This window comes from Polaromonas sp., assembly GCF_035638815.1.
Classification (GTDB): domain Bacteria; phylum Pseudomonadota; class Gammaproteobacteria; order Burkholderiales; family Burkholderiaceae_C; genus Polaromonas.
This window is the reverse complement of sequence record NZ_DASQZG010000008.1, coordinates 57,672-115,019: the sequence shown is the minus strand read 5'-3', so window position 1 is coordinate 115,019 and position 57,348 is coordinate 57,672. Positions and strand designations below refer to the sequence as shown.

54 protein-coding genes (2 of these 54 running past the window's edge) are annotated in these 57,348 nt (G+C 59.7%); 28 read left to right on the top strand and 26 right to left on the bottom strand.

The window, feature by feature from the left end:
* Nucleotides 1–366, top strand: partial view of a tryptophan 2,3-dioxygenase gene (gene kynA, locus VE934_RS03770; protein WP_324884475.1) — the final stretch only. 474 nt of this gene lie to the left of the window's left edge; 366 of the gene's 840 nt are visible here — the last part of the coding sequence; its start codon lies off the left edge, out of view; the stop codon is at nt 364–366.
* Between the two features lie 814 nt (nt 367–1,180).
* Here the strand turns inward: kynA and VE934_RS03765 are convergent.
* Nucleotides 1,181–2,362, bottom strand: a complete 1,182-nt coding sequence (locus tag VE934_RS03765) for an FAD-dependent monooxygenase (protein WP_324884473.1) — start codon at nt 2,360–2,362, stop codon at nt 1,181–1,183.
* A gap of 39 nt (nt 2,363–2,401) precedes the next feature.
* Complete coding sequence (locus VE934_RS03760) at nt 2,402–3,385, bottom strand: BLUF domain-containing protein (protein WP_324884471.1); 984 nt, start codon at nt 3,383–3,385, stop codon at nt 2,402–2,404.
* Nucleotides 3,386–3,598: 213 nt separating this feature from the next.
* On the opposite strand from VE934_RS03760, the gene VE934_RS03755 reads away from it, so the two are divergent.
* The gene (locus VE934_RS03755; RefSeq protein ID WP_324884469.1) at nt 3,599–4,558 is read left to right on the top strand and encodes a LysR family transcriptional regulator; all 960 of its coding nucleotides are present in this window, start codon (nt 3,599–3,601) and stop codon (nt 4,556–4,558) included.
* A 25-nt stretch (nt 4,559–4,583) separates the two neighbouring features.
* Here VE934_RS03755 and VE934_RS03750 read toward each other — a convergent pair whose 3' ends face one another.
* From VE934_RS03750 to VE934_RS03735, 4 genes are all read right to left on the bottom strand, one after another.
* Nucleotides 4,584–7,505: an aconitate hydratase gene (locus VE934_RS03750; protein ID WP_324884468.1), complete on the bottom strand. Its 2,922-nt coding sequence runs from the start codon at nt 7,503–7,505 to the stop codon at nt 4,584–4,586.
* Nucleotides 7,506–7,595: 90 nt separating this feature from the next.
* A complete protein-coding gene (locus VE934_RS03745; protein ID WP_324884466.1) occupies nt 7,596–8,804 on the bottom strand; it encodes a phosphoglycerate dehydrogenase in 1,209 nt (402 codons plus the stop codon).
* Complete coding sequence (serC, locus tag VE934_RS03740) at nt 8,797–9,879, bottom strand: 3-phosphoserine/phosphohydroxythreonine transaminase (RefSeq protein WP_324884464.1); 1,083 nt, start codon at nt 9,877–9,879, stop codon at nt 8,797–8,799. The genes VE934_RS03745 and serC overlap by 8 nt, the downstream gene beginning before the upstream one ends.
* A 99-nt stretch (nt 9,880–9,978) precedes the next feature.
* Nucleotides 9,979–10,431 carry a hypothetical protein gene (locus VE934_RS03735; RefSeq protein ID WP_324884462.1) on the bottom strand — a complete coding sequence of 151 codons (453 nt, stop codon included), beginning with the start codon at nt 10,429–10,431 and terminating at the stop codon, nt 9,979–9,981.
* A 121-nt stretch (nt 10,432–10,552) separates the two neighbouring features.
* On the opposite strand from VE934_RS03735, the gene VE934_RS03730 reads away from it, so the two are divergent.
* The 3 genes from VE934_RS03730 to VE934_RS03720 all read left to right on the top strand — a co-directional run bounded on the left by VE934_RS03730 (nt 10,553) and on the right by VE934_RS03720 (nt 12,524).
* A complete protein-coding gene (locus VE934_RS03730; RefSeq protein WP_324884460.1) occupies nt 10,553–11,398 on the top strand; it encodes a helix-turn-helix transcriptional regulator in 846 nt (281 codons plus the stop codon).
* A gap of 194 nt (nt 11,399–11,592) precedes the next feature.
* On the top strand, nt 11,593–12,120 hold the full coding sequence (locus VE934_RS03725) for a pyridoxamine 5'-phosphate oxidase family protein (RefSeq protein WP_324884458.1): 528 nt from the start codon (nt 11,593–11,595) through the stop codon (nt 12,118–12,120).
* Between the two features lie 20 nt (nt 12,121–12,140).
* On the top strand, nt 12,141–12,524 hold the full coding sequence (locus VE934_RS03720) for a hypothetical protein (RefSeq protein WP_324884457.1): 384 nt from the start codon (nt 12,141–12,143) through the stop codon (nt 12,522–12,524).
* Nucleotides 12,525–12,600: 76 nt separating this feature from the next.
* On the opposite strand, the gene VE934_RS03715 is transcribed toward VE934_RS03720, so the two are convergent.
* The 4 genes from VE934_RS03715 to VE934_RS03700 are packed head-to-tail and all read right to left on the bottom strand — an operon-like array spanning nt 12,601 to nt 17,949.
* Complete coding sequence (locus VE934_RS03715; RefSeq protein WP_324884455.1) at nt 12,601–15,216, bottom strand: bifunctional aconitate hydratase 2/2-methylisocitrate dehydratase; 2,616 nt, start codon at nt 15,214–15,216, stop codon at nt 12,601–12,603.
* Between the two features lie 57 nt (nt 15,217–15,273).
* Nucleotides 15,274–15,918 carry a hypothetical protein gene (locus VE934_RS03710; protein WP_324884453.1) on the bottom strand — a complete coding sequence of 215 codons (645 nt, stop codon included), beginning with the start codon at nt 15,916–15,918 and terminating at the stop codon, nt 15,274–15,276.
* Nucleotides 15,919–15,965: 47 nt separating this feature from the next.
* Nucleotides 15,966–16,943: a CoA ester lyase gene (locus VE934_RS03705; protein ID WP_324884451.1), complete on the bottom strand. Its 978-nt coding sequence runs from the start codon at nt 16,941–16,943 to the stop codon at nt 15,966–15,968.
* A 19-nt stretch (nt 16,944–16,962) separates the two neighbouring features.
* A complete protein-coding gene (locus tag VE934_RS03700) occupies nt 16,963–17,949 on the bottom strand; it encodes a malate dehydrogenase (RefSeq protein WP_324884449.1) in 987 nt (328 codons plus the stop codon).
* A 212-nt stretch (nt 17,950–18,161) separates the two neighbouring features.
* Between VE934_RS03700 and VE934_RS03695 the strand changes: the two genes are divergently transcribed.
* From VE934_RS03695 to lysS, 22 genes are all read left to right on the top strand, one after another.
* Entirely contained in the window at nt 18,162–18,932 is a 771-nt protein-coding gene (locus VE934_RS03695; protein WP_324884448.1) for a GntR family transcriptional regulator, read from the top strand.
* Between the two features lie 7 nt (nt 18,933–18,939).
* Nucleotides 18,940–19,128, top strand: a complete 189-nt coding sequence (locus VE934_RS03690) for a DUF2256 domain-containing protein (protein WP_324884446.1) — start codon at nt 18,940–18,942, stop codon at nt 19,126–19,128.
* A gap of 48 nt (nt 19,129–19,176) precedes the next feature.
* Nucleotides 19,177–20,760 carry a cryptochrome/photolyase family protein gene (locus tag VE934_RS03685; RefSeq protein ID WP_324884444.1) on the top strand — a complete coding sequence of 528 codons (1,584 nt, stop codon included), beginning with the start codon at nt 19,177–19,179 and terminating at the stop codon, nt 20,758–20,760.
* 203 nt (nt 20,761–20,963) lie between these two features.
* Entirely contained in the window at nt 20,964–21,407 is a 444-nt protein-coding gene (sdhC, locus tag VE934_RS03680; RefSeq protein WP_324884442.1) for a succinate dehydrogenase, cytochrome b556 subunit, read from the top strand.
* A 15-nt stretch (nt 21,408–21,422) separates the two neighbouring features.
* On the top strand, nt 21,423–21,791 hold the full coding sequence (gene sdhD / locus VE934_RS03675; RefSeq protein WP_324884440.1) for a succinate dehydrogenase, hydrophobic membrane anchor protein: 369 nt from the start codon (nt 21,423–21,425) through the stop codon (nt 21,789–21,791).
* A gap of 33 nt (nt 21,792–21,824) precedes the next feature.
* Nucleotides 21,825–23,618, top strand: coding sequence for a succinate dehydrogenase flavoprotein subunit (gene sdhA, locus VE934_RS03670; RefSeq protein ID WP_324884438.1), 1,794 nt, complete (start codon nt 21,825–21,827; stop codon nt 23,616–23,618).
* Between the two features lie 20 nt (nt 23,619–23,638).
* Nucleotides 23,639–24,343, top strand: coding sequence for a succinate dehydrogenase iron-sulfur subunit (locus VE934_RS03665; RefSeq protein ID WP_324884436.1), 705 nt, complete (start codon nt 23,639–23,641; stop codon nt 24,341–24,343).
* 13 nt (nt 24,344–24,356) lie between these two features.
* Complete coding sequence (locus tag VE934_RS03660) at nt 24,357–24,692, top strand: succinate dehydrogenase assembly factor 2 (RefSeq protein ID WP_324884434.1); 336 nt, start codon at nt 24,357–24,359, stop codon at nt 24,690–24,692.
* 21 nt (nt 24,693–24,713) lie between these two features.
* Complete coding sequence (gene gltA / locus VE934_RS03655) at nt 24,714–26,024, top strand: citrate synthase (protein ID WP_324884432.1); 1,311 nt, start codon at nt 24,714–24,716, stop codon at nt 26,022–26,024.
* Nucleotides 26,025–26,294: 270 nt separating this feature from the next.
* Nucleotides 26,295–27,221, top strand: coding sequence for a LysR family transcriptional regulator (locus tag VE934_RS03650; protein WP_324884431.1), 927 nt, complete (start codon nt 26,295–26,297; stop codon nt 27,219–27,221).
* Nucleotides 27,222–27,261: 40 nt separating this feature from the next.
* Nucleotides 27,262–28,683: a 3-isopropylmalate dehydratase large subunit gene (gene leuC, locus VE934_RS03645; RefSeq protein ID WP_324884429.1), complete on the top strand. Its 1,422-nt coding sequence runs from the start codon at nt 27,262–27,264 to the stop codon at nt 28,681–28,683.
* 11 nt (nt 28,684–28,694) lie between these two features.
* On the top strand, nt 28,695–29,345 hold the full coding sequence (leuD, locus tag VE934_RS03640) for a 3-isopropylmalate dehydratase small subunit (RefSeq protein ID WP_324884427.1): 651 nt from the start codon (nt 28,695–28,697) through the stop codon (nt 29,343–29,345).
* A 67-nt stretch (nt 29,346–29,412) separates the two neighbouring features.
* Entirely contained in the window at nt 29,413–30,483 is a 1,071-nt protein-coding gene (gene leuB / locus VE934_RS03635) for a 3-isopropylmalate dehydrogenase (protein ID WP_324884425.1), read from the top strand.
* Nucleotides 30,484–30,759: 276 nt separating this feature from the next.
* Entirely contained in the window at nt 30,760–31,899 is a 1,140-nt protein-coding gene (gene asd, locus VE934_RS03630; protein ID WP_324884423.1) for an aspartate-semialdehyde dehydrogenase, read from the top strand.
* 260 nt (nt 31,900–32,159) lie between these two features.
* Nucleotides 32,160–34,919, top strand: a complete 2,760-nt coding sequence (locus VE934_RS03625) for a FimV/HubP family polar landmark protein (protein ID WP_324884421.1) — start codon at nt 32,160–32,162, stop codon at nt 34,917–34,919.
* A gap of 39 nt (nt 34,920–34,958) precedes the next feature.
* Nucleotides 34,959–35,741 carry a tRNA pseudouridine(38-40) synthase TruA gene (gene truA, locus VE934_RS03620; protein WP_324884419.1) on the top strand — a complete coding sequence of 261 codons (783 nt, stop codon included), beginning with the start codon at nt 34,959–34,961 and terminating at the stop codon, nt 35,739–35,741.
* A complete protein-coding gene (locus VE934_RS03615; protein ID WP_324884417.1) occupies nt 35,738–36,448 on the top strand; it encodes a phosphoribosylanthranilate isomerase in 711 nt (236 codons plus the stop codon). The genes truA and VE934_RS03615 overlap by 4 nt, the downstream gene beginning before the upstream one ends.
* Nucleotides 36,426–37,676, top strand: coding sequence for a tryptophan synthase subunit beta (gene trpB, locus VE934_RS03610; protein WP_324884415.1), 1,251 nt, complete (start codon nt 36,426–36,428; stop codon nt 37,674–37,676). The genes VE934_RS03615 and trpB overlap by 23 nt, the downstream gene beginning before the upstream one ends.
* Nucleotides 37,673–38,506 (top strand): tryptophan synthase subunit alpha, encoded by an 834-nt coding sequence (trpA, locus tag VE934_RS03605; RefSeq protein WP_324884413.1) that lies wholly within the window; start codon nt 37,673–37,675, stop codon nt 38,504–38,506. The genes trpB and trpA overlap by 4 nt, the downstream gene beginning before the upstream one ends.
* Before the next feature lie 52 nt (nt 38,507–38,558).
* Entirely contained in the window at nt 38,559–39,431 is an 873-nt protein-coding gene (accD, locus tag VE934_RS03600; RefSeq protein WP_324884411.1) for an acetyl-CoA carboxylase, carboxyltransferase subunit beta, read from the top strand.
* Between the two features lie 176 nt (nt 39,432–39,607).
* Nucleotides 39,608–40,264 carry an LON peptidase substrate-binding domain-containing protein gene (locus VE934_RS03595; RefSeq protein WP_324884408.1) on the top strand — a complete coding sequence of 219 codons (657 nt, stop codon included), beginning with the start codon at nt 39,608–39,610 and terminating at the stop codon, nt 40,262–40,264.
* Between the two features lie 124 nt (nt 40,265–40,388).
* The gene (gene lysS / locus VE934_RS03590; RefSeq protein WP_324884406.1) at nt 40,389–41,951 is read left to right on the top strand and encodes a lysine--tRNA ligase; all 1,563 of its coding nucleotides are present in this window, start codon (nt 40,389–40,391) and stop codon (nt 41,949–41,951) included.
* 97 nt (nt 41,952–42,048) lie between these two features.
* Here the strand turns inward: lysS and VE934_RS03585 are convergent, their stop codons facing one another.
* From VE934_RS03585 to VE934_RS03565, 5 genes are all read right to left on the bottom strand, one after another.
* A complete protein-coding gene (locus VE934_RS03585; protein WP_324884404.1) occupies nt 42,049–42,513 on the bottom strand; it encodes a cupin domain-containing protein in 465 nt (154 codons plus the stop codon).
* 17 nt (nt 42,514–42,530) lie between these two features.
* Nucleotides 42,531–43,025, bottom strand: coding sequence for a TspO/MBR family protein (locus VE934_RS03580; protein WP_324884403.1), 495 nt, complete (start codon nt 43,023–43,025; stop codon nt 42,531–42,533).
* 101 nt (nt 43,026–43,126) lie between these two features.
* Nucleotides 43,127–43,654: an OsmC family protein gene (locus VE934_RS03575; RefSeq protein WP_324884401.1), complete on the bottom strand. Its 528-nt coding sequence runs from the start codon at nt 43,652–43,654 to the stop codon at nt 43,127–43,129.
* 141 nt (nt 43,655–43,795) lie between these two features.
* Nucleotides 43,796–44,149: a DUF1801 domain-containing protein gene (locus VE934_RS03570; RefSeq protein ID WP_324884399.1), complete on the bottom strand. Its 354-nt coding sequence runs from the start codon at nt 44,147–44,149 to the stop codon at nt 43,796–43,798.
* A 167-nt stretch (nt 44,150–44,316) separates the two neighbouring features.
* Entirely contained in the window at nt 44,317–45,537 is a 1,221-nt protein-coding gene (locus tag VE934_RS03565; RefSeq protein ID WP_324884397.1) for a patatin-like phospholipase family protein, read from the bottom strand.
* Between the two features lie 102 nt (nt 45,538–45,639).
* Here VE934_RS03565 and VE934_RS03560 point away from each other — a divergent pair, with 102 nt between their 5' ends.
* Nucleotides 45,640–46,179 carry a M48 family metallopeptidase gene (locus VE934_RS03560; RefSeq protein ID WP_324884395.1) on the top strand — a complete coding sequence of 180 codons (540 nt, stop codon included), beginning with the start codon at nt 45,640–45,642 and terminating at the stop codon, nt 46,177–46,179.
* A 33-nt stretch (nt 46,180–46,212) separates the two neighbouring features.
* On the opposite strand, the gene nagZ is transcribed toward VE934_RS03560, so the two are convergent.
* From nagZ to VE934_RS03505, 11 genes are all read right to left on the bottom strand, one after another.
* Nucleotides 46,213–47,271, bottom strand: coding sequence for a beta-N-acetylhexosaminidase (gene nagZ, locus VE934_RS03555; RefSeq protein ID WP_324884393.1), 1,059 nt, complete (start codon nt 47,269–47,271; stop codon nt 46,213–46,215).
* Nucleotides 47,272–47,296: 25 nt separating this feature from the next.
* Nucleotides 47,297–47,698 (bottom strand): holo-ACP synthase, encoded by a 402-nt coding sequence (gene acpS / locus VE934_RS03550; protein WP_324884391.1) that lies wholly within the window; start codon nt 47,696–47,698, stop codon nt 47,297–47,299.
* A complete protein-coding gene (locus VE934_RS03545) occupies nt 47,695–48,501 on the bottom strand; it encodes a pyridoxine 5'-phosphate synthase (RefSeq protein ID WP_324884389.1) in 807 nt (268 codons plus the stop codon). The genes acpS and VE934_RS03545 overlap by 4 nt, the downstream gene beginning before the upstream one ends.
* 19 nt (nt 48,502–48,520) lie before the next feature.
* Entirely contained in the window at nt 48,521–49,270 is a 750-nt protein-coding gene (gene recO / locus VE934_RS03540; protein WP_324884387.1) for a DNA repair protein RecO, read from the bottom strand.
* A gap of 149 nt (nt 49,271–49,419) precedes the next feature.
* Nucleotides 49,420–50,349, bottom strand: a complete 930-nt coding sequence (gene era / locus VE934_RS03535) for a GTPase Era (protein WP_414693808.1) — start codon at nt 50,347–50,349, stop codon at nt 49,420–49,422.
* Nucleotides 50,350–50,478: 129 nt separating this feature from the next.
* The gene (gene rnc, locus VE934_RS03530) at nt 50,479–51,159 is read right to left on the bottom strand and encodes a ribonuclease III (protein WP_324884383.1); all 681 of its coding nucleotides are present in this window, start codon (nt 51,157–51,159) and stop codon (nt 50,479–50,481) included.
* Between the two features lie 15 nt (nt 51,160–51,174).
* A complete protein-coding gene (locus tag VE934_RS03525) occupies nt 51,175–51,516 on the bottom strand; it encodes a DUF4845 domain-containing protein (RefSeq protein ID WP_324884380.1) in 342 nt (113 codons plus the stop codon).
* Nucleotides 51,517–51,597: 81 nt separating this feature from the next.
* Nucleotides 51,598–52,575, bottom strand: a complete 978-nt coding sequence (gene lepB / locus VE934_RS03520) for a signal peptidase I (protein ID WP_324884378.1) — start codon at nt 52,573–52,575, stop codon at nt 51,598–51,600.
* Entirely contained in the window at nt 52,575–54,386 is a 1,812-nt protein-coding gene (gene lepA, locus VE934_RS03515) for a translation elongation factor 4 (RefSeq protein ID WP_324884376.1), read from the bottom strand. Before lepA ends, lepB begins: the two co-directional genes overlap by 1 nt.
* A 545-nt stretch (nt 54,387–54,931) precedes the next feature.
* Nucleotides 54,932–56,392 carry a DegQ family serine endoprotease gene (locus VE934_RS03510; RefSeq protein ID WP_324884374.1) on the bottom strand — a complete coding sequence of 487 codons (1,461 nt, stop codon included), beginning with the start codon at nt 56,390–56,392 and terminating at the stop codon, nt 54,932–54,934.
* A 97-nt stretch (nt 56,393–56,489) separates the two neighbouring features.
* Nucleotides 56,490–57,348, bottom strand: partial view of a MucB/RseB C-terminal domain-containing protein gene (locus tag VE934_RS03505; RefSeq protein ID WP_324884372.1) — the 3' portion only. It continues 164 nt past the right edge of the window; only the last 859 of its 1,023 coding nucleotides appear in the window; its start codon lies off the right edge, out of view; the stop codon is at nt 56,490–56,492.

Sequence of the window (57,348 nt, the reverse complement as noted above, 5' to 3'; positions counted from 1 at the left end):
GCTTTTGAAGGGCCGTCGCTGTACGACGAAGCCCTGCGCCTGCTTGCGAGGCGAGGCCTGCCCGTGCCCGCCAGCCACACACAGCGCGACTGGACTCAGGGCTATGTGGAAAACGACGCGGTGGAGCAAGCTTGGTTGCAGGTATACCGCGACCCCAAGCAATACTTTGACCTGTACCAGCTCGGCGAAGAACTCACCGACCTCGAAGACGCCTTTCGCCTCTGGCGATTCCGCCACGTGACGACGGTAGAGCGGGTGATCGGGTTCAAGCGCGGTACCGGGGGGACCGGTGGGGTGAGTTATTTGCGAAAGATGCTGGATGTGGTTTTGTTTCCGGAGATTTGGAAGTTGCGGACTGATTTATAGATTAAATCGGCCGTTTGCCCAATATAGACGGGCGTAGTTAGCTATAAATACGATAGCTATCCAATTTGTCATCCCGGGCTTGACCCGGGATCCATGTCCATCTCCTACTGTCCACCGTTCGGGCTGAGCCTGTCGAAGCCGGTGCAAGCTTGCGCGGGTGTAGGTCTTCTTGCAAGCCGAGTCTCGCCCCGGCGGGCGACTCACTTTCTCTTGCTTCGCCAAGAGAAAGTAAGCAAAGAGAAGGCGACCCGATGGTCCGGGTCCCTCCGCTCCGCTACGGGCAACCTGTGGTGCTCGGTAAAGCGGGGTCCCGCAGAACTCGCCTTCGGCTCAGACAGCTGCGAGCCCTGATCCGCTTTGACCTGCGCTCCTCGGCCCAGCCCGACGGGCTTGGGGGGAAAGACAAAGCCAAGACAAATCGGAGAACCAAGGACACGCCATGGCGTGTCCTTGTCGGGGTTGGTTTCTGTCCCTTCTCCCCACCCCTTCTGTATGCGCCGAGGAGCGGAGGTTCAGACGGAACAGGGCTGACACTTGTTTGAGCGCAGCGAGTTTGTGTCAGACCCCGGCTGAACCGAGCACCGCAGGTTGCCCGCAGCATCGCTGCGGGACGCAGACAGCGGGGTCGTCTTTTCTTTGGTGACTTTTTTTTGGCGAAACAAAAGAAAGTTACTTGCCGCCGGGCAACCCCCGGCCAGCAGGCACACCGCCAAAGCACGAAGGGAACACAGGCTTCGACAGGTTCTGCCTGAACGGTGGACAGTAGAAGACGAACATGGATCCCGGATCAAGTCCGGCATGACAGATTTCTCTATCAAGGCCCACCATAAAGCCAGGGCACATCCAGTAAACGCTCCCCCAACAGCTTGAGCGAAGCATCCCTCCCCCACCGCACCACCCCATCCGCATGAAAAATCTCCCCATTGCGGATGGCGCGGGCCTGCACTCTTGCGTTGCGTTCCCACCGGTTCAGCGCATAGCGGTTGAGCATGGTCGGGACGTCGAGCGCCGGGTCCAGCGCCTGCACAAGTACACGGCCCAGCTCTGCAGCGTCTTCTATCGCCATGCCTGCACCTTGGGCAAGATAAGGAAGCATCGGGTGCGCGGCATCGCCTAACAGCGCCACGCGGCCCAGTGCCTGCTGGTGAGCGCCCTGCATTGGGGGCCGGTCGCACAGGGCCCACAAACGCCAGTGGTTAATGGCGTGCACCAGATCCTGCAACGGTGAACAGGTGCCAGCTAACGCCGCACGCAGGCCCGCAGCGTCGGTTCCATGGTCCCAGCCATCCAGTGCGTCGCCGCTTTTACCCTCCACAATGCCGACCACGTTGAGCCAGTCGCCGCCGCGCACCGGGTACTGCACCACATGCAGTTGCGGGCCCAGCCAGGCCGTGACCTGGCTCGAACGCAGTGCCTCTGGCAGGTCAGCCTGCCGCACCAGTGCCCGGTAAGCCAGGTGGGAAGTCGCGCGCGGCTGCCCATCTCCCAGCAACCATTGCCGCACCGGGCTCCATAAACCGTCGGCGCCGACCAGCACGTCACCTTCAATAACAGCGCCGTCTGCGGTTTGCACGGTCACGGCATCTGCGGTTTGCGTGAATTGACTCAGAGTGTGATTCAGTTTGAGCGAGACATCTGCCTGCTGCACCGCGTTGAGCAACAGGCCATGCAAGTCTGCGCGGTGCACGGTTGCATACGCGGCGCCGTAGCGCTGTACCATGGCCTCACCCAAAGGAAGCCGTGCAAGCGATTCACCGGACAGCGCACTGCGCACCTCCAGTTGATGCGGGAAAGCGGCAACATCAGCCAGTGCACCGGCCAACCCCCATCCGTGCAATACCTTGACCACATTGGGGCCCAGCTGGATGCCGGCGCCGACTTCACTGAAGAGCGGCGCCCGTTCGTACAGACGCACAACCCAGCCGGCGCGTGCCACCGCCAGCGCAGCCGCCAACCCACCGATACCTCCACCCGCAATCAGCGCCTGTTTTGTCATGCACCGATTGTGCCCAACCCCGTTCAAGGGGTAACCGCTTCAGGCGAGCAGCGAATCGACGGCGTTCTCCGCGTTTTGTCTGGCGCCAAGGAGGTCGCCCAAAAAGCTGGCCGGTCCCGCCTGCATCAGATGCCTCACATCGATTTCGGCAATGTCGGCACTGAGCGTATGCAAGCACTCACGGGCCACACGGCTCGTGTCCGGGGTGGCCGCTGCAAAGCGCAACGCCGGACGCACAGCAAGGTGCTTGAGCAGCAGGCCGACGTCCCCGGCGAGCGCGCTGGTCGAATCAACACGGTCACCCAGCAACAACAGCAGACACTGAAGGTCGCGCAGCATCAGGCGCACGGCCGGGTGGGCAAGGCTGCGCCGGGATAAGGCGTGAACACGGGTCACGCTATAAGCGCCCGGCAGATCGACATAAACAGCACCAACATCCGCAGACCTGGGGTCTCCCGTGGCAAAGCGCTGATAGGTCACGGGCACGCCGGCCTGCTGTCCAATGGATCTCACCAGATCTACGGCCCCGGTGTTGCCCGAGGTAACCGCCACAACGTTGCGCCGCACCAGGCCAGATTCGCCCAGCGCAGCGGTCAGGCCCGCTGGCGCTACGAGTTGCATCCACAGCTCGTCCGGCGATGCCGACGCCTCCAGGGCCTGACTTTGTTTGAGCCGATACAGCCGGCGGGCCACATCAGTCGGTTTTTCCTGGTTGTGGGTTGTGACGATCTGCAGCAGATCGGTCAGGGTCGCGGGACCCATGCTGCGATGCAGCTCTCTGAGGCGCCCGTGCCGCTGATCTGCCTGGGCAATGCGCAAGGCTTTCTCCACCCCCGCCGCCGGGCCCTCGTGCCACTGAAACAGCCAGCCGGAAGCGTGCAAAAAAGCGCTGCGAATTCCCTGCGTGGCATTGAAAGCGCCCACCCCCTCGCGCAGGGCAAGAAGCTCCTCCATCACCGAGCCGGGCACCAGCGACACGCTGGCGCAAACAACTCTCAGGACGTCATCACCACGGGCAGTCATGCTACAGCCCTCCGGGACAGGCAGGATGTCATGAAACGGCGGGACGGCATAAGTCGAACGGTCATTTGCTGGGGTTTCTGTCGGGGGTACAGGGGTCGAGGCGAAGCCGCTACCGCCGGTTCGCGAGTAACGAATTGTTTATGTTTCAACTAAATTCGTCCAATGCATTGTTATGTAAAAATCAATGCATTGGATGCATCTATAGAGCCAGACATGGACCTGAAGCGCCTTAACCACCTGATCGCACTTGCTGACGAACGCAACTTTGGCCGGGCAGCCACACGGGTGAATCTCAGCCAACCGGCTTTCAGCCGCAGCATCCAGGCCGCCGAAACCGAAATGGGCCTGCAGCTGTTTGACCGGGGGAATGCGGACATCGCCTGCACACCTGCGGGAGCGTTTGTGGTTCAGCGGGCGCGCAAAGTGGTGATGGAAAGCCGCCAGCTGGAACGCGAAGTGGACCTGTATCGCAACCGGATGATGGGTGACCTGGCTTTTGGGGTGGGCGCCTTTCCAGCGGCCACATTTTTGCCCCAGCTCATGATTGACCTGCGTACCCGCTTTCCAGGCGTAAACAGCCGCGTCCACGTCAACAACTGGCGCTATCTGGTTGAGCACCTGAAGAAGGAGGAAATTGATTTCTTCGTATCGGACATTCGCGACGTGCCGCGCGACGCCAACTTCAGCATCACCCCGATTGGCCGGCAGCGCGGCCGCTTCTACGTCCGCGCGGGCCATCCGCTGCTACAACGCCCGGTCGTCCGGATCGCCGATGTATCGCCCTATGGACTGGGCACGGGCAGGCTGCCCGCGCAGGCGGCAGAGGGACTGCTGAAATTGCTGGGACGCTCGGAAGAAGACGGGCTGCCGGTAGCGGTGGAATGCGATGACATCCACCTGCTCAAACGCATCACGCTGGCCACCGACACGGTGATGATCGGCACAGAAATCATCATGCGGCACGAACTGGCCACTGGATTGATGAAACCGCTGGAACTACAGGGATTGCCGCGCATGTACGCGCAGATTGGCGTGGTGGCGCTCAGAGGCCGCAGTTATTCACCCATGGCTGAATACGCGGTCCGCTTCATGACCGAGCTGTCGCAAGAGCAATCGCAAGCGGAGGAGGATGTGGCGGCCGAGGGTGGGGCTGGGGCGGCCGGCCGCCCCTGATACACACCCAGCCTGCGATCGGTCGCTACGCTGCAAGCAACTGCCGCAGCACAAACGGAAGAATGCCGCCGTGCCGGTAGTAATCCACCTCGATAGGTGTGTCGATGCGCAGAATAACCTGAAGCTTTTGCTGCGCCCCATCAGCACGGGTGATCACAAGAGTGGCTTCGCTTTGGGGCTTGAGGTCCGGGTCTGGCAACACGTCGATCACTTCATCGCCCGCCAAACCCAGTGTTTGCCACGAGTCGCCGGCTTTGAACTGCAGCGGCAACACACCCATGCCCACCAGGTTGCTGCGGTGGATACGCTCAAAGCTTCTGGCAACAACTGCTTTGATGCCCAGTAGCTGAGTGCCCTTGGCGGCCCAGTCACGCGATGAACCGGTGCCGTATTCCTCGCCGGCAAAAATCACTGTGGGTGTGCCCTGGTCCTTGTACTTCATGGCAGCGTCATAGATAAACATCTTCTCGCCCACCGCGCCACCGGCTTTGGGCTGGAACAGCGTCACACCACCCTCCTCCCGTGAGCCATCGTCGCCGGCGGGGATCATCAAATTCTTGATGCGCACATTTGCAAAAGTGCCGCGCATCATCACCTCGTGGTTACCCCGGCGCGCGCCATAGCTGTTGAAGTCAGCCTTTTGCACGCCGTGCGCCGTCAGCCATTGCCCCGCAGGCGAACTGGCTTTGATGGAGCCAGCCGGCGAGATGTGATCGGTGGTGATGGAGTCCCCAAACAGCGCCATGATGCGTGCGCCCACTACCGATACGTCATCATTTTGGCCATTTGCCCTTTGTTCACGAGGAGTATCCGCTATGGTTTCCATAGCAAACTCCTTGAAGAACGGCGGCTCGGCAATGTAAGTGCTGGTGGGCCAGGTGTAGGCAGTGCCTTGCACGCCCTTGATCTTTTCCCACAGTTTGCCGGGCTCACTTTTGACTTTGGCGTAGTTGGCTCGGAAGGCCTTGCCGTTCATCGCAAACTTCATGAGTTTGTAAATTTCGTCACTGGTCGGCCAGATATCGCCGAGGTAAACATCTCTTACCTTTCCATCTTTGCCCTTGCCTTTACCAACAGGCTCTGTCATCAGGTCACGCAGCACCGTGCCGGCAATCGCATAGGCCACCACCAGGGGCGGGCTGGCCAGAAAGTTGGCTTTCAGATTGGGGTGGATGCGCGCTTCAAAGTTACGGTTGCCCGACAGCACTGCGGCACACACCAGATCACTCTGGTTGATCGCTTCGTTGATCTCGGGCGTCAGGTCGCCCGCGTTGCCTATACAAGTGGTGCAGCCGTAACCGGCAAGGGCAAAGCCGAGCTTTTCCAGGTACGGCAGCAAGCCCGCCTGGGTGAGATATTCGGTCACGATGCGGGAGCCGGGTGCCAATGAAGTCTTGATGTGGGGCTGAACCTTCAGGCCCGCCTCCACGGCCTTTTTCGCCAGCAATCCAGCGGCCAGCAGCACACTCGGGTTGGATGTGTTGGTGCAGCTGGTGATCGCGGCAATCAGCACATCGCCGTTGCCGATGCTGACGCCTGCCGTTTGCGAAACCGGTGTTGCATGTTCTGCATGGTCACTGGCCGCCATGGCCAGCGTGGGCCGATTACCCTCCATTTCAACAACCATGCGCGGCGCGCCTGCGGGCGTAGGCCGTGCGACAGGGATGGACTCAGAGCCGCGGTCGTCCGTGTGGCGCAGCAAATGCCGCGTACGCAGCACGCTGGCGGGCTGGTTAAATCCGTTCTCGGCAATCGGCTTGCTGAAGAGCGAGGCAAACTGGCTGGCCACATTGCCCAGTTCAATGCGGTCCTGTGGACGCTTGGGGCCGGCCAGGCTGGGGGTCACGTCGCCCAGGTCGAGCTTGACCACTTGCGAGAAATCAATTTCGCCAGGCAGCGGCACGCCGAACAGGCCTTGCGCGCGAAAGTAGGCCTCAAAGGCTTCAATCTCGCCCTTGGTCCTGCCGGTGCCCGTGAAGTATTCGATCGTTTTTTCATCGACCGGGAAAAAGCCCATGGTCGCGCCGTATTCAGGCGCCATGTTGGCAATCGTCGCGCGGTCCGGCAGCGCCAGCGTACGCGTGCCTTCACCAAAAAATTCCACAAACTTGCCCACCACTTTTTCACGGCGCAGCGCTTCGGTGACGCGCAGCACCAGATCAGTTGCCGTGACGCCCTCACGCAATCGGCCAGTCAGCTCAAAACCCACCACGTCGGGTGTCAGCATGTACACCGGCTGGCCCAGCATGGCCGCCTCGGCCTCGATACCACCCACGCCCCAGCCCACCACACCAATGCCGTTAATCATCGTCGTGTGGCTGTCGGTGCCTACCAGGGTGTCGGGGTAATACACGCCGCCAGAATTCTTGTGCACGCCACGCGCCAGATACTCCAGGTTGACCTGGTGCACGATGCCAAAACCTGGCGGCACAACGCCAAAAGTGTCAAAGGCCTGCATGCCCCATTTCATGAACTGGTAGCGCTCGTTGTTGCGCTGAAACTCCAGCTTCATGTTCAGGTCCAGCGAATTCTTTTTGCCGTAATGGTCCACCATGATGGAGTGGTCCACCACCAGATCCACCGGCACCAGCGGTTCAATGCGTTTCGGATTTTTGCCCAGCTTGATGGCGACGCTGCGCATCGCGGCCAGATCGGCCAGCAGGGGCACGCCGGTAAAATCCTGCAGCACAACGCGGGAAACGACAAAGGGAATTTCTTCCGTGCGATCTGCACTGGGGGCCCAGTTGGCCAGTTCGCGCACATGGTCCGCGCTGACCTTTTTGCCGTCGCAGTTGCGCAGGACGGACTCCAGAACAATGCGCATGGAAACCGGAAGGCGCCCTATCTTGGGAAACTCCTTCGCGAGCGCTGGCAGGGAGTAAAACTTGCCCGTTTTTCCTGAAGCGGTTTTGAAAGTTTTCAGGGTATGGGCAAACGCGTGGGCCATGGCGAACTCCTGTTTCTTGTGGGTTTGCAATATCCTACAAGCCTTCAGAGACAAGTCTGTAGGACTTGGCACCCAGCCGCGTTCGGTCGGCTACTGAACGCTGTCGGGCAGGTAACGTACCGCGAGCACACCCTGAATGGCTCGTATGGAGTCCAGCACGGCTTCACTGACCGGGCTTTCAACATCCACCAGGGTGTAAGCCATGTCGCCACGCGACTTGTTAACCATGTTGTGGATGTTGAGCCCCGCTTCGGCCATGGCGGTGGAAATTTGCCCCAGCATGTTGGGCACATTGGCATTGGCAATCGCCACCCGGTAGGCTGACTCGCGCGCCATACTCACGGCCGGAAAATTCACCGCATTGGCGATGTTTCCGTGCTCAAGATAGTCACGCAACTGATCGGCCACCATGATGGCGCAGTTTTCTTCTGCCTCGCGGGTGGAGGCACCAAGGTGCGGCAGCGCGATGACCTGCGCATGGCCATTGATGGCGGCGCCCGGAAAATCGCACACATACCAACCCAGCTTTTTGGCACTGAGCGCAGCCAGTACCGCGCTTTCGCTCACCACGCCTTCGCGGGAAAAATTAAGCAGCACAGCGGCGGGCCGCATCAGCTTGAGGTTGTCGGCATTGACCAGATCACGAGTGGCCGCCACCAGCGGCACGTGCAGGGTCACAAAGTCGGCGTTCTTCAGGACCTCGGCCACGCTGGCCGCTTTTTTAACCTGCGCGGGCAGGCTCCAGGCAGCATCGACCGTGATGTCGGGGTCATAACCCAGCACGTTCATGCCGAGCTTGATGGCGGCGTCAGCCACCAGGCAGCCAACCTTGCCCAGGCCGACGATACCCAGGGTGTGGCCGGCAAGCTCATACCCGGCAAAGTTTTTCTTGCCGTCTTCCACCGCCTTGTCCATGTCTGGCATGGCGGCGTCCAGGCTGGAGACAAAACGCAGCGCCGGCGCAATGTTGCGCGCCGCGAGCAGCATGCCAGTGAGCACCAGCTCCTTCACCGCATTGGCATTGGCACCCGGCGCGTTAAACACCGGTACGCCGCGTGCACTCATGGCGGGGATGGGGATGTTGTTGGTGCCAGCGCCGGCACGGGCGATGGCCTGCACGCTGTCGGGCAGCGCCAGGGCATGCATGTCGGCTGAGCGCACCAGCACGGCGTCAGGCCGCGCCACATCTTTGCCGGTGGTGTAACGCTCAGATGGCAGGCGCTTGAGGCCGTTGGCAGATATCTGGTTAAGAACCAGGATGTCAAATCGCCGCGGCGCTGCGCCCGCCGCCTCAGCCATTGCTGGCCTCGAAGTCTTTCATGTAGGCCACCAGGGCCTGCACGCCTTCAATCGGCATGGCGTTGTAGATGGAGGCTCGCATGCCGCCCACCGCGCGGTGCCCCTTGAGCTGCAACATGCCGCGTGCCTGGGCGCCTTTCAAAAACGCCTCGTCCAGCGCCTCGTTTTTGAGCTTGAAAGGCACGTTCATCAGCGAGCGGTCTTCCCTGGCTACCGGGTTGCTGTAGAAGGTAGTGGAGTCCAGGTAGTCGTACAGCAGCGCGGCCTTGGTGCGGTTATGCGCCTCCATGGCCTTCAGACCGCCCAGCGCCTTGATGTGTTTGAAGACCAGACCAGCAATGTAAATGGCGTAAGTCGGCGGCGTGTTGTACATCGAGTCGTTATCAGCCTGCTGCTTGTAGTCAAACACAAAAGGCGTCTGCGGCATGGCCTGGCCGATGAGGTCTTCGCGCACGATGACCACTGTAAGGCCAGACGGACCCATGTTCTTTTGCGCGCCCGCGTAGATCAGACCGTATTTGCTGACGTCAATCGGGCGCGACAGGATGTTGGACGACATGTCGGCCACCAGCGGCACCTTGCCGGTGTCGGGTGTCCAGTTGTATTCAACACCGCCAATGGTTTCGTTGGAACAAATGTGCACATAGGCCGCATCGGGGTCCAGCTTCCAGGTGTCAAATTTGGGCACGGCGGTAAAGCCGTTTGCCTCCGCACTGGCGGCGATGTTGACCTTGCAGAAGTTCTTGGCTTCCTTGATGGACTTTTTCATCCACTCGCCAGTGTTGATGAAATCGGCGCTCGCATGGCCGCGCAACAGGTTCATGGGAACAATCGCGTTTTGCCCCAAACCACCACCCTGCAGAAACAGAACCTTGTAGTTGGCAGGAATGGCCAGCAGCTCACGCAAATCTGCCTCGGCCTGGGCGTGGATGGATATGAATTCCTTGCCGCGGTGGCTCATCTCCATCACCGACATGCCGGAGCCGTTCCAGTCCATCATTTCTGCGGCCGCTTGCCGCAGTACGGGTTCAGGAAGAATCGCCGGGCCGGCGCTGAAATTGAAAACGCGTGTCATGCAGCAACTTTCTTGTCGAGTGGGAGTGGTCAGGGCTCCGGCTGGAGCACCAGACACACAGCATACAAGAAAGAAAGTTTCGCCTGCATTCTCCCAGGCTTACCAGCGGGCGGCAGAGGCCTTGCGAAGGCCAATCCACTCCAGTTCGGCCAGCACGGCAACTGTCACCGCCTGTACCGTAATAAACGCCATTCCAGTGATGGTTGGCGTGACCAAGCCGCCAAACAGCACGGCTATGCAGCCAACCACCCACAGCAGGTTGGCAGCAATCAAAATCCCTACCCCAGTCAGGGGCACAACCTGGCGGGTAGCCAAAAAGGTGATGCCCGCCGCAAATGCCAGCATTGCCCATCCCGCCTCGACCAGCAAGGCTTCTGGCAAACCCAGCAGACCGGCCAGAAAGCCAGGCAGCAGCAACTGCAATACACCCGTGGCGAGGCCGGTGGCGGCATCTACCCACAACACCCGGCGCAGAAAGTGAGGGGATGCGATGAGGGACGACAAGACGCCAGTGTTGGGGATTGAAGTCGAGGTTGAGGTAGACGCAGTCATAAAAAGCTCCTTGCTTGGATTGAAGAGTTGATCTGAGGCCTTGATCATTGACGCCCGGGCGAGGCCAGTCGATAACCTGGCAGGTAATGGCCGGGCGGCTGACCTGCCTTACGATTCAGGCATGAATGCAAGCGTCCACTCCCCAACACGCCCCGTCCGATCCGGCAACGCCACACCCCAGCCTTTTGGCGAGCGGCTGCGCCACTGGCGCCAGCACCGCCGCTTGAGCCAGCTGGACTTGGCCAGTGACGCCGACATTTCCACGCGGCACCTGAGCTTTGTTGAAACCGGCCGCTCGGTGCCCAGCCGCGAGATGGTGCTGCGCCTGTCTGAACGACTGGACATCCCGCTGCGTGAGCGCAATACGCTGTTGACCGCAGCTGGCTACGCGCCCATGTATCGGGAGCGGGCCCTTAGCGACCCGGCGCTGAGTGCCGCCCGGCAAGCAGTGGAGCTGATTCTCAAAAGCCACGAGCCCTACCCTGCACTGGCCATAGACCGGCACTGGAACCTGGTGGCCGCCAACAGCGCAGTGCCGCATCTGCTGGCGGGCGTGGATGCCTCCCTGCTGCAGGCCCCCATGAACGTGCTGCGCCTGAGCCTGCATCCGCTGGGCCTGGCCACCAAAATCGCCAACCTGCTGCAATGGCGCACACACCTGTTTGAGCGGCTCCGCCAGCAGATCGCCGCCACGGCAGATCCGATACTGGCTGAGCTGCTGAAGGAGCTGCAGGCCTATCCCGTGCCAGAGGGCGCAGATCTCCTGCTTGAGGGCGAGCATCCCGGCGTGGTCATGCCCTTCAACTACCGGACGCCCGCTGGCGTGCTTAGCTTCATCAGCACCGTCACCATCTTTGGCACCCCGTCAGACGTGACCCTGCAGGAGCTGGCCATGGAAACCTTTTTTCCGGCGGATGACTTCACCCGCCAGGCTTTGCAGGCAATGATGTCGCAGACGCCCGGATAGCTATAAATTTGATAGCATTCCCCGCCCGTGGATGAAGGGTGAACCACACAATTTGCTTGGAGTTTTCGAGTGAGTGAGTATTGGGAGGCCAAAAAGCCGTGTCGGTGCCGACTGACAGCCGCCAAGGCCCTGCGCCGATGAGAGCTGGGTTCGGTGATACCTAGAGTGAATGACACTTCACTTTTGGAAACCAAATGACCTCACCCCACAGCACCAGCGATACCAACACCAACTCCACACAGAAAACCTTGTGGAGCCTGATCAAGGACATCAAGTTCGGCATGCTGACACACCGCCATGCCAATGGCATGTTGCACAGCCATCCACTCACTACCCAAAACAAATCGGATGACGAGGGCTCGCACCTCTACTTTTTTGTTTCACGCAAAGGCGAGCTGGCCAGGCGCCTGCAAGACGACGGAAATGTCAATGTTTCGTATGCGGATCCCGGCGCCGACACCTATGTCTCGCTGTCGGGTCAAGCCTCCATTGTGGAAGATCAGGCCAAAAAAGAGGCGCTTTGGTCACCCATTGCAAAAGCCTGGTTTCCGGGCGGCGTGACCGACCCAGATCTGGCGCTGCTGGAAGTCGGTTTGGGCCACGCCGAATATTGGGACGTGGATGAGAGCAAAATGGTCCAACTTTTCAAGATGGCAAAAGCGGCGATCACAGGTGACACGCCGCCGCATCTTGGCGAGCATAAAGAGCTCAACGTTTCCTGAACTTCAACCGGTTGCACACCATGCCCTTCATCTCCTTCAACAAGGCCACCGATCCACTGGCACCCGACGACCTGCGCATCAACACATCGGCGGTGCTGTATGTAGAGGCCTCGCGGGCCGGGCTGGTGGGGCAAACCACCATTCACATGCTGGGTCAGGGGACGGTGGTCAATGCGGTCACGGAGTCCATCGGCACGGTGGTCACGAGCATTGGCGGCATGGTTGCAGGCAAGCGCCATTACTTGGCGCCCCCGCCAGACGACGGCGCCAGCACGGTTTACATCTCTCCCGCCAACGTTAGCCACGTGCGCCCCAACGCGCCGTCCGCGCCGGAGTTTTGGTACGTCAAGTTTGTGGATGGCTCTGAGGTCCGGATTGTGGGTCCGCTGCCTGACGGCTTGTAGCATCGCTACGTTTTGATAAACCCATAAAAAAAGCGGCCAATTGGCCGCTTTTTTCACGCACGACCCGGGAGCCGGATCAGGCGGGAACCGTGTCTTTCACGGTATCAGCCATGTCGGTGTAATCCTTGACCTGATCAAAGTTCAGGTACTGGTACACCGTGCTGCTGGCAGCCGTCAACACGCCCATGTCAGCCATGTATTCGGCCTTGGTGGGAATGCGGCCCAGCTTGGAGCAGATGGCGGCCAACTCTGCGGAACCCAAATACACGTTTGAGTTTTTACCAAGACGGTTGGGGAAATTGCGGGTTGAGGTGGAGAACACGGTCGCGCCCTCTTTCACCTGCGCCTGGTTGCCCATGCACAGGCTGCAACCGGGCATTTCCATGCGCGCCCCGGCGGAACCCAGCACGCCGTAGTGGCCTTCTTCGGTCAGTTGCTTGGCGTCCATCTTGGTGGGCGGTGCCATCCACAGTTTCACAGGGATGTCGCGCTTGCCTTCAAGTAACTTGGACGCTGCACGGAAGTGGCCGATGTTGGTCATGCAGCTGCCGATGAACACTTCATCAATGGCGGCGCCGGCCACGTCGGACAAGGTCTTCACGTCGTCCGGATCGTTCGGGCAAGCCACGATTGGCTCGTGAATATCGGCAAGATCGATCTCGATCACGGCGGCGTATTCCGCATCGGCATCGCCCTTGAGCAATTGCGGGTCAGCCAGCCATGCTTCCATGGCCTGAATGCGGCGCTTGATGGTGCGCACGTCCGAGTAGCCAGAAGCAATCATCCACTTGAGCATGGTGATGTTGCTGTTGATGTACTCGATGATCGGCTCTTTGTTCAGGTGCACGGTGCAACCACCGGCTGAACGCTCGGCCGATGCGTCGCTCAATTCAAAAGCCTGCTCCACTTTCAAATCAGGCAGGCCTTCGATTTCAAGAATGCGGCCCGAGAAGATGTTTTTCTTGCCCTGCTTGGCCACCGTCAACAACCCGGCCTTGATGGCATACAGCGGAATCGCGTTGACCAGGTCACGCAGTGTCACGCCGGGCTGCATCTCACCCTTGAAACGCACCAGCACAGATTCAGGCATGTCCAGCGGCATCACGCCGGTGGCAGCGCCAAAAGCCACGAGGCCGGAGCCGGCAGGAAAGCTGATGCCGATGGGGAAACGGGTGTGGCTGTCGCCGCCGGTGCCCACAGTGTCAGGCAGCAACATGCGGTTGAGCCAGCTGTGGATGATGCCGTCGCCCGGACGCAGCGGAATGCCACCGCGATCACTCATGAACTCGGGCAACTCGTGGTGCATCTTCACGTCGACCGGCTTGGGGTAAGCGGCGGTGTGGCAGAAAGACTGCATGACGAGGTCCGCACTGAAGCCCAGGCAGGCCAGGTCCTTCAATTCATCGCGCGTCATCGGGCCGGTGGTGTCCTGCGATCCGACCGACGTCATCTTCGGCTCGCAATAAGTGCCGGGGCGCACGCCCTGGCCTTCTGGCAAGCCGACCGCACGGCCCACCATTTTCTGCGCGAGTGTGAAGCCGCGCTCGCTGGCCACCGGGGCTTGCGGCAAACGGAACAGCGTGGAGACCGGCAGGCCCAGCGCCCAACGCGCTTTGGCCGTCAGGCCCCGGCCGACGATCAGGGGGATGCGGCCGCCGGCGCGCACTTCGTCAAACAGCACCTCACTCTTGAGCTTGAACTCTGCAATGACCTTGCCGTCTTTGAGCGCCTTGCCGTCGTAGGGACGCAGCTCGATCACATCGCCCATGGCCATCTGGCTCACGTCGAGCTCGATGGGCAGTGCGCCGGAGTCTTCCATGGTGTTGTAAAAAATCGGGGCGATTTTGGAGCCCAGGCAGACGCCGCCGAAACGCTTGTTCGGCACGTAAGGAATGTCCTCGCCGGTGAACCAGAGCACCGAATTGGTGGCCGACTTGCGTGAGGAGCCCGTGCCCACCACGTCGCCCACGTAGGCCACGAGGTTGCCCTTGGCCTTGAGTTCTTCGATGAACTTGACCGGGCCGCGTTTGCCGTCTTCTTCCGGCGTCACACCGGGGCGTGCATTTTTGTGCATGGCCAGCGCGTGCAGGGGAATGTCGGGCCGGCTCCACGCATCAGGTGCTGGCGACAAATCGTCGGTGTTGATCTCGCCCGCCACCTTGAACACCGTGAGCTTGATCGACTCTGGCACTTCAGGACGGCTGGTAAACCACTCCGCATCGGCCCAGCTTTGCAGCACGGCCTTGGCGTACTTGTTGCCCTTGTCGGCTTTTTCCTTGACGTCATGAAACTGGTCGAACATCAACAGTGTGTTTTTCAAACCGCTGGCGGCTTGCGTAGCCACGCTGTCTTCAGCGTCGTCCAGCAACTCGATCATCGGGCTGATGTTGTAGCCGCCCAGCATGGTGCCCAGCAGTTGCGTGGCTTTTTCGCGCGAGATCAGCGCGCACTTTTCAGTGCCGTGCGCCACTGCTGCCAGATAACTCGCCTTGACCTTGGCCGCCGCATCCACGCCCGCGGGGACGCGGTGCGCAATCAGTTCAACCAGAAAGGCTTCTTCACCCTTGGGCGGGTTTTTGAGAAGCTCAATCACCTCACTGGTCTGCTTGGCCGACAGCGGCAGTGGCGGGATGCCCAGCGCAGCGCGCTCTGCGACGTGTTGGCGATAGGTCTGGATGAACTCGGTTGACATGTTTTTCTCCTGTGGGCGGTCTAAATCAAAGCGGGTAACTGGGGGGCACTGGGCTGGTTAGCGGGTTCCAGAAGCAGCAGGCATGGGAGGCTGAGCAGAACCCGTGCCAGCTGCGGACGAGGCAGCCTTGGCAGGTGGCAGCGGGTCCAGAATGCTCGGCAGCGGATTCTTCTTGATCTCGTCTGCATAGGTCACTTGCGCCGGGCTGGCGCATTCGTCTGCCAGACGCTGGCCGATTTTCTGGCTCATCAGCATGGACTTGTTGCCCAGCTGCAGCCACATGGCTCCAGCGCGGGGATCTTCCAGGCGGATTGCGCCGGTGCGGCTATTGACAGGGTGCATGCGAAAACGTGTTTTCCCAGTTTCCACCAGGAAAAATCCAGGCCGCTTTTCGCTGGGCGTGATCGTGACCGAAGTCCCCAGCTCGCAAGGGATGGTGCCGACATAAACACGCTTGGCAACATCCAGGTCTTCCGGTGACAGCTTGATGCTGGTGTCGTCGTCCACAGGTGTCAGCTCTTCTACCGCTTTGGCAGCAGAGCGCCGGATTGGCGCACGGGCTTTTGGTGCAGCGGATTTGGCGCCGGGAGCAGCTGCTGCCTTTGCGGCAGGCTTGGCCGCGGGTTTGGCGGCAGGCGCTGTCTGTGCCAGCAGCAACGCAGGAGCAGCTGCGAGCAGCGCGGCGGTAAAAATCAATTTCATGGGTTTCCTTGAAAACAATGGACTAAATGGGTTGGTAAAAAGACGCGCTAGGCAAAATACGCCTGCGCTTCGTTCGGTAAAGCACACCCTGTCTGGTGTGCACGCTCCAACACCTGCCAGAAATATCGGTAACTGGCACGGTCATGCAACTTGCCGCCAAAACTGATTGGAGCCCAATCATTCCGGGCGGCATTTGCTATTATTTCTGTAGCATCCTCAATCTCACCCACGCTGGGCGCAAAGGCCTCCAGGATGGGGCGAATCTGATTGGGATGAATGCTCCACATGCGTGTGTAGCCAAATTCATGGGCAGCTTTTCGGGCTGCAGTTTGCATCGCCGCAGTGTCGGTGAACTCGGTGACAACGCAGTGCGAGGGGACTTTGCCATGCGCGTGACAGGCTGAGGCAATCTCAAGTTTGGCGCGTACCACCAACGGATGCGTGAACTGCCCCGCACCACTCATGCCGTCTGCCGGAATGGCGCCGCCGTGGCTGGAAACAAAATCCATGAGGCCAAAGCTGATGGACTGCACGCGCGGATGAGCGGCTATGTCAAAGGCGTGGTGCACAGCGGCAGCTGACTCCAGCAACACATGCACGGGCAACTCGGTTTTGGAAACGGTGCCCAGTGCATCCACCACACGCTGCACGTCGGCCACTGACTCCACCTTGGGCACCATGATGTGACTCAACTGATGCCCCACCCTGCCCGCGATGGTGGCGATGTCAGATTCAAAAGCGGGGTGATCCAGCGCGTGCACACGCACTGCGACACGGGCCTTGGGGCGGGCCAGCGCTACCAGCGCAACGACAAGCGCGGCGTGGTCAGCTTCGCCGCCCACAGGCGCGCCATCCTCACAATCCAGCGTCACGTCAAAAACGCAGGCGCCAAACTCGTCCATCATGTCTGCCTGCAGTTGCAGGCTCTTGCGCATCCGCGCCTCAACGCCACTGTAATGGTCGCAAACCGGCAAATAACCGGTTTGCGCCTGAGCGCCAAGGAGGATGTCGCGGGGATGGGTCACTACAGCGGTTTCTGCGCGATCAGAGCAGGTGTTTGACGCCGTCCTGCTCGCCCTTCAGTTCGTCCAAAGTCTTGTTGATACGTTCCTGGCTGAAGGCGTCAATTTCCAGGCCTTCGACCAGTTTGTATTCGCCACCTTCGCAGGTGACGGGGAAGCCGAACATGACGTCCTTGGGAATGCCGTACTGGCCGTCCGATGGAATGCCCATGGTGACCCATTTGCCGTTGGTGCCCAAGGCCCAGTCGCGCATGTGGTCAATGGCGGCGTTGGCGGCCGAAGCAGCAGAGGAAGAACCGCGCGCCTCAATAATGGCTGCGCCGCGCTTGCCAACGGTGGGCAGGAAGGTGTTGGCATTCCATTCCTGGTCGTTGATCATCTTGGCAACGCTTTCGCCATTGATGGTGGCGAAACGGTAATCGGCGTACATGGTGGGCGAGTGGTTGCCCCAGACGGTGAGTTTTTCGATGTCGGCGACGGCCTTGCCGGTTTTGGCAGCGAGTTGGCTGGCAGCGCGGTTGTGATCCAGACGCAGCATGGCGGTGAAGTTTTTGCGTGGCAGGTCAGGTGCGCTTTTCATCGCGATGTAGGCGTTGGTGTTGGCCGGGTTGCCAACCACCAGCACCTTGACATTGCGGCTGGCAACAGCGTTGAGCGCCTTGCCCTGTGCAGTGAAAATGGCGCCGTTGACGGCGAGCAGTTCGGCACGCTCCATGCCGGGGCCGCGTGGGCGCGAGCCGACCAGCAACGCGTAGTCGGCGTCCTTGAAAGCTTTCATTGGATCGTCATACGCTTCCATACCCACCAGCAGAGGGAAAGCACAGTCGTCAAGTTCCATCATCACGCCCTTGAGCGCTTTTTGCGGGCCTTCAACCGGCACTTCCAGCAATTGCAGAATGACGGGCTGGTCCTTGCCCAGCATCTCACCGGAGGCGATGCGGAACAGCAAGGCGTAACCGATTTGACCAGCGGCCCCTGTAACGGCAACGCGGACGGGTTTTTTGCTCATGATGGAGAACTCCAGGAAGGTTGAAAATCGGTTGAGAAGGTAAAAACGAAGTGTTTGCTTGGCGTGGCGGCCTCAAAACGCACTGAACATGCGGTCTTCGAGGCCTTGCTTTGCGATCGACTCAGCCCGAGATTTTACGCTGGAAAACCCTAGGGCGTCAATTTGTCTTATGTCTTATATAAGATATGATTGCGACGATTCACCCCCAGACCATGGCAGCCACCCCTCCTACAACCGCCGACGATTTTGCAGGTGCTACACCGGCCTTCAGCCCGTTGTACCAGCAGATCAAAGGCCTGATTTTGCAAAGTCTGCAGTCAGGCGAGTGGAAGCCCGGCGAGGCTATTCCGTCCGAGATGGATCTGGCCGCCCGCTACCGCGTTAGCCAGGGGACGGTGCGCAAAGCGATTGACGAGCTGGCTTCCGACAACCTGGTGGTGCGGCGGCAAGGCAAAGGTACTTTTGTGGCCACACATGCCGAGCAGCATGTGCAGTTCCGCTTTCTCAAACTGGTCCCTGACAGCGGCACGCCGGGCAGCGAAGGCCCGGCCCAGCGCGACATCATTGACTGCCGACGCGTGCGCGCCAGTGCAGACATTGCACGCACCCTTGCGCTACGCACGGGCGACGCAGTGCTGCAAGCCAGGCGCGTGCTGAGCTTTGCAGGCATCCCGACGATTCTGGAAGACCTGTGGCTACCCGCCGCCCCTTTTAAAGGACTGACGGCTGAACGCCTGGCCGACTACCACGGCGCGATGTACGCGCTGTTTGAGACCGAGTTCAATGTCCGCATGGTCCGCGCTGAAGAGAAAATACGCGCCGAGCCCGCTACTGACGGGCGCGAGGTGCTCCTGAAAGTAGAGCAAGGCACACCTTTGCTGAGCGTCGAGCGCATTGCCTATACCTACAACGATGTGCCCATGGAACTCCGGCGCGGCTACTACCGTACCGACACGCACCACTATCACAACACCCTGAGCTGACGCTGCGATGAGCTTCAAGGGCAACAAGTCTTCTCTGCCCAGCAAGCCTTGCGTGGCATGTGGCCGTGAGATGACCTGGCGCAAGAGCTGGGCCAAAAACTGGGAAGCCGTCAAATACTGCTCGCAGGCGTGTCGCGCCAAAAAACGCCTCCTGCGCCAGCCCGGTGAAATAAAACCGCGATCAGGACCGGGTTAAGCAACCTCGGTCGAAATTACCGATCAGTCGCAAAATAGAATGATCGGTATGAACCAGACGCCATGCCGTAACCTCGTGCTGATCCTCGGCGACCAGCTCGACGAAGACTCCGCTGCATTTGACGGCCTGGATCCCGCCCAGGATGTGGTGCTGATGATCGAGGCACGGGAGGAGTGCACCCATGTCTGGTCGCACAAGGCACGCACGGTTCTCTTTTTATCGGCCATGCGCCACTTTGCCCACACACTGCGGGCGCGCGGATGGCGCGTGGCCTATCGCGCCCTGGATGTCGAAGCTGACGAAAGCCTCGCGGTTGGTCTGCAAGCCGCGATCAGGATCTACGACCCGCAAAGCGTGATTGGCGTGGAGCCGGGCGACATGCGCGTCCGGCGGCACATTCAGGACGCTCTAAAATCAATAGCAAACTTTCTCGATGAAACAAGGGCGAACGGCCAAAAACTCTTTATAGACTGGCGGGAGGACCGGCATTTCCTCTGCAGCCTGCCTCAATTTCGCCGCTGGGCCGGGCAGTCGTCCAGCCTGCGCATGGAGTTTTTTTACCGCAGCATGCGCCAGCAATACAAGGTGCTTTTGGATGGAGGCAAGCCGACCGGCGGGCAATGGAACTTTGATGCTGAAAACCGCAAGGGGTTCGGCAAGGCAGGCCCGCAGGATGTACCGCGTCCGCCGGTGTTTGAGCCCGACGCCATCACACGCGAGGTCATGGCCTTGGTCGAGCAACAATTTGCCGGACACCCCGGCGAGCTGCATCGCTTCAACTGGCCGGTCACGCGGGAACAAGCACTGCTTGCACTGAACGACTTTATCGACAAGCGCCTCGCCGATTTTGGCAAACATCAGGACGCTATGTGTATCGGCCTTGACTTCGGCTGGCACGCACTGCTCTCAAGCTCGCTCAATCTCAAGCTGCTTAACCCGCTGGAAGTGGTGCATGCAGCAGAACAGGCCTATCGAAAGCGCGACCTTGATCTGGCCAGCGTGGAGGGTTTCATCCGCCAGGTGCTCGGCTGGCGCGAGTTCATTCGCGGCGTGTATTTTCTGGACATGCCAGAGCTGAAAGAAGCCAACCATTTCGGCCACACCAATCCCTTGCCCGCCTGGTACTGGACTGGCAACACACGCATGAATTGCATGCGCCAGTGCATCAACCAGACGCTGGCCAATGGTTACTCGCATCACATTCAGCGCTTGATGGTCACGGGCATGTTCGGCGTCACGGCGCAGATAAGTCCGCAGGCTTTGTGCGACTGGTATCTGGCCGTTTACGTTGACGCGGTCGAGTGGGTGGAGCTGCCCAACACCGCTGGCATGGCGCTGTTTGCCAACGGCGGCCGCTTCACGTCCAAACCCTATGTGGCCAGTGGCGCCTATGTGAAACGCATGAGCAATTACTGCTCAGGCTGTCGCTACGAGCCAGAAACCCGCAGCGGCCCTAACGCCTGCCCGATGACAACCTTGTACTGGAATTTTCTGGACCAAAACGAAGCCGCTTTTGCAGGCAATCCGCGCACCGCACTGATGGTGAGGCACTTGCAACGCATGACGCCCGTAGAACGCGCGCAGGTGCGGCACCAGGCGCAGTCGATGCTGGCTGATCTGGACGCGCTGTAATGCTGGCGTCAGTTACCAGCCCGTGCAACGACGGAATGCGACTCGAATTGGATTCCCCTGACAAAAAAGCTGACCCACATTGCCTCCATCGGGGTAAACCCCTGCTGCATTGCAATAGAATTGGAAGGTTTCAGATGTAACGGCGCTGCGCCCAGAGCATCAGTTACCAAGCAGTTACCAGTCCTCCCCACGAAAGTCCAACAATGACAGAACTGGCCTCCAAACCGCGTCCCAAGCGGCCTGAGTTTCGCAATATCAACGCCTTCACAGACCTGACCACTTACCGCATGACACCTGCGGCCTGGGTCTCCATCCTGCACCGTGCCAGCGGCGCCATCATGTTTGTGCTGTTGCCCTTCATCATCTGGATGTTCGACACCTCGATTTCATCCGAAATTTCGTTTGAAAAATTCAAGGGCGCCTTTAACGTTGGCATGCTGGGCTTGCCCGGCGTCATCTGGAAGCTGGTCGCGCTGGCACTCATCTGGTCCTACCTGCATCACTTCATCGCCGGTCTGCGTCACCTCTACATGGACGTGACCCACAGCCTGAGCAACGAATTTGGCAAAGCCACCGCACTCATCACACTGGGCCTGAGCATTTTGTTGACGCTGGTTCTCGGCGCCAAACTGTTCGGCTTTTATTAATTCAAGGAGCTTTCCATGGCAGTGAACTACGGCTCCAAACGTCTCGTTGTCGGCGCACATTACGGTCTGCGTGACTGGCTCAGCCAGCGCATCACCGCGGCTCTGATGGCTCTCTTCACCATCGTGTTGCTGGCTCAGGTGATTTTTACCAAAGGCCCCATCGGGTATGACCTGTGGTCCGGCATCTTTGCAGCTCAGTGGATGAAACTGCTGACCTTCAGCGTCATCCTCGCTCTGGCATACCACGTCTGGGTCGGCATGCGCGACATCTGGATGGACTACGTCACCTCCATGGTCTGGCTGCGCCTGACCCTGCAGGTCGTCACCATCGTCTGGCTGCTGGCTTGTGCCGGCTGGGCCATTCAAGTCCTCTGGCGCGTCTAGCCCTCCTTCGATGACCGACTGAAAAAACAAATCATGACTGCAACCTCCAAGCTTCCCAAACGCAAATTTGATGTCGTCATCGTCGGAGCCGGTGGCTCCGGCATGCGCGCCTCACTTCAACTGGCACGCGCCGGCCTGAACGTGGCTGTGCTGTCAAAAGTTTTCCCGACGCGCTCGCACACCGTGGCGGCTCAGGGTGGCATCGGCGCGTCGCTCGGCAACATGTCCGAGGACAACTGGCACTACCACTTCTACGACACGGTCAAGGGCTCTGACTGGCTTGGTGACCAGGACGCGATTGAATACATGTGCCGTGAAGCGCCCAAGGTTGTGTATGACCTTGAGCACATGGGCATGCCGTTTGACCGCAACCCTGACGGCACGATTTACCAGCGCCCCTTTGGCGGCCACACCGCCAACTACGGCGAAAAAGCCGTGCAGCGCGCCTGCGCTGCGGCCGACCGTACAGGCCACGCCATGCTGCACACGCTGTACCAGCAAAACGTCAAGGAAAAAACCAGCTTCTTCGTCGAATGGCTGGCGATGGATCTGATCCGCGATGCCGACGGTGACGTGGTGGGCGTCAGCGCCATCGAGATGGAAACCGGTGACGTGCATATTTTTGAAGCGAAGACCACGCTGCTGGCCACCGGAGGCGCGGGCCGGATTTTCGCCGCGTCGACCAACGCCTTCATCAACACCGGCGATGGCCTGGGCATGGCGGCGCGTGCTGGCATTCCGCTCGAAGACATGGAGTTCTGGCAGTTTCACCCGACTGGCGTGCACGGCGCCGGCGTGTTGCTGACCGAAGGCTGCCGCGGCGAAGGCGCGATTTTGCGCAACAGCAATGGCGAGCGTTTCATGGAGCGTTATGCGCCCGCGTACAAAGACCTGGCACCGCGCGACTATGTGTCCCGCTGCATGGACCAGGAAATCAAGGAAGGCCGCGGCTGCGGCCCCAACAAGGACTACATCAACCTCGACATGACCCACCTGGGCGCCGAGACCATCATGAAGCGCCTGCCCTCGGTGTTCGAAATTGGCCATAATTTTGCCAACGTCGACATCACCAAAGAACCCATCCCCGTGGTGCCCACCATCCATTACCAGATGGGCGGTATTCCCACCAACATTCACGGTCAGGTGGTCACACAAAACGCCGAGAACAAAAGCGAGGTCGTTAATGGCTTGTACGCCGTCGGCGAATGCGCTTGCGTCAGCGTGCACGGCGCCAACCGCCTGGGTACCAACTCGCTGCTCGATCTGCTCGTCTTCGGCCGTGCAGCTGGCAACCACATCGTCGAGTTCAACAAGACCACCACGCACAAGCCCTTGCCTGCCGACGCTGCCGACGCCACACTGGCCCGCATCGCGCGCCTGGACAACGCAACGGATGGTGAATACGCGCAAGATGTGGCCAATGACATCCGCGCGGCCATGCAGCAGCACGCCGGAGTGTTCCGCACGCAGGCCATCATGGACGCGGGCGTGATCAAGATCGCCGAGCTGCGTGAGCGTGTGAAAAACATCGGCCTCAAGGACAAGTCGAAGATCTTCAACACCGCACGCATTGAAGCATTGGAAGTTGAAAACCTGATCGAAGCCGCGCAGGCAACCATCGTCTCCGCTGCCGCCCGTCGCGAGAGCCGCGGCGCCCATTCGGTGGACGACTACGGCGACACACCCCAGCACCCGAACGGCCGCAACGACACCGACTGGCACAAGCACACCCTCTGGCACAGCGAAGGCAATCGCTTGAGCTACAAGCCCGTGCAGATGAAGCCCCTCACGGTGGACTCCATCCCCCTGACCGTTCGCTCCTTCTAATAAAAACCGGCGCAAACCCCATGACCACACGCACTTTCAAGATTTATCGCTACGACCCCGATCAGGATGCCAAGCCTTACATGCAGACCATCGAGGTCGAGCTGGACGGTAGCGAGCGCATGCTGCTCGATGCGCTGATGAAACTTAAGGCACAGGACCCGACCATCTCCTTCCGCCGCTCGTGCCGCGAAGGTGTTTGCGGCTCTGACGCCATGAACATCAACGGCAAAAACGGCCTGGCCTGCCTGACCAACATGCGCACGCTGCCCGGCACCATCGTGCTCAAGCCGCTGCCCGGCCTGCCCGTGGTGCGCGACCTGATCGTCGACATGACGCAGTTCTTCAAGCAGTACAACTCGATCAAGCCTTACCTGATCAACGACAACGTACCGCCCGAAAAAGAGCGTCTGCAAAGCCCGGAAGAGCGCGACGAGCTCAACGGCCTGTACGAGTGCATTCTGTGCGCCAGCTGCTCAACCAGCTGCCCCAGCTTCTGGTGGAACCCCGACAAATTTGTTGGCCCCGCCGGCCTGCTGCAGGCTTACCGTTTTATCGCTGACAGCAGGGACGAGTCCACCGCCGAGCGCCTGGACAACCTGGAAGATCCGTACCGCCTCTTCCGCTGCCACACCATCATGAACTGCGTCGACGTCTGCCCCAAGGGCCTGAACCCGAGCAAGGCCATTGGCAAGATCAAGGAAATGATGGTCCTGCGGGCTGTCTAGACCGCTTCTGCAAATGGACGCCACTAACGAACGCCTCGATGAACGCGCGTTGAGCAAACTCAAGTGGCGCTGCCGGCGTGGCCTGCTCGAAAACGACCTGCTGATCGAAAAGTTTTTCAAGCGTCACGAAGCCACGCTAACCGTCAGTCAGGCTAAAGGCTTGAATGATTTAATGGCACTGTCCGACAACGACCTGCTCGATCTCTTGCTACAACGCAAGCAGCCGGAACAGCTTGTCGAGGCGGACGCGAAGGTAAGTGCCTCTACTTACGAGGCTTTAGAGGTCTTAAACTTGCTGCGCGCTGCAGCAACAGGCGCCAAAGCTCCCGCGGTAAGTGCCCTTAATTGACTTGAAACGAAAGAAGACGAAATGAAGCTCGCTGACAACAAAGCCACCCTGTCCTTCAGCAACGGCAGCCCCAGCGTGGACTTGCCCGTGTATCACGGCACCGTCGGTCCAGACGTGGTTGACATTCGCAAGCTGTATGCCCAGACCGGCATGTTCACCTACGACCCCGGCTTCCTGTCGACCGCCGCCACACAGTCGGCCATTACCTACATCGACGGCGACAAGGGCGAGCTGCTGTACCGCGGCTACCCCATTGAGCAACTGGCCACCAACTGCGACTACCTCGAGACCTGTCACCTGTTGCTGTACGGCGAGCTCCCCAACCCCACCCAGAAAAAAGATTTCGTCAGCCGCGTGACCAACCACACCATGGTCAACGAGCAGATGCAGTTTTTCCTGCGCGGCTTCCGTCGCGATGCGCACCCCATGGCCATCATGACCGGCCTGGTCGGCGCACTGTCGGCCTTCTACCATGACAGCACGGACATCACCAACCCTGAGCACCGCGAGATCGCTGCGATCCGACTGATTGCCAAAATGCCAACGCTCGTCGCCATGGCATACAAGTACACCGTGGGCCAGCCCTATATGTACCCCAAGAACCATTTGAGCTATTCGGGCAACTTCCTGCACATGATGTTTGCCACGCCGTGTGAAGAGTACAAGGTCAACCCCGTGCTCGAGCGCGCCCTGGACCGCATCTTCATCCTGCACGCAGACCACGAGCAGAATGCCTCCACTTCCACCGTGCGCCTGTGCGGCTCGTCCGGTACCAACCCGTTTGCCGCCATCGCAGCCGGTGTGGCCTGCCTCTGGGGTCCGGCGCACGGCGGCGCCAATGAAGCAGCGCTGAACATGCTGGGCGACATCCAGAAACAGGGCGGCGTCGAAAAAATCGGCGAGTTCATCAAGCAGGTCAAGGACAAAAACTCCGGCGTCAAGCTGATGGGTTTTGGCCACCGCGTTTACAAAAACTACGATCCACGCGCCAAGCTGATGCAGGAAACCTGCAAGGAAGTGCTGAGCGAAATGGGCCTGGAAAACGATCCGCTGTTCAAGCTGGCCATGGCGCTGGAAAAGATTGCGCTCGAGGACGAATACTTCGTTTCGCGCAAGCTTTACCCCAACGTGGACTTCTACTCCGGCATCGTTCAGCGCGCCATTGGCATCCCGGTGCCGCTGTTCACCGCCATCTTTGCGCTGGCCCGCACCGTTGGCTGGATTGCGCAGCTTAACGAAATGATTGGTGACCCCGAGTACAAGATTGGCCGCCCACGCCAGTTGTTCAGCGGTTCTGTGCAGCGTGATGTGAAACCCATCACATCGCGCTAAACCCCCCAGAGCGCCTTAGGAAGGCCCGGCCGTGGCAACACGGCCGGGCCTTTTTCTTTGCGTTTACCTCGGATTGCTACTATTTTTATAGCAAACTATTCCCGTCGTTAAAGGGCAAAGCAGCGATTTTTCTCTCAAAGTCTGGTGAGAAGACCTCTGGAGCCCCAGCGGGCAGATATTCCACCCATCGCGCACCACGATGACGAACGTAACAATATGGAGTCAAAATAGCGATGCATCGTCAACCGCGATGACTCTGACCCATTTTTGATGAAAAGCTCTGAACGCAACTTTGCCCGCCGCATGGACCTCACCTCGCTGCAATTGTTTGTGGCGGTGTGCGAGCTCGGTAGCATTGGCAAGGCGGCCGAGCGTGAATTTATTGCCGCTTCAGCCGTTAGCAAACGGCTGAGTGATCTGGAAGCTACCCTGGACACGCCCCTCCTGTACCGCCACACCCGCGGGGTCGATTTGACGCCCGCCGGGGAAAGCCTGTTGCACCATGCGCGCTCCGTGCTCTTCAGCCTGGAAAAAATGCAGGGTGAGCTGAGCGAATATTCCGCCGGGGTGCGTGGTCATGTGCGGGTGCACGCCAGCATTTCGGCCATCGTTCAGTTTTTGCCGGAAGACCTGGGCGAATTTATTCGCGAGCATGCCGAAGTCAAGATCGACCTTGAAGAACACATGAGCACGGAGGTTGTGCGCGCCGTACAGGAGGGTGCCGCTGATCTGGGCATCTGCAACACGGCCGACGGCATTGGGAACCTCCAGACCCTGCCCTATCGGCATGACCGTTTGGTCCTCATCGTGCCGCGCGGGCACGCGCTGGCGGCGCAGGGTGAGATGGCTTTTGAGGACAGCCTGGACTTTGACCATGTTGGCCTGCACGCCAACAGCTCTATCTACCTGGCTATGCGCGAGGCCGCAGCACAAGCCGGGCGCACCATCAAGCTGCGCATCCACGTGACCGGGCTGGACGCCATGTGCCGCATGATCCACAACGGACTGGGCGTGGGCGTCATGCCGCAACGCGCTTTTGAACTCATGCACGGCGTGGGTGAGCTTGAAGCCATCTCGCTCACCAACGACTGGGCCACCCGGCAGATCGAGTTGGTGGCACGCGATTTTTCGAGCCTGCCCGTCACCGCCCGCCTGCTGGTTGATCACCTCACCGCCCACGCAGGCTCCGCCATCTGAGCGGCGCCCACTTAAAATCGAAGACCACCAAGGAAAACACATGGGACGCACCCTCTACGACAAGATCTGGGACGAACATGTCGTCCATACCGAAGAAGACGGCACAGCCATCCTCTACATTGACCGGCACCTGGTGCACGAGGTCACCAGCCCCCAAGCCTTTGAGGGATTGCGCGTGGCTGGCCGCAAGGTCTGGCGCATCAGCTCCATCGTCGCCACCGCCGACCACAACACACCCACCACCGGCTGGGAGCTGGGCTACGACGGCATCACCGACCTGGTAAGCAAAGAGCAAATAACCACACTCGACAGCAACATCGCAGAGTTCGGCGCTGCGGCCTACTTCCCCTTCCTGTCCAAACGTCAGGGCATCGTGCATGTGATGGGGCCTGAGACAGGCGCTACCCTGCCCGGCATGACGGTGGTTTGCGGCGACTCGCATACCTCCACGCACGGCGCGTTTGGCGCGCTGGCGCACGGCATTGGTACCAGCGAGGTCGAACACGTGATGGCCACGCAAACCCTGCTCGCCAAAAAAGCAAAAAACATGCTGGTACAGGTGGACGGCACGCTGGCCCCAGGTCTGACCGGTAAAGACATCGTGCTGGCCATCATCGGAAAAATCGGCACCGCAGGTGGCACCGGCTACACCATTGAATTTGGCGGCTCGGCCATCCGCGCGCTCAGCATGGAGGCGCGCATGACCGTCTGCAACATGGCCATCGAAGCTGGCGCGCGCGCTGGTCTGGTGGCAGTGGATGCCAAGACCATTGCCTACGTCAAGGGCCGGCCGCTGGCACCCACGGGTGTGGAGTGGGACCAGGCGGTGCAGTACTGGAGCACCCTGCAGTCCGACGCCGATGCAAAGTTCGACACCGTGGTCAAGCTCGACGCCAGCCAGATCCGTCCGCAGGTGACCTGGGGTACGTCGCCCGAAATGGTGCTGTCCATCGACGACCGCGTGCCCGACCCCGACAAGGAAAAAGACGCCAACAAGCGCGACGCCATTGAACGTGCGCTGACCTACATGGGCCTGCAACCCGGCAAGGCCATCAACGACATCATGGTCGACAAGGTCTTCATCGGCTCCTGCACCAACAGCCGCATCGAAGACATGCGCGAAGCCGCCGCCATCGTCCAGAAAATCGGCCAGAAAGTCGCGGGCAACGTCAAGCTGGCCATGGTCGTGCCGGGCTCGGGCCTGGTGAAGGAACAAGCCGAACGCGAAGGCCTTGACAAGATTTTTGTCGCCGCGGGTTTTGAATGGCGTGAACCGGGTTGTTCGATGTGTCTGGCGATGAACGCCGACCGGCTGGAGCCGGGCGAGCGATGCGCCTCGACCAGCAACCGCAACTTTGAAGGCCGGCAGGGTGCGGGTGGACGCACGCATTTGGTGAGTCCCGCAATGGCTGCGGCCGCCGCCGTACACGGCCACTTCGTCGACATCCGCAAATTTTCGTAAGCGAGACCACCATGCAGAAATTCAACGTACACAAAGGCCTGGTCGCGCCCATGGACCGCGAGAACGTCGACACCGACGCCATCATCCCCAAGCAGTTCCTCAAGTCCATTCGCAAAACCGGCTTTGGCCCCAACCTGTTTGACGCCTGGCGCTATCTCGACGCTGGCTTTCCAGGCCAAGATCCGGCTAGCCGCAAACCCAACCCGGACTTTGTGCTGAACCAGCCGCGCTACAAAGGCGCGTCCATCCTGCTGGCGCGCAAGAACTTTGGCTGTGGCTCCTCGCGTGAACATGCGCCCTGGGCGCTGGACCAGTATGGCTTTCGCGCCATCATCGCGCCAAGTTACGCTGACATCTTTTTCAACAACAGCTTCAAGAACGGCTTGCTGCCTATCGTCCTGAGCGAGGCGCAAGTCGGCCAACTGTTCGACGAAGCACTGGCCTTCCCGGGCTATCAACTAACGATTGATCTGGAGCGCCAGGTGATCATCAAGCCGCAAGGGGAAGAGATCCCCTTCGACGTACAGGCCTTCAAGAAATTCTGTCTGCTTGGCGGCTACGACGACATCGGCCTGACCCTGCGCCAAAGCGACAAGATCAAGGCCTTCGAAGTCGAGCGTCTGGCCACCAAGCCCTGGCTTGCGCACACACTGGCCTCCTGATTCATCAACCAAACTGGCAGTTCGCCCTTTTACTCCGGGCGATGTTAGCTATCAAAATAAGAGCATCATGAAAATCGCAATTCTTCCCGGTGACGGTATTGGTACTGAAATCGTCGCCGAAGCCGTCAAGGTCCTGAAAGCGCTGGACCTGAAATTCGAAACCGAAAGCGCGCTGGTCGGCGGTGCGGCGTACGAGGCCCATGGCCACCCCTTGCCGGAGGCGACCCTCAAGCTCGCGCAAGCGTCCGATGCCGTGCTGTTCGGCGCAGTCGGTGACTGGAAATACGACAAGCTGGACCGGCCGCTGCGCCCCGAGCAAGCCATTCTGGGCCTGCGCAAGAACATGGGCTTGTTTGCCAACTTCCGGCCCGCCATCTGTTACCCGCAACTGGTCGATGCTTCCAGCCTGAAGCGTGAGCTGGTGGCCGGTCTGGACATCCTCATCATCCGTGAGCTGACCGGTGACATCTACTTTGGCCAGCCGCGTGGACGGCGCACCGCCACCGATGGGCACTTCCCCGGTGCTGAAGAAGCTTTCGACACCATGCGCTACTCGCGCCCCGAAATTGAGCGTATCGCCCATGTCGCTTTTCAGGCGGCGCGCAAACGCGGCAGCCGTGTGACCAGCGTGGACAAAGCCAACGTGCTGGAGACCTTCCAGTTCTGGAAAGACATCGTCACTGAAGTGGGCCTGCAGTACCCTGACGTGGCGCTGGACCACATGTACGTGGACAACGCCGCCATGCAGCTTGTCAAGGCACCCAAGAAGTTTGACGTGGTGGTCACCGGCAACATGTTTGGCGACATCCTCTCTGACGCTGCCGCAATGTTGACCGGCAGCATCGGCATGTTGCCCTCCGCCAGCCTGAACACCAAAAACCAGGGCCTGTACGAGCCCAGCCACGGCAGCGCGCCGGACATCGCCGGCAAGGGCGTGGCCAATCCGCTGGCCACCATCCTGAGCGCGGCCATGATGCTGCGCTTCAGCCTGAACCAGCCGGAAGCGGCCGCGCGTATTGAAAAAGCGGTGGACGCGGTGTTGACCCAGGGCCTGCGTACACCCGACATCTACAGCGAAGGCACGACAAAAGTGGGCACAGTGGAGATGGGCAACGCCGTCGTTAAGGCTCTGAGTTGATGTTTTTTCGCAGCATCCACTCACAAAAATAGCTCAAGATTGCGGCCTCAAGACAAGGCCGCGATCAAATCCTTTGGCGCTTGGTTACAATAAGTCGATGCGTAAAAACCCCGCACTCATCCGCTTCGTCGCCGCTTCGCGCGCGATCAGCGCTGCGCCGGTTTTTGCCCAGATCACCAAAACGACAACCATTAAAGGCTAGCAAGCCTGGTTCGTCGTGCCCTGCCGGCCCGATGGGCCGGGCCAAAAAGCATATTTTTGAAAAGGGGCACTTCAATGAAACTCGCAGGAAATCTCACAGGACTCGTCGGCTGGCGCGGCATGGTCGGCTCGGTCCTGATCGACCGCATGCAGGCCGAGGGCGACTTCGATCTGATCGAACCGGTTTTCTTTTCGACCTCCAACGCTGGTGGCAAAGCCCCGGCGCAGGCCAAAAACGAAACCGCGTTGAAAGATGCGTTCGACATTGCGGCCCTCAAAAAATGCGACGTGATCATCACCGCCCAAGGCGGAGACTACACATCCGAGGTGTACCCGAAACTGCGCGCTGCTGGCTGGACCGGCCACTGGATTGACGCGGCCTCCACCCTGCGCATGAAGGACGACGCCATCATCATCCTGGACCCGGTCAATCTGCCGGTGATTCAAAAAGCGATGGCAGCGGGCGGAAAAAACTGGATTGGCGGCAACTGCACCGTCAGCTGCATGTTGATGGGCGTGGGCGCTCTCTACAAAGCCGGCCTGGTTGAGTGGATGACCAGCATGACTTATCAGGCAGCCTCAGGCGGCGGCGCGCAACACATGCGCGAGTTGTTGACCCAGTTCGGCACGCTCAACAGTGAAGTCAAAGCGCTGCTGGACGACCCGAAATCCGCCATTCTTGAAATTGACCGCCGTGTTCTGGCCAAGCAGCAATCGCTGAGCGCCACGGAGACGGCCAACTTCGGCGTGCCGCTGGGTGGCAGCCTGATCCCATGGATCGACAAGGACCTGGGCAATGGCGTCACCAAAGAAGAATGGAAAGGCGGCGCCGAGACCAACAAGATCCTGGGTCAGGGCGCGAGCTTCGGCACTGCCGAGACCCCAGTCGATGGCTTTTGCGTGCGCGTGGGCGCGATGCGTTGCCACAGCCAGGCACTGACATTCAAGCTCAAAAAAGACGTGCCCTTGGCCGACATCGAGGCCATGATCGCGGCTGATAACGACTGGGTGAAGGTTGTGCCGAACAACCGTGAAGCCACGATCAAGGACCTGACCCCGGTCGCTGTCACTGGCACCATGAACATCCCCGTGGGCCGCCTGCGCAAGCTGGCAATGGGCCCTGATTACCTGGGCGCTTTCACCGTGGGCGACCAGTTGTTGTGGGGTGCTGCCGAACCTCTGCGGCGCATGCTGCGCATCCTTTTGCAGGCTTAAGTCGTTTTTCCAACCTGGTTCAGGCGGGCTGTTTGCGGCCCGTCTGGACGTAAGCAGTTGTTTCCGGACGTTGCCACCAGACAACATCTACAAGATGTAACCTGATGCTAACCCGTGGTGTCAAAACTTAAGTGGCGTCTTAGCTTGTCAGCCTAATGCCTTGATGTTAATGTTGTTTGTCGAAAATTAGCGTTGAGGTTTTTGTGCGGACAAGCAGAATAAAATTTAATGCAGGCCGAGCGCCGGGGGCTCCTAATTCCATGAATCATCCTAGCCCGTGGCGTATAGGTGCGGTGGCTGCTGCCATCGCCCTGCTTGGTAGTCTGACCAGCCTTGAGGCTCACGCACTGGCCCTGGGCCGTGTCACCGTTCAGTCCGCACTGGGCGAACCCCTGCGCGCCGAGATCGATATCGCAGAAATCAACGCCGAAGAAGCGGCGAGTTTGCGCGCCAGCGTTGCCGGCGCAGACGCCTTCAAAGCCGCTGGCCTGGAATACAGCTCCGCCGTGAGCGGCGTGCAAATCAGCCTGCAGCGCCGCGCCGACGGCAAGTCTTTTCTGCGTTTGAGCAGTGATCGGCCCATCAGCGAACCCTTCGTTGATTTGATTGTTGAGGCCCGCTGGGCATCGGGCCGCATCGTGCGTGATTACACGATGCTGTTTGACCCCCCGAATTTGCGTCAGGCAGCCAGGCCCGCTCCGGCCCCCACAGCTCCTATCGTCTCGCGGCCAGCACCTCCACCGGTAGCAGTCGCCCCCCCGCCACCGCCGCCAGTGGCCGCACAGCAACCGTACTCCCCGCCAAGCCCCCCCCCCGAACGGCCCGCACCTGCATTCCGCGCACCCGTGCCGCAGCGTGTTATTGCCGAGCCAGCAGGCGCCTCCGGGGGCGAAAAAGTCACTGTCAGAGCCGGTGATACAGCCGGAAAAATTGCAGCGCAAAACAAGCCCGCAAGTATTTCACTTGATCAGATGCTGGTTGCGCTGCAACGAAGCAACCCAGACGCGTTCATAGGCGGAAACATCAACCGTCTGAAGTCTGGCGCCGTACTCGAAATGCCGAGCGCCGACCAGGCCGGCGCCATTTCGCAGAGTGAAGCCAAACAAACCATCGTCGCCCAGAGCAAGGACTTCAACGAATTCCGCCGCCAGCTCGCCGAAGGTGCGCCCACCACACGCGTGACCGGTGCAGACCGCCAGGCAACAGGTCAGGTGCAGGCCAAAGTCGACGACAAGGCCACGCCTGCCGCCACACCTGACAAGCTGACCTTGTCCAAAGGTGCCGTGCAGAGCAAGGCAGCTGAGGAAAAGATTGCGCTTGAACGCCAGAACAAGGAGGCGGCAGAGCGCGTCGCGGAGTTGCGAAAAAATATTGCCGACCTCAACAAGCTAACCGCTCCAACGGCTCCTTCCACGCCCACTGCGCCAGCAACACCAGCAACACCAGCCACGCCTCCCGCCGCCACTTCGACGGCCCCAGCTGGGGCTGTCGCAACAGCTCCTGGCGTGGCTGTGACAACGCCAGGCGCCCTCACAGGCGCTTCTGCCGTATCAACAACCGCCTCTGCTCCCTCTGCAGCTCTCACCCCGGCCAGCAGCCCTGCGGTCACGGCCATCGCAGCCGTCCCCCCGGTCGTCGCCGCCAGTAATCCTGTCGTGCCTCCCGTGGTTGCTACCGCCCCAGCTTCTGCTCCTGCCGGCATCACCATCAAACCAGCGGTGGTTGTAGAAGCCCCCGCCGAGCCGAGCCTGATCGATGAGCTACTGAGCAACCCCTTGTTGCTAGCCGCTGGTGCAGCCATCCTCGCCCTTCTGATCGGGTTTGGGATTTATGGTGCCCGCAGGCGCAAAAACGCCGTTGCCGTCGACAGCTCTTTCCTCGAAAGCCGTTTGCAGCCGGACTCCTTTTTTGGCGCCAGTGGTGGCCAGCGCATCGACACCGCCGAGTCCAACATCACCGGCTCGTCGATGGTCTACTCACCCAGTCAGCTGGACGCCGCCGGCGATGTGGACCCCGTGGCTGAAGCCGATGTCTATCTCGCCTATGGACGCGACCTCCAGGCCGAAGAGATCCTCAAGGAAGCGATTCGTGTCAGTCCGACTCGCGTTGCGATCCATGGCAAGCTGATGGAAATTTACGCCAAACGCCGTGATGTCAAGGCGTTTGAAGTGGTCGCCGTCGAGGCCTTCGCCCTGACCAAAGGCGAAGGTGTGGAATGGGCTCACATGGCGGAAATGGGCAGAGATCTGGATCCAGGCAATGCGATGTATCAACCAGGCGGTCAGCCTATAGCTTCGGCCGCAGCAGCAGGCGCAGCTGGTTTGGCAGGTGGCGCTGCAGTGGGCTACGCCCTGCAAACCATGGCACAAACCGCGCAGCCTGCTCCTGCACCGGCCGTGGACTTTGACCTCGACCTTGATTTCTCACTGGACGACGATGTACCGGCTGCGCCGGCGCCAGCCCCGGCCGCAGCTGCTTATGTTGAGCCCACCGTGGCCATGCAGCCTGTTGTTACTGCGCCAGCCGCAGACAATGGGATGGACTTCAGCTCTGCCACCCTGGCCATGCCGGCAACAGCCTCCCCTGCACCGGTGCCCATGCCAGCTCCTGCTGCAGAGCCAGACCCTTCGCTGGCTGCCAGCGGCCTGAACTTCACGCTCGACCCAGTGCCCACGGTAGAGGCCACTGATTCAGTGATCACCACCGAGTCCAGCGCCTTGAACACCGGCGGCGGCATGCTTGAATTTGATCTGGGCGCCTTGTCGCTGGACCTGGACAACCAGACCACTGAAAGCCAAAAAATCACGACAGCGGCGCAGCCTTTATCCGCTTTTGGATCCCTGCCCTCTTCGGATACGTCATCCGACCTGGAAGACCCGCTGGAAACCAAGTTTGCGCTGGCTGAAGAGTTCCGGGCTATCGGCGACGTCGACGGCGCACGCTCACTGGCTGAAGAAGTATTGGCTGAGTCAAGTGGCGCACTCAAGAGCAAAGCCCAAGCTTTCGTTAACGCTCTCTGATCCCCGCCTGAAACCGCATTCTCTTCCCCGGGGCCAGCCGTGAGGATCGCTCTGGGGCTGAGTTACAGCGGCACGGGATACGAAGGCTGGCAAAGTCAGCTTTCTGGCAACACGATTCAAGACCAGCTGGAAAAAGCACTGGGCAAATTTGCTGCCCTGCCCATTCGCACCTTGTGCGCTGGCCGTACCGATGCGGGCGTCCATGGGCTGATGCAGGTCGTTCACTTTGACACCGAACTGCAGCGCGAACTGCCCTCCTGGGTACGCGGTGTCAATGCCTTCTTGCCGCGCGATATTGCAGTGCAGTGGGCTCGCGAAGTGCCCGACGAATTTCATTGCCGCGGCAGCGCGATCAGCAGACGTTATGCCTATGTGCTGCTGGAGTCACCGGTCCGCCCCAGCGTCGAAGCCGGGCGCGTGGGATGGGTCTACCGGGATATGGACGAGGCCGCGATTCGCGCAGCGATTGTTCATCTGATTGGCGAGCATGACTTCAGCTCCTTCCGCGCGGCCCAATGCCAGGCCAAATCCCCCGTCAAAAACATCGCGCGCATTGATGTGTCCAGACAGGGGCCCTACTGGCGTTTCGAATTCGAGGCCAACGCCTTTTTGCATCACATGATCCGCAACATCATGGGCTGCCTGGTGGCCGTTGGCCAGGGCGCGCAGGCTGCAGGCTGGATCAATGAGGTGATCGCCGCACGCAATCGGGATGCCGCCGCCCCCACCTTCTCCCCCGACGGCCTGTATTTCCTGGGCCCGCGTTATGAAGCCCACTTCGGCCTGCCAGAACGCACCCCGGCATATGATTGGTTGACATGAACACTCCCAGAACGCGTATCAAAATCTGCGGCCTCACCCGTGAGGAGGACGTAGAAGCAGCTGTGGCCGCAGGCGCAGATGCGGTGGGTTTTGTCATGTACGAAGCCAGCCCCCGTTACGTCAGCGTTGACCGCGCAGCTGAACTGGCCAATCGTCTTCCCCCCTTCGTTACGCCGGTTCTGTTGTTTGTCAACGAGTCTGCTCCTAAAGTCATAGCTGCCTGCGCCCGTATACCAACGGCTCTGCTGCAATTTCATGGAGACGAAAGCCCGGAGGCGTGTTTGCAGGCAGGACGGCCTTTTATGCGCGCCGCCCGCATCCCGCTGGACGACACCCCTCAGAGTGACAAGGCCAGTTTCGATCTCGTAAAATACGCTCAGGACTTCAAAGCCGCCCAAGCCATCCTGCTCGACGCCCATGTCGAGGGTTATGGCGGAGGCGGGAAAACATTCAATTGGTCACTTCTTCCTCCAAGCGTCAGCGCTCACCTCGTTTTGTCTGGTGGACTCACACCTGCAAATGTGACCGATGGCATTTTGCAAGTACGGCCGCGTTGTAAAACGCTGGCCGTTGATGTGAGCTCGGGCGTCGAGATTTCAAAAGGAATCAAGAGCTTTGAGAAGATCAATCAGTTCGTCGCGGCCGTGCGCGCTGCGGATGAGCAATTTGCAAAGAATCCAAACTATGTACGAGTACCAGCAACCTGACGTATCAGGCCACTTCGGAATTTACGGCGGCAGTTTTGTTTCAGAGACCCTGACCCACGCCATCAACGAGCTGAAAGCGGCTTACGCCAAATACCAGCACGACTCGGAGTTCCTCGCAGAATTCCACTCTGAGCTCAAGCACTTTGTAGGCCGCCCTTCCCCGGTTTACCATGCAGCACGCATAAGCCGTGAACAAGGTGGCGCGCAGATTTACCTCAAGCGCGAAGACCTCAACCACACCGGCGCGCACAAGATCAACAACACCATCGGCCAGGCCATGCTCGCCAAACGCATGGGCAAGCCGCGCGTGATTGCCGAAACCGGCGCCGGCCAGCACGGCGTTGCCACGGCAACGATCTGCGCACGTTATGGTCTGGAGTGTGTGGTCTACATGGGCAGCGAAGACGTCAAGCGTCAAAGCCCCAACGTGTACCGCATGAAGCTGCTGGGCGCAACCGTGGTGCCCGTTGAATCGGGCAGCAAGACGCTGAAAGACGCGCTCAACGAAGCCATGCGCGACTGGGTCGCCAATGTTGACAACACCTTCTACATCATCGGAACCGTGGCTGGCCCGCACCCTTACCCGATGATGGTGCGCGACTTCCAGAGCGTGATTGGCGAAGAGTGCATCACGCAGATGCCCGAGATGACGGGTGGCAACCAACCCGACGCAGTGATTGCCTGCGTGGGTGGCGGCAGCAATGCCATGGGCATTTTTCACCCCTACATTACCCATGAAAACACGCGCTTGATTGGCATTGAAGCCGCTGGCGAGGGCATGGACAGCGGCAAGCACTCAGCATCTTTGCAGCGCGGCGTGCCCGGCGTGTTGCACGGCAACCGCACCTATGTGCTGCAAAACGAAGACGGCCAGGTGACAGAGACACACAGCATCAGCGCCGGGCTGGACTACCCCGGTGTCGGCCCCGAGCATGCGTTTTTGAAAGATATTGGCCGCGCGGAATACGTCGGCATCACCGATGCAGAAGCACTCTCGGCTTTTCACTACCTGTGCCGTACCGAGGGCATCATCCCCGCGCTTGAATCCAGCCATGCCGTGGCCTACGCCATGAAACTGGCCAAGACCATGCGCAGCGACCAGTCCATCCTGGTCAACCTCTCTGGACGGGGCGATAAGGACATCGGTACGGTTGCTGACCTTTCAGGCGCAGATTTTTATGACCGGCCGTCGATGCGCGGGCACACGGTCAAAGGGGCAGCAGCATGAGTCGTATTGCTCCCACGTTTGACGCGCTGAAAGCGCAAAACCGCAAGGCTTTGATTCCCTACGTTACCGCCGGTTTCCCCTATGCGGACATCACACCAGAAATCATGCACGGCATGGTCACAGGCGGGGCCGACGTCATTGAGCTGGGTGTGCCGTTCTCGGACCCGAGCGCTGACGGACCCGTGATCCAGAAGGCTGGGGACAAGGCCCTGGCCATGGGCATAGGTCTGGTTCAGGTGCTGGAGATGGTGCAGCAGTTTCGCCAGAGGGACAGCAAAACACCCGTAGTGCTGATGGGCTACGCCAACCCGATCGAGGCCTACAACATCAAACGCGGCAAGGACAGTTTTGTGCGCGATGCATCTGCAGCCGGCGTCGACGGCGTTCTGGTGGTGGACTACCCGCCTGAAGAATGCGTAGCCTTTGCCAACACCCTGCGCGCGCATCAGATGGACCTGATCTTTTTGTTGGCCCCCACCTCCACCGCTGCCCGCATGGCGCAGGTGGCCCAGGTGGCCAGCGGTTATGTGTATTACGTATCCCTCAAGGGCGTCACAGGCGCTGGCACGCTGGACCTAGGCGCGGTCGAGGCCATGCTGCCGCGCATACGGGAGCATGTCAGCGTGCCGGTGGGCGTAGGCTTTGGCATACGCGACGCAGCCACTGCCACGGCCATCAGCCGGGTGGCTGACGCGGTGGTCATAGGCACCCGCATCATTCAGCTGCTGGAGGACCAGCCGCGCGACAAAGCCGCCTCGGTGGTGCGCGATTTTCTGGCCGGCATACGCCAGGCGCTGGATGAATCGACAGCCCCTGCGAAGCGCGCATAATCCCCTTTCTTTACGGCTTTCCCCTCCAGGATTCCCCCTCAAGGACTGACCCATGTCTTGGCTAGAAAAACTCCTCCCCCCCAAAATCACCCCGACTGACCCGACCGAGCGCCGCAGCGTGCCCGAGGGCCTATGGGTCAAGTGCCCCAGCTGTGAAGCCGTGCTGTACAAGACCGATCTGGAAAAAAACCAGAGCGTCTGCCCCCAGTGCAGCCACCATCACCGCATGGACGCCCGGGCACGGCTGGATTCTTTTCTGGACCCCGAAGGCCGGTATGAAATTGGTCAGGAGGTTCTGCCGGTCGATCCGCTCAAGTTCAAGGACAGCCGCAAATACCCCGAGCGCCTGAAAGAAGCGCTTGAAAACACCGGCGAGACCGACGCGCTAATCGTCATGGGCGGCGCGGTGCACAGCATTGGCGTCGTCGTGGCCTGCTTTGAGTTTGACTTCATGGGCGGCAGCATGGGCAGTGTGGTCGGCGAGCGTTTTGTACGCGGCGTGCATGCCGCCATTGAGCAGAAAGTGCCCTTCATCTGCTTCACAGCAACAGGTGGTGCGCGCATGCAGGAAGGCCTGCTGAGCCTGATGCAAATGGCCAAAACCAATGCGTCGCTGACCCGCCTGGCCAAAAAAGGCCTGCCTTACATCAGCGTGTTGACCGACCCGACCATGGGTGGTGTGAGCGCCGGGTTTGCATTCGTGGGCGACATCGTGATTGCCGAGCCAAAAGCGCTGATTGGTTTTGCCGGCCCGCGCGTGATTGAATCCACCGTACGCGTGACCCTGCCCGAAGGTTTTCAGCGCGCCGAGTTTTTGCAGACCAAAGGCGCGGTGGACTTCATCTGCGACCGGCGCGAATTGCGCAAAACGGTGGCTAACTCGCTGGCCATGCTGCTCAGGCAACCGGCTGACGCGGTGCTCTGAGGGTGCGACTCCGGACGCTACAGGTTTAATAGCAAAGTATTGCCGTCAATAAAGGGCAGAACGCCGTTTTGACTTGAATACCCGAACTGGACGCGCTGACTTGCCCCCAACCTCAGCGTCCGCAAACAGGATCGTGGGAAGATGGTGGCAACCACTGAATTGCCCAGCCCTTATTGATGCCTGAAGCCCTCACCCTTTCCTCGCTCCCACTGTTTCCGCTGGGTGCGGTGCTTTATCCCGGCGGCCTGCTGCCTTTGCGGATTTTTGAGGTCCGTTACCTCGACATGATTGGCAAGTGCTACAAAACCGGCGCGCCCTTTGGCGTGGTGTCGCTGACGCAGGGCTCGGAGGTCCGCAAGGCCGACGCGGGGCCCACCGGCGACGGATTCGCTGCCGAAGAATTCAATACGGTCGGCACCTTGGCCACTATCTCGTCGTTTTCTACGCCGCAACCGGGTTTGATGGTTATCCGCTGCGCGGGCGCACAGCGATTTGAGATTTCCAGCCGCGAAAAGCTTAAACACGGGCTGTGGATTGCCGACGTAACCCGGTTGGACAACGACCAGGCGGTGAAGGTGCCCGATGACCTGCACGGTGCAGCCAATGCCTTGGGCAAGCTGATCAAAACCCTGCAGGAAAAAGGCATTCCGCAAGACCAGATGCCGCTGGAGCCGCCCTTCGACCTGAACGACTGTGGCTGGGTTGCCAATCGCTGGTGCGAGCTGCTGCCCATGCCGCTGGACCTCAAACAGCGCCTGATGGAGCTTGACAGCCCTTTGGTCAGACTCGAACTGGTGGCCGAAATTCTGGAGCGCACTGGCATCGCGATGTAAGCGTTGCGGCCCTCGGGTCAGTGACCGGGCGCCGCAGCCTAAAATCAACGGTCTGCCGCTTTGGCGTGCCGCGCGCGTCGTGGCCGGCCCGGCCCTTCTTTTGTTTTCTACAAGAACCCTTTCCATGTCCAACACCACACCCCCCTCCCCGGCCACCGCAGCAACGCCTGCACCGGATGAGAACCAGCTGATGGCCGAGCGCCGCGCCAAGCTCAAGGCCTTGCGCCAGCAGCAGGCCGACGGCAAGGGTGTGGCTTTTCCCAACGACATTCAACCCACGCACCGCGCAGAGGCCCTGTTTGCCGCCTACGACAGCAAAACCAAGGAAGAGCTGGAGCCGCTGGCCGTAACGGTAGACGTGGCCGGACGCATGATGCTCAAACGGGTGATGGGCAAGGCCAGCTTTGCCACTTTGCAGGACGCGTCCTTTGGCCCCTCGGGCGGGCGTATTCAGGTCTACATCAACAACGAAGGCGTGGGCGAAGACGTGCACAACGCCTTCAAACACTGGGACCTGGGCGACATCGTGTCTGCCACCGGCACCCTGTTCAAAACCAAAACCGGCGAGTTGTCGATTCACGCCACTGGCATACGCCTGGTGACCAAAAGCCTGCGCCCGCTGCCCGACAAGTTTCACGGCGTGGCCGACCAGGAAGTTAAATACCGCCAGCGTTATGTGGACCTGATCACCGACGAAGCCGCGCGCAAGCGTTTTGCGGCCCGCAGCAAGGCCGTGTCCACTATGCGCAGCTTCATGGTCGACAACAACTTTCTCGAAGTTGAAACGCCCATGCTGCACCCGATTCCGGGGGGCGCCAACGCAAAGCCTTTTGTGACCCACCACAACGCGCTGGACCAGGAAATGTTTTTGCGCATTGCGCCTGAGTTGTACCTGAAGCGCCTGATCGTCGGCGGATTTGAGCGCGTGTTCGAGATCAACCGCAGCTTTCGCAACGAAGGCATCAGCGTGCGGCACAACCCCGAGTTCACCATGATGGAGTTTTACGCCGCGTGGTGGAACTACCAGGACTTGATGACCTACACCGAGGACCTGATCCGTCACGTCGCCATGAAGGTAGCAGGCAATACGCAGCTCACCTATCAGGGCAAGCCGGTGGACCTGAGCCAACCCTTTGAGCGCCTGACCATACGCGAAGCCATCATCAAGCACACCGATGCGGGCGCCAACGTGGACAACGCCGCCTGGTTGCTCGACGCGCTGAAAAAACTGGGCAAACACAGCGCCAAAGACAAACTCGAGGCCCGCTCTCTGCCCGGCCTGCAGGTCACCTACTTTGAAGAAACGGTGGAAGAAAAGCTGTGGCAGCCCACCTTCATCATGGAGCACCCGACAGAAATATCACCGCTGGCCAGAGCCAACGACGCCCGGCCCGAAGTGACTGAACGTTTTGAGCTCTACATCACCGGCCGCGAGTTTGGAAATGGTTTCAGCGAGCTCAACGACGCCGAAGACCAGGCCGCACGCTTTCACGCGCAGTCAGACGCCAAAGACGGTGGCGACGAAGAAGCCATGCACTTTGATGCCGACTACGTGCGAGCGCTGGAGTACGGCATGCCTCCCACCGGCGGCTGCGGCATCGGCATAGACCGCTTCATGATGCTGCTGACCGACAGTGCCAGCATTCGCGACGTGATTCTGTTCCCGGCGTTGCGGCGCGAGGGTTGACAGGTCTTCTGCCAGGACTTTTAAGCCAAATCGGCCTTTGGCCCTTTGACTGTGAACAAAGTTTGCTCTCAAAACGAGAGCAATTTCTGATTCAGTTTTAGCCCGCCCGCCCCGGCGGATGTTCGGCAAACCATTCGGCAATGCCCGGCATGTGCTGCTCAAAATTGCCGGGTGCAGAGAAATTCAAAGCGCCAGCGCGCGATGCACTGCGGTTTTCAAAATCATGGGTGGAGCCACCCGGCACCAGTACAAAAGATCCTTTTGTGGCATCTATCCACGCGCCGTTGACGAAGAAACTCATCACGCCCTCAATGACGTAGAACACATCATCTTCCGGATGTGCATGCGCGCCCGGGCCTTGGGTGTGCGGCTCCAGCCACCATTCAGAAATTGAATATGCTCCGGCAGTTTCTGCGCCATCGGCTTTGAACACGGCAGAGATGCTGCCCATGGGGTACGGCCGGCCTTCGCTGGGGCCAAGAACCACGGCGGCACGCGGAGGCAGGTCTGAAAGTGGCGCAGCGCCCGCGCCCTGGGCAGTGTGAGGGGTTGTATCAGCCATTACTCTGCTGCATCAATCTACAAAAGCCCGGGATTATTTCGCCACACAGACCACGTTAATGCAGATGCAATGCATACCCAGGCGAAATAAGGAAGCATCAGCGCAGCAGCCCAACGACTGATGCGCCAGAAGAAAACAATCGTCAGCGCTATGAGAGCCAGAAGAACCAGCACATCAAAAAACGCGAGAGCGCCCTGACGCCAGGCAAAAAACAACCATGACCAAAGCGCATTGGCACCCAGTTGAACCAGAAACAATGTGAGCGCAGTCCCGAGCTTGTGAGCGCCCCGCTCACGCCACACCAGCCAGGCGGCTATTCCCATCAGCAGATAAAGAACAGACCAAACAGGCCCAAAAGCACCAGCAGGCGGTGCCCATGCTGGCCGGACCAGCTGCGCATAAAAAGTAGGCGCATCGACAGAAGCAAGGGCACCAAAGGCGGCAACGGCCGCTACGGCGGCCAGCCAGACGGCAAGGCCGACTGTTTGGGAGAGTGTGGAGCGATTTGACATGGTGGGTTTTGTGAGACTTGATGTTTAACCTTGAGTTTCCCGCCGCGGGGGCACGGGGCCGAAAAGGCGCGGTTACCGTCGCGCCTGCAACCTCCTGGGTGTCAGCCCGCATCTCCAGCAATCTCGATTTCAAGTGAGCAGGGAGTCGCCTGTCTGGTGGTGCACCCGACCGGAGAATGCGCGTCGGCCCATGCCACGATTTGGCGCAGATCATCGGAAGTTTCTGCAGCGGCGCCGATCTTGACTTTCATGCGCATGGCTCCCAAGCCAGCCGAAACATTTTCGTCAAGCCCTAGCATGCCACGGTTATCAGAGTCGCTTTCTACGGTGACCTCAAGATGACTCAGCGTCACCCCCAGCTTTGCTGCGCGCATCGCGATCACAGTAGCAGTGCAGGAAGCCAACGCACCTCGAAGCAACCACCCCGGATTAGGGCCCGACGCTGCACCGCCTATCCCAAGCGGCATATCCGTAAAAAGGCGCTCATTGTTCGGGCCGCTCAATTCACACTGGAGACCTGCCGTAAGGCGGGCCGTAGCGGGCGCGTTCTTTGCTGGGGCCCTGGTGGGGTCAGCGGATATTGCAGCGCTTACGCGCTCAATCGCTTCGCGGATACTGATATCACTCATGTTGGGCCTCCGATCAAGTTGGGGTATTTACGTTGTGCAGGCTAACGTCCGAGAAGGGAGGCTAGCGTTGGCCTGCCGGAACGAGTCCTCTCGATAGAAGCGTGAGGCCGCTGCTTGCGCACGCTCGAATATCCGGATTCTTCAGACATAGGCAATCCAACTGCGTATGACGCCCAAAAATGCCGCCTTCATGGCATTGAAATCGCTCATATCTTTGAATACCACCGTCGCTCGATCCTGGGCCAGCCACTTCAGAAGTTTTTGGGGATCATCAATTGGCATGCCACCCGGTGGAATTTGTCGGACTTTCGCTCCAAGATGAAGGATGACCCCGACTCCTTTCTTCTCCCGCAAATTCGTCGTTGCAAAGTATTCAGTGGTGCGAAAGCTGGGAGCATTCCATTTGATCCCTTCCGAAATGCGGGGATCGGCGGCCAGGATCAGACTTCGGATTGCCTGTACTTCGCTTTTTGCACTGTGGGTGAGAGCGGCCATGAACTCATCAACCGCCTTCGTCGTATCAGCAGCAGACTGATGTGCGTGAGGCTTTGATTTTGTTGGGGCCACAGGTCGCACTATAGCGGCATCACCCGGAAAGTCAGCCTGCCCTTGCCAGCGGGCATAGTTTGCTATTTTTATAGCCAACCTGACTCCGCACTGCCCTACAGCAACCCAGCACCCGGAGGAAACACCGGCGGCAGCAGCGGCGGCGCTGGTGCAGCGGGGTCTGCAGCGGCCGCTACCTCAGCCTTCTCCACCGGCACACGCAAATCGTCCAGGTAGTCACGCGCAATGTTGACTGTGCTTTTGACGCCGAGCGAATCAAAGCGTTTGTGCAGCCACTCCTTTCCGCACAGCACGCCCAGGTCGCGCAGTGAATGGATCAGGCCTTTTTCTGTTGATGAGCGTGAGGCTGCCTCAAATTTTTCGAGCGCTTCGCCGCCGTCCACGCGGTGCATCAGCACATCTTTATAGTGCGCGGCCTCCAGCTTGCCTTCTGCCAGCAGGCGTTTGACAAAGTCGATGGCGCGCATCTCGGCAATGAGTGCCGCGTTGAAGGTGATTTCGTTGACGCGGTTGGCAATTTCTGCAAAAGTGGTGGGCAGCTTGTTTCGGAGGATGGGATTGATTTGCACGAGCACGACATCGCGGCTGTCGCAGCCGTAGATCAGCGGGTGAATGCCGGGGTTGCCGGAGTAGCCGCCGTCCCAGTAGTGGTCGCCGTCAATCTCCACCGCCTGAAAAACCATGGGCAGGCAGGCTGATGCCATGACGGCGCTGGCCGTCAAGCGCCTGCCGGAAAACACCTCGGCCTTGCCACTGGCAACGCGGGTGGCAACGACAAATACCTTAGGCGTGTCAGGGTGGCGGGCTGCCGCCAGGCGGTCAAAGTCAACCTGCTTTTCAAGAAAGTCTTTGAGCGGGTTGATGTCAAAAGGGTTGCTTTGGTACGGTGACATGGAGCCGGACCAGTAGCGCGTCATGGCGTCGGTCCACAGCTTGGTAGAGGAATTGCCGGTACCCATGAGGCCGAACAAGATGCCAAACGGCGCGCGCTGCATTTTGGATAGTGACGATGAGATGGCGCCCATGTCGACAATGCCGTTCCAGAAATTGTCCAACGCCTGACGCGCTGCCTCGTGTCGCTCAATTCTGGTTTTGCCTTGTGACAGCGCAAACCCATGCGCCAGGGCCACGGCATTCATGGCGCCGGCGCTGGTGCCGCTGATACCTTCGATGTCCAGCCGTCCGTCTTCCAGCAGTGCATCCAGCACGCCCCAGGTGAATGCGCCGTGAGAGCCGCCGCCCTGCAGCGCCAGATTGATGATTGGCTGCGGCGCGCCGGTGTCGGCTGCGGGTTCGGGGGCAAGCGGGAGGTTCATGCAGGCAGCTTAGCAAGAATCGGTCTCAACCCGATGAATGACGGGGTGTTCTGCCCTGCGCGACTAAAATCACCAGTTGCCCACGCCCTTATCACCAGCCCCATGAAGTACCTGACGGGCTACCCCGAATCCATGCAAACCCAGGTGCGGGAGCTGGTCACGCAGACGCGCCTGGGCACGATGCTGCAAAAGAAGTACCCGGGCACGCATGACATACGCACCGACAAGGCGCTGTATGGCTACGTGATGGATCTGAAAAATGAGTTTTTGCGCAACGCCGATGCGCTGAGCAAGGTTGCTTACGACAGCAAGCTGCAGGTGATTGCCCACGCACTGGGCACACACACCACGGTGTCACGGGTTCAGGGCAGCAAACTCAAGTCCAAGCGGGAGATCAGGGTGGCAAGCCTGTTCAAAGAAGTGCCCATCGAGTTTTTGCGCATGATCACGGTGCATGAGCTGGCGCACCTGAAGGAAAAGGCGCACGACAAGGCCTTTTACCAGCTGTGCACCTACATGGAGCCGCAATACCACCAGTTTGAGCTGGACTTGCGGCTGTACCTGACGCATGTGGATGCGGGTGGCGAGGCGCCGTGGGTGCTAAACCCAGGAGTCATGGATCCCGGGTCAAGCCCGGGATGACAATCCAGAGGGCGCCAGTTTTTTCGCGCGCCCTCAGGGCAGCAGCCCCATGGCGTGCATATACGCCGGGTGCACCATCAAATCATCCCAGGCGATGGCTGGCGTTGTTGGCAGCAGGTCCATCCGGCGCAGCTCGCTGGACTCCAGCGCCTCCCATGCGCCTCTGAGCAAACCTTCGGCCATGCCATCCAGCAGCTCATCCACGGCCTTGCCGCCGTCCACGGACTGATTGCACAGCAAGACCATGTCGCAGCCAGCATTGAGGGCAACCACCGCCGCTTTTGTGTAGCTGACCTCTTTGCCGTCGATGATGCGGGCACCGGCCATGCTGAGGTCGTCGCTGAAAATCGCGCCGCCAAAACCGAGCTGACCCCGCAGGATGTAGGTGAGCCATTTCTCTGAAAAGCCCGCAGGCCGCGCATCCACCTTGGGGTAAATCACATGCGCAGGCATCACGCTGGTCAGCGTGGTGTTGAGCCAGTCGTAAGGTGCGGCGTCGTCGGCCAGAATGGCTTTGAGGCTGCGCTGGTCGACCGGGATGTCGGTGTGCGAGTCAGCTTTGACAAAACCGTGGCCGGGAAAATGTTTGCCGCAGTTGGCCATGCCGCTTTGCAGCAGGCCGTGCATCAGACTTTTGGCAAGCAGGCCGACCACACGCGGGTCGCGCGCGAAGGCGCGGTCGCCGATGACGCTGCTTTCGCCAAAATCCAGATCCAGTACCGGCGTGAAGCTGAAGTCGACGCCACAGGAGCGCAGCTCGGCACCCAGCACATAGCCGCAGGCGGTGGCGGCGTTGGTTGCGGCCATGGCGTCTTTCAGCCACAACTCACCCAGTGCACGCATGGGCGGCAAGTGGGTGAAGCCATCGGTTTTAAAGCGCTGCACCCGGCCGCCCTCGTGGTCAACACAGATCAGGAGATCAGCGCGGATTTTCTTGATGTCTTTGCACAGGGCAGTGAGCTGGGCGCGGTTTTCCCAGTTACGGGCAAACAAAATAATGCCGCCGGTCAGCGGGTGCTTCAGGCGGCGTTTGTCGGTCTTGCTCAGGGTAAGGCCGGCAATATCAATGATCAGGGGGGCGTGTTGGCTCATGGGTGCTCTGGGTTAAAAACGGAAATCAGGTAGGCGTGTTTTTCTCGACCACCACAAAGCTGGCGGCGTAGTCGGTTTCGTCAGTCACGGTAACGTGGGCGGTGAGGCCGCGCGCCTCGAACCACTCCTTGAGCGCGCCGTGCAAAACAATCTCGGGTTTGCCGCTGGCGGCCTTGGCTATTTCGCAGCTGCGCCAGGTCATGGGCATGCGCATGCCCATGCCTACGGCCTTGCTGAAAGCCTCTTTGGCTGAAAAGCGCGTGGCCAGGTAACGCAGGCCGCGCTCTGGCCAGCGGGCGCTGCGGGCTTTCCAGGTGGCGAGTTCTGCGTCACTCAGGATTTTTTGCGCGAAGCGTTCGCCGTGCCGCTCTACGCTGGCGCGCACCCGGCGCACATCACAGATGTCCGTTCCAATGCCGTAAATCATCCGGGCTGGTACCCAAGGGCAAAGGCCTGGTCTATGCAGCGCAGGTATTCCCTGACGGTCGCGCTGTAACCCATTTCAAGCGCGTCGGCTATCAATGCGTGGCCAATAGAGACCTCCAGCACACCATGCACCGCATACAAAAACTCGGGCAGATTGTCGCGGTTCAGGTCATGCCCGGCATTTACTCCTAATTTGATAGCGGCTGCCGCCCGTCCCGTCTGGACAAACTGCTTTAAAACCTTGTCTTTATCTGGCGTGCCCCACGCTCTGGCGTAGGTCTCGGTATACAGCTCGACCCGATCCGCACCCACCGCCTGTGCGGCTGCCATGGCTTCCGGTACAGGGTCCATAAACAGGCTGACCCTCACGCCGCGGTCGTGGGCCTCTTCAATGAGCGGCGCAAGGCGCTCTGCATCGTCGGGAAAGGTCCAGCCGTGGTCGCTGGTGAACTGGGCTTCGCTGTCGGGCACAAAGGTGCACTGGTGCAGCGGGAGCCCGCGCGCGGACAGGTTGCGCACAAACTCCATCAGGTTCTGGAAGGGGTTGCCCTCAATATTGAACTCACGATCCGGCCAGTCTTTCATCAGCGCGGCCAACTCGTACACATCGTCGCTTCGGATATGGCGCTCGTCAGGGCGAGGGTGCACCGTAATGCCCTGCGCGCCAGCCTCCAGGCAAAGCTGCGCAGCGCGCAGTACGTCTGGAATACCCAGATGCCGCGTGTTGCGCAACAGGGCAACCTTGTTGACGTTGACCGACAGGGCGGTGGGGTGGCGCGGGGCGGGGGCGTGAACTGGTGGCATGGGATTTGGCGTGTTTGATTTACAGGGCCTGCAGATCCATCATCATCTGCCGGGTTTTCAGAACCTTCACATCGCAATGGTAGTGCAGCAGGGAGCGTAATTGGCTTTTCAGGGCCGGCAGATGGTTGACGCAGGCCTGCATCGTGTCAGTAAAAGGCGCGTCGTCAGCCAGCGCCTCCTGCAGATGCTGCCACTCCTGTCCGAGCAGGCTGGCGCGGTCGTCGTCATGCGCCTCTCGCAAACCCGACTCCGCCACCAGCACATAGGCAAGGTCCGGTTGCAAAGGCGTTAGCGTGGCGGTCTGCGCGTCCAGCGTCGGCAACAGGCCAATGCCTTGCAGCAGGCGTAGTTCAAAGGCCCGCAACGCCGCCTGCAAGGTGTCAGCGCTCTGGCTGGCCAGCAGCTGCACGGTGGTGGTGTAAGCGTCAAACAGAACCGGGTGCGGATCATCCCGTGCGAGGAGACGCATTACCAGCTCATTGATGTAATAGCCGGACAGCAACGCGTCGCCCGTCGGCATGACATGACCACCCTGCCACTCTGCACTGCGCAGTGTGCGTATTTCAGCATCGCCGCCAAAGGCGACGTGCAGCGGTTGGAGCGGCAACAAGACAGGGCGAAAGTTGGAGCTGGGCTTTTTCGCCCCGCGCGCCACCAGCGCAATACGGCCGTAGCCGCGTGTGAAAACTTCCAGAATCAGGCTGGACTCGCTCCAGTCGTAGCGGTGCAGCACATAGGCCGGCTCGTCAGAAATGCGTTTGGTGACCAAAAGGACAGCGCCCGGTAAAAGCCCGGCAGCTCACCGCCAAGCGAATGAAATACCAGCCGGGGCCGCGGAACCGGCTTTGCCGGGCCGCAGGCGCAACGCCCCCTCGGGGGGCAGGGAGTTACGCGAAGCGAACGACCGTGGGGGCTCCATCACTCATACCCAAATGTTTTGACACGGGCCTCGTCATCCGCCCAACCGGACCGGACCTTGACCCAGATCTCGATAAACACCTTGCCGCCGGTCAGAGCTTCCAGCTCGTGCCGGGCTTCGGTACCAATGCGTTTGAGCTTTTCGCCCTTTTCGCCAATGATCATGCCCTTGTGGCCATCGCGCTCAACAACAATGGTCGCAGCAATCCGGCGCAGCTCGCCCTCCTGCTCAAACTTGTCGATGATGACTGTGGAGGTATAGGGCAGCTCGTCGCCTGTCAAACGAAACAGCTTTTCGCGCACGATTTCGGCCGCCATGAAACGCTCGCTGCGGTCGGTCAGCTCGTCAGCACCGTACATCCATGGCTGCTCGGGGAGGTATTTTTCGCAGATGCCGAAAAGGCGCTCGATGTCTTTGGCATTGTTCGCCGACATCGGGACAAACTCGGCAAAGTTGTGCCGCTCCTGCATCTCCTTGAGCCAGGGGGCAATGTCGCCGCGGCGGTGAATCAGATCAAACTTGTTGGCCAGCAAAATGGCCGGCGTATCGGCGGGCAACAGGGACAGCACCTTGGCGTCGGCCTGGTTGAACTGCCCGGCTTCGACCACAAACACAATCAAATCCACGTCGCTCACGGCGCCGACCACCGTTTTGTTCAGGGAGCGGTTCAGCGCGTTGCCATGCCGGGTCTGAAAGCCGGGTGTGTCGACAAACACATACTGTGTCGGGCCGATCGTGCGCATGCCGGTGATACGGTGCCGCGTCGTCTGGGCCTTGCGCGACGTGATGCTGATTTTTTGCCCGACCAGCGCGTTGAGCAGAGTCGATTTACCGACGTTGGGTTTGCCCACGATGGCAATCGTTCCGCAACGCTGCCCCTCGACCGGTGGTGCATTGTTGGCGCGCGCGGTCATGGCCTTGGCAAGCATGGCTTCGAGCGCGTCGTCCTGCGGCGGCAGAGCTGTGGCGTCTAGAGCGGCAGCAGTTTTTTTGGGAGGTTTCTTGCCTGGGGTCATGGTGTTTTGGTGCCTGTGGCAGCCGCGCCTGCAGCCGCCGGATTAGTCGAGTGTTTTGACGTAAGCCAGCATGATGGCTGCTGCGGCCTGCTCTCCGGCCCGCCGTGAGCCGCCGATACCCCGCTCGGCCCGTCCGAATTCGCAGATTTCGCATTCAACGTCAAAGGTCTGCTTGTGCGCCGCGCCCAGCGTGCCAACCACTCGATAAATCGGCAGGTTCATTTTGCGGCCCTGCAGCCATTCCTGCAACTCGGTCTTGGCGTCTTTGCCAATCGCCTGCATTTGCGGGTTGATTTCAACGTCTTTGAAAAGGCGGCGCACCAACTGGGCTGACTTTTCAAAACCGGCATCAAGATAGACGGCACCCAACACCGCCTCGAGCGCATCGGCCAGGATGGACGGGCGCTTTTGCCCGCCGGACTTGGACTCGCCCTCTCCCAGGCGGATAAGTTGCGGCAACCCGATGTCAACAGCCAGCTTGTGCAGGGTGTCCTGCTTGACCAGATTGGCCCGCACCCGGGACAAGTCGCCCTCGGGCAATTCGCTGAGGCGCTCATACAGCAGGCCGGCAACCGCCAGATTAAGTACGGAGTCACCGAGAAATTCGAGGCGTTCGTTATGGTCAGCCGAAAAGCTGCGGTGCGTCAGAGCTTGCTGCAGCAGGCGGGGGTTGGAAAACTCGTGCTCCAGGCGCTTTTGCAAGGCCTGCAAGTCAGAACTCAAGGGCTCGCCACGCACTTACTTGGCTTGGTCCGCGTATTTGAGCAAAAGGAATGCGGGGCCGCCGATGTGGATCTCTTTGTTATAGGCAAAGCTCACCACGGTCTTGTCGCCTTCCTTGGTAACCACCAGGTCTTTGCCCGCTATGGACTTGATGTCGTCAATCTGGGCCGCTTTGTCAAAGATGGTTTTGACGTCCGCAACGGTATTGCCGTCTTTAGCTTTGCCGGCGGCTTTTTTAATGGCCTGGAACTCCACCAGCGTGGGAAATACCTGCGCCGCAATAACGCCGGAGAAGGCCAGCACACCACCCACAAAAAGGATGCCAATGAAGGAAATGCCACGTTGCCGATTTTTCATGAGTTTCTCCAGCTTTTTAATTGAGCTTCAATGAGCCGCGACGCTTGGCCTCTGAAGGCCCTCCCGACGACACGCAGCCTGTCAGTCCACGGCGCCAATGCGCTTGAGGTTACCAAAATTCATCCAGACAAAAAAGGCCTTGCCGACGATGTTGGCCTCAGGGACAAATCCCCAATAGCGGGAGTCTTCAGAGTTGTCCCGGTTGTCACCCATCATGAAGTAATGCCCCTCAGGCACCTTGCAAACCACGCCCTCGATACTGTAGCGACAATTTTGCTTGAATGGAAACTCATATCGTGAGCTGATAAAAGGCGCCCGGTCCTCGTCATTGAGCAAGCGGTAGGTCTTGTTGCCGGTGGTTTCCTTGAACTCTTTGGCATAACGCAGCGCGTCTTCATCAAAGAAATCAGGCTGTGCCACCTTCGGGACGGCCATGCCGTTCACGGTCAGCTTCTTGTTCAGGTAGGCCACTTCGTCACCCGGCACGCCGACGACCCGCTTGATGTAGTCGAGGCTGGGCTTGGGCGGATAACGAAACACCATCACGTCGCCGCGCTGCGGGCTGTTGTTGTCGATCAACTTGAGGTTGATGACCGGCAGCCGCACGCCGTAGTGAAATTTGTTGACCAGAATCAGATCGCCCACCAGCAAGGTTGGGATCATGGAGCCCGAGGGAATTTTGAACGGCTCAAAAAGAAACGAGCGCAACAAAAACACGACAACGATGACCGGGAAAAGGCCGGCGGTCCAGTCCAGCCACCAGGGCTGCATGAGGATTTTTGTCTGGGCGTCGTGGAGGTTGCCGTCCACCTGGGTGATGCCCTTGCTGGCCAGCTCGCCGCGGCGAGCCGCGGCCTCATGCTCTATCCGTTCAGCGGCCCTGCGGCGTTGTGGCCAGAAATAGAACTTCTCGGCAAGCCAGTAGACCCCAGTCACCACCGTTGCCAGAAACAGCAGCAGGGAAAAATTGCCTTCCACCAGGCCGAAATACCAGGCGCCACCATAGCCAACAAACACGGCCAGAACCAGCGCGGTCAGGGTACTCATGAAGCCCAGCATTATTCTTCTACCTGCAAGATGGCGAGGAAGGCCTCTTGGGGCACTTCCACCGAGCCGATTTGTTTCATGCGTTTTTTACCCGCTTTTTGTTTGTCGAGGAGCTTGCGTTTGCGGGAGATATCGCCGCCATAACACTTGGCGATGACGTTTTTGCGCAAGGCTTTGATTGTCTCACGCGCAATGATGTTGGCCCCGATGGCGGCCTGGATCGCAACGTCGAACTGCTGCCGGGAAATGATCTCGCGCATCTTGCCCACCACCGCCCGTCCGCGGTAGGCCGACTGGCTGCGGTGAACGATGATGGACAGCGCGTCCACCTTCTCACCGTTCAGCAGGATATCTACCTTGACGACGTCCGACGCACGGAACTCCTTGAACTCGTAGTCCATGGAGGCGTAACCGCGCGAAACCGATTTCAGCTTGTCAAAGAAGTCCAGAACGATTTCGCCCAGCGGCATTTCGTAAGTCAGCATGACCTGCTTGCCGTGGTAGGCCATGTTTTGCTGCACACCTCGTTTGAGGTTGGCCAGGGTCATGACAGCACCCACGTATTCCTGAGGCATGTACAAATGCACGGTGACGATGGGCTCCCGAATCTCGTTCACCTTGCCGGCATCGGGAATCTTGGACGGGTTTTCGACCATCAGGACGCTGCCGTCGGCTTGCAGCACCTCGTACACCACGCTGGGCGCGGTGGTGATCAGGTCCTGGTCAAACTCACGCTCCAGGCGCTCCTGCACGATTTCCATGTGCAGCAGGCCCAGGAAGCCGCAGCGAAAGCCGAAACCCAGCGCCTGGCTGACTTCGGGTTCGTAATGAAGCGAAGCATCGTTGAGCTTGAGCTTTTCCAGCGCGTCGCGCAGCGAGTCGTACTCGCTGGCTTCGGTCGGGTACAGGCCGGCAAACACCTGTGGCTGGATTTCCTTGAAACCCGGCAAGGCCTCGGTGGCCGTCGCGGCAGCTCCGCCGGTACCCGGTTTGATCAGAGTCACAGTGTCGCCGACGCGTGCGGCCTGCAACTCCTTGATGCCGGCAATAATGAAGCCCACTTCACCGGCCTCCAGCGCCGGACGCTGCTCGGTGTGCGGCGTGAACACGCCCAGTTGGTCGGCGTTGTAGGTGGCTTCGCTGGCCATCAGCTTGATGCGCTCACCCCTGACAAGACGGCCGTCGACCACACGCACCAGCATGACCACGCCGACATAGGCGTCGTACCAGCTGTCAACAATCATGGCCCGCAGCGGGCCGTCCGGGTTGCCCCCCGGCGCGGGTATTTTGGCGATGACCGCTTCCAGGATCTCGTCGATACCCATGCCGGTTTTGGCGGAGCACGGAATCGCGTCGGTCGCGTCGATCCCGATCACGTCTTCGATTTCCTGCTTCGCGTTATCGGGATCTGCGTTCGGCAAATCCATTTTGTTGAGTACCGGCACAACGGTCACGCCGAGGTCCAGTGCGGTGTAGCAGTTGGCCACCGTCTGCGCTTCAACGCCCTGACTTGCGTCAACAACGAGCAGCGCACCCTCGCATGCAGACAGCGAACGACTCACTTCATAAGAGAAGTCGACATGACCTGGCGTGTCGATCAAATTCAGGTTGTAAATCTGACCATTGAGTGCTTTGTATTTGAGCGCAGCGGTCTGTGCCTTGATGGTTATCCCACGCTCTTTTTCCAGATCCATCGAATCGAGAACCTGCGCACTCATCTCTCTGTCCTGCAAACCGCCGCAGCGCTGGATGATGCGATCAGCGAGCGTGGATTTGCCGTGATCAATGTGCGCAATGATCGAAAAGTTTCTGATGTGATTCATCAAGGGGAACGCCTAAGTGCTTGAAAATACTGCGAAGAGATGAAACTCATTTCGCACAAACCATAAAAAAGGGCGCGTCACTTATGACGCGCCCTGAACCAACAATCTATGGCAACTGCGATAGCTGGAAACTTCATTGTAGGCAAAAAGCCCGCGCCGCATAGCCTCGAAATTGCCAAATTTTTGTCGTTGCAAGGCTGCAACATGAAATTTATCCACAACTTATTCACAATTTTATCGAAGAGCCTATGGACAACTTGTGGGCGATCTGTGGATCAGCTGTGAATGCTCCTTTAAGATGTCATCGCACGACCATTTCCGACATCGATATATTGGAAATAGTCCCAATCGACCGGCCATTCTATCAAAAACAGTCCTTAGACTGGATTAGAAGTTAGCGACCACAAACATATCGCGCGATGCGGAATCGCTCGAAATATTTTTTTATATTTTTGGATTGACCCTGTTCAAGTAAAACCCCCAACCCCAAGCGGGGTATGGGGGCCTAAAGTGGTCGTGGTTGAAGCGCAGGCCGCAGAAGCGTTTTAACGCATTGGGCGAATCAGCGCATATTGCGTCCACTCACCACGCCTGAATAGCACGTTGACAGGTTTGGTCTTGTCGATTTTGGCGAGCGCCGCTTCAAAATCCTTCACGCCGGCGATTTCTGTATTTGCGATGGCCAAAATAACATCCCCCTCGCGAAGCCCAGCGCGTGCTGCTGTGCTCTCGCTCGCGTCAACCTTGACGCCCCCTTTGAGTTTGAGTTCTTTTTTCTGTGCATCGGTCAGCTCGCTGACGACCAGACCCAGTACCTGGGCGGGACCCGCTACCGGCGGCTTGGCTTCCGGCGCCTGCGCTCTGCGTGCTGGTTTTTCAGGCTCAACCTCACCGATGATCACACTGACGTCGCGGGCGGCGCCGCGGCGGAAAACGGTGACCGTGGATTTGGTACCGGGTTTTACGTTGCCGACAAGCCGTGGCAAGTCGCTGGCTTTGTCAATGACCTTGCCTTCAAACCGGGTGATGATGTCGCCCGCTTCAATGCCCGCTTTTTCAGCGGGTGATCCTGCCTCGACACCGCGCACCAGAGCGCCCTGGGGCTTTCCGAGTCCGATGGACTCGGCAACATCCTTGGTGACCTGGTCAATCTGCACACCAATACGGCCACGGGTCACACGTCCCGTGCTGCGCAGTTGATCTGCCACCCGGATCGCTTCGTCGATGGGAATGGCAAACGAGATGCCCTGAAATCCGCCCGAGCGTGAGTAAATCTGGCTGTTGATGCCGACTACCTCTCCGCGCATGTTGATCAGCGGGCCGCCGGAGTTGCCCGGATTGATGGCGACGTCGGTCTGGATGAAGGGCAGGTAGTCGCCGGTGTCGCGCTGCTTGGCGCTGACGATGCCGGCGGTAACGGTGTTTTCCAGTCCGAAGGGAGAACCGATGGCCATGACCCATTCGCCAACTTTCATGCGGTTGGCGTCGCCAATTTTGACGGCCGGCAGACCCGTGGCTTCAATCTTGACGACGGCCACATCGGTGCGTTTGTCGGCGCCTATGATCCTGGCCTTGAATTCGCGCTTGTCTGGCAGCGTGACCATCACCTCATCAGCGCCCTCAACCACGTGGGCATTGGTCATGACCAGACCGTCTGAAGTGAGGATAAAGCCTGAACCGACGCCTCGGGGCTGCTGCTCTTCTTCCTGTGGACCGCGATCCGGCCGGGGCGAGCGAGGCATGTTGGGCGGCACGGGAATGCCAAACCGCCGGAAGAATTCCAGCATCTGCTCGTCTGCATTCCCTGCGGCTCCGGCCCTGACTTTTTCAACGGTACGGATGTTGACCACGGACGGCCCCACCGCTTCGACCAGATCAGTGAAGTCCGGCAGGTTCCGGGTTTGCGCCATCAGAGGCTGCACTGGCGCCAGCGCCAGCACAGACCCCAAAGCCAGCATCCCGGTGACGACATAAGAGCGACATTGGTTCCAGTTCAATAGAGGCATTGTGGGCTTTCGAAAGATGGTGAGAGCAAAAGGGCAAGGAAAAAGTTCAGGCCAGACACGCAATGCCGCCGGCACATCTGCCTCAGAGTTGAGGGCACTACTTCTTGCGTTCAAGACTGTCGGCGAACTGGCGTAGCGTGGTCATGGGCACCTCGCCCATCGCGGTCAGCCAGTAGGCGTCGAGCCGCCGGGACAGCGACTGCGTCGCGCCCATGGACAGCCTGGATTCCTTGTCGTGCCGCTGGGCGTCGTAGGCCTCGACAAACAGGGACACCGTCGCAAGACCGTCCGAGAAAATCCATTGCATGGGTTCGCCTCTGGACGGCTCTGCACCAGGGCGCTTGTAGCAACTCATGGGCTGAAAACCAGCCACCGGCGTTTTCAAAACCCAGCCTTCCGCGCTTGCCGTGGTTTTCACCAGGCCAGGCGTCACCACTCGATAGCCATCGGTCTTGGCCATCATCTGCGTGAGCTTCTCGATTTTTATCGGCGTGTCAAACTGCAACTCGGAAAAAGCCGCCTGTTCGAGCACTTTGCCGTCAGCATCGAGGGTCTGCAGCTTGACGACCAATCCCTTCTTTTGCTCTGCCCAGACGCGGTAACCGAACCGCATGGCGTCTTTCGGAATCAGCGAAATGATGTCCGCCTCGACCCCGGCCACACGTTCGCTGCCTTCCTGTCTGGCCTTGTAGAAATCACCAATGCGGCTGTTGTTGGATTTCAGCAGCTCCGGAAAAAGTCCGAGCGACTCGCGTTTTTCGGTCCGCACCACTTTGTGCTCGGGCATGAAGGTGACGACCTGGTCGTTATGCCGGAAAACAGAGCGCGGCGCACCCGTCAGGGTTTCAACCCTCTCCACCTGCTGCGCCCCGTCGCAAACATGCCAGATCTTCGCGCTGGACATGACGCCCCCTGAAGAAACAACAAAGGTCCCCACATAAGAGCGGCTCCGTGAG

What these genes read in the sequence shown, in the direction of transcription:
- VE934_RS03765 (WP_324884473.1), bottom strand. Translation starts at nt 2,362, where the DNA reads ATGACAAAACAGGCGCTGATTGCGGGTGGAGGTATCGGTGGGTTGGCG.
- VE934_RS03760 (WP_324884471.1), bottom strand. Translation starts at nt 3,385, where the DNA reads ATGACTGCCCGTGGTGATGACGTCCTGAGAGTTGTTTGCGCCAGCGTG.
- VE934_RS03755 (WP_324884469.1), top strand. Translation starts at nt 3,599, where the DNA reads ATGGACCTGAAGCGCCTTAACCACCTGATCGCACTTGCTGACGAACGC.
- VE934_RS03750 (WP_324884468.1), bottom strand. Translation starts at nt 7,505, where the DNA reads ATGGCCCACGCGTTTGCCCATACCCTGAAAACTTTCAAAACCGCTTCA.
- VE934_RS03745 (WP_324884466.1), bottom strand. Translation starts at nt 8,804, where the DNA reads ATGGCTGAGGCGGCGGGCGCAGCGCCGCGGCGATTTGACATCCTGGTT.
- serC (WP_324884464.1), bottom strand. Translation starts at nt 9,879, where the DNA reads ATGACACGCGTTTTCAATTTCAGCGCCGGCCCGGCGATTCTTCCTGAA.
- VE934_RS03735 (WP_324884462.1), bottom strand. Translation starts at nt 10,431, where the DNA reads ATGACTGCGTCTACCTCAACCTCGACTTCAATCCCCAACACTGGCGTC.
- VE934_RS03730 (WP_324884460.1), top strand. Translation starts at nt 10,553, where the DNA reads ATGAATGCAAGCGTCCACTCCCCAACACGCCCCGTCCGATCCGGCAAC.
- VE934_RS03725 (WP_324884458.1), top strand. Translation starts at nt 11,593, where the DNA reads ATGACCTCACCCCACAGCACCAGCGATACCAACACCAACTCCACACAG.
- VE934_RS03720 (WP_324884457.1), top strand. Translation starts at nt 12,141, where the DNA reads ATGCCCTTCATCTCCTTCAACAAGGCCACCGATCCACTGGCACCCGAC.
- VE934_RS03715 (WP_324884455.1), bottom strand. Translation starts at nt 15,216, where the DNA reads ATGTCAACCGAGTTCATCCAGACCTATCGCCAACACGTCGCAGAGCGC.
- VE934_RS03710 (WP_324884453.1), bottom strand. Translation starts at nt 15,918, where the DNA reads ATGAAATTGATTTTTACCGCCGCGCTGCTCGCAGCTGCTCCTGCGTTG.
- VE934_RS03700 (WP_324884449.1), bottom strand. Translation starts at nt 17,949, where the DNA reads ATGAGCAAAAAACCCGTCCGCGTTGCCGTTACAGGGGCCGCTGGTCAA.
- VE934_RS03695 (WP_324884448.1), top strand. Translation starts at nt 18,162, where the DNA reads ATGGCAGCCACCCCTCCTACAACCGCCGACGATTTTGCAGGTGCTACA.
- VE934_RS03690 (WP_324884446.1), top strand. Translation starts at nt 18,940, where the DNA reads ATGAGCTTCAAGGGCAACAAGTCTTCTCTGCCCAGCAAGCCTTGCGTG.
- VE934_RS03685 (WP_324884444.1), top strand. Translation starts at nt 19,177, where the DNA reads ATGAACCAGACGCCATGCCGTAACCTCGTGCTGATCCTCGGCGACCAG.
- sdhC (WP_324884442.1), top strand. Translation starts at nt 20,964, where the DNA reads ATGACAGAACTGGCCTCCAAACCGCGTCCCAAGCGGCCTGAGTTTCGC.
- sdhD (WP_324884440.1), top strand. Translation starts at nt 21,423, where the DNA reads ATGGCAGTGAACTACGGCTCCAAACGTCTCGTTGTCGGCGCACATTAC.
- sdhA (WP_324884438.1), top strand. Translation starts at nt 21,825, where the DNA reads ATGACTGCAACCTCCAAGCTTCCCAAACGCAAATTTGATGTCGTCATC.
- VE934_RS03665 (WP_324884436.1), top strand. Translation starts at nt 23,639, where the DNA reads ATGACCACACGCACTTTCAAGATTTATCGCTACGACCCCGATCAGGAT.
- VE934_RS03660 (WP_324884434.1), top strand. Translation starts at nt 24,357, where the DNA reads ATGGACGCCACTAACGAACGCCTCGATGAACGCGCGTTGAGCAAACTC.
- gltA (WP_324884432.1), top strand. Translation starts at nt 24,714, where the DNA reads ATGAAGCTCGCTGACAACAAAGCCACCCTGTCCTTCAGCAACGGCAGC.
- VE934_RS03650 (WP_324884431.1), top strand. Translation starts at nt 26,295, where the DNA reads ATGAAAAGCTCTGAACGCAACTTTGCCCGCCGCATGGACCTCACCTCG.
- leuC (WP_324884429.1), top strand. Translation starts at nt 27,262, where the DNA reads ATGGGACGCACCCTCTACGACAAGATCTGGGACGAACATGTCGTCCAT.
- leuD (WP_324884427.1), top strand. Translation starts at nt 28,695, where the DNA reads ATGCAGAAATTCAACGTACACAAAGGCCTGGTCGCGCCCATGGACCGC.
- leuB (WP_324884425.1), top strand. Translation starts at nt 29,413, where the DNA reads ATGAAAATCGCAATTCTTCCCGGTGACGGTATTGGTACTGAAATCGTC.
- asd (WP_324884423.1), top strand. Translation starts at nt 30,760, where the DNA reads ATGAAACTCGCAGGAAATCTCACAGGACTCGTCGGCTGGCGCGGCATG.
- VE934_RS03625 (WP_324884421.1), top strand. Translation starts at nt 32,160, where the DNA reads ATGAATCATCCTAGCCCGTGGCGTATAGGTGCGGTGGCTGCTGCCATC.
- VE934_RS03615 (WP_324884417.1), top strand. Translation starts at nt 35,738, where the DNA reads ATGAACACTCCCAGAACGCGTATCAAAATCTGCGGCCTCACCCGTGAG.
- trpB (WP_324884415.1), top strand. Translation starts at nt 36,426, where the DNA reads ATGTACGAGTACCAGCAACCTGACGTATCAGGCCACTTCGGAATTTAC.
- trpA (WP_324884413.1), top strand. Translation starts at nt 37,673, where the DNA reads ATGAGTCGTATTGCTCCCACGTTTGACGCGCTGAAAGCGCAAAACCGC.
- accD (WP_324884411.1), top strand. Translation starts at nt 38,559, where the DNA reads ATGTCTTGGCTAGAAAAACTCCTCCCCCCCAAAATCACCCCGACTGAC.
- VE934_RS03595 (WP_324884408.1), top strand. Translation starts at nt 39,608, where the DNA reads ATGCCTGAAGCCCTCACCCTTTCCTCGCTCCCACTGTTTCCGCTGGGT.
- lysS (WP_324884406.1), top strand. Translation starts at nt 40,389, where the DNA reads ATGTCCAACACCACACCCCCCTCCCCGGCCACCGCAGCAACGCCTGCA.
- VE934_RS03585 (WP_324884404.1), bottom strand. Translation starts at nt 42,513, where the DNA reads ATGGCTGATACAACCCCTCACACTGCCCAGGGCGCGGGCGCTGCGCCA.
- VE934_RS03580 (WP_324884403.1), bottom strand. Translation starts at nt 43,025, where the DNA reads ATGTCAAATCGCTCCACACTCTCCCAAACAGTCGGCCTTGCCGTCTGG.
- VE934_RS03575 (WP_324884401.1), bottom strand. Translation starts at nt 43,654, where the DNA reads ATGAGTGATATCAGTATCCGCGAAGCGATTGAGCGCGTAAGCGCTGCA.
- VE934_RS03570 (WP_324884399.1), bottom strand. Translation starts at nt 44,149, where the DNA reads ATGGCCGCTCTCACCCACAGTGCAAAAAGCGAAGTACAGGCAATCCGA.
- VE934_RS03565 (WP_324884397.1), bottom strand. Translation starts at nt 45,537, where the DNA reads ATGAACCTCCCGCTTGCCCCCGAACCCGCAGCCGACACCGGCGCGCCG.
- VE934_RS03560 (WP_324884395.1), top strand. Translation starts at nt 45,640, where the DNA reads ATGAAGTACCTGACGGGCTACCCCGAATCCATGCAAACCCAGGTGCGG.
- nagZ (WP_324884393.1), bottom strand. Translation starts at nt 47,271, where the DNA reads ATGAGCCAACACGCCCCCCTGATCATTGATATTGCCGGCCTTACCCTG.
- acpS (WP_324884391.1), bottom strand. Translation starts at nt 47,698, where the DNA reads ATGATTTACGGCATTGGAACGGACATCTGTGATGTGCGCCGGGTGCGC.
- VE934_RS03545 (WP_324884389.1), bottom strand. Translation starts at nt 48,501, where the DNA reads ATGCCACCAGTTCACGCCCCCGCCCCGCGCCACCCCACCGCCCTGTCG.
- era (WP_414693808.1), bottom strand. Translation starts at nt 50,349, where the DNA reads ATGCTTGCCAAGGCCATGACCGCGCGCGCCAACAATGCACCACCGGTC.
- VE934_RS03525 (WP_324884380.1), bottom strand. Translation starts at nt 51,516, where the DNA reads ATGAAAAATCGGCAACGTGGCATTTCCTTCATTGGCATCCTTTTTGTG.
- lepB (WP_324884378.1), bottom strand. Translation starts at nt 52,575, where the DNA reads ATGCTGGGCTTCATGAGTACCCTGACCGCGCTGGTTCTGGCCGTGTTT.
- lepA (WP_324884376.1), bottom strand. Translation starts at nt 54,386, where the DNA reads ATGAATCACATCAGAAACTTTTCGATCATTGCGCACATTGATCACGGC.
- VE934_RS03510 (WP_324884374.1), bottom strand. Translation starts at nt 56,392, where the DNA reads ATGCCTCTATTGAACTGGAACCAATGTCGCTCTTATGTCGTCACCGGG.